Origin of the sequence: Nocardioides sp. NPDC101246, assembly GCF_044767415.1 — a bacterium.
Classification (GTDB): Bacteria; Actinomycetota; Actinomycetes; order Propionibacteriales; family Nocardioidaceae; genus Nocardioides.
Genome location: NZ_JBIWNX010000001.1, coordinates 115344 through 171475 on the forward strand (window position 1 = coordinate 115344; position 56132 = coordinate 171475).

At 70.3% G+C, this 56132-nt stretch carries 51 protein-coding genes and 1 tRNA gene (2 of these 52 cut by a window edge); 17 read left to right on the plus strand and 35 right to left on the minus strand.

Annotated features, from left to right (window positions below):
• Positions 1 to 3595, minus strand: the 5' portion of a protein-coding gene (locus ACIRON_RS00530; protein ID WP_402987510.1) for an Ig-like domain-containing protein. Its footprint begins 2711 nt before the window's first position; 3595 of the gene's 6306 nt are visible here — the first part of the coding sequence; the start codon lies at positions 3593 to 3595; its stop codon lies beyond the left edge, outside the window.
• A gap of 229 nt (positions 3596 to 3824) precedes the next feature.
• Between ACIRON_RS00530 and ACIRON_RS00535 the strand changes: the two genes are divergently transcribed.
• The 3 genes from ACIRON_RS00535 to ACIRON_RS00545 are packed head-to-tail and all read left to right on the plus strand — an operon-like array spanning position 3825 to position 7559.
• Positions 3825 to 4652, plus strand: a complete 828-nt coding sequence (locus ACIRON_RS00535) for a PP2C family serine/threonine-protein phosphatase (RefSeq protein ID WP_091045392.1) — start codon at positions 3825 to 3827, stop codon at positions 4650 to 4652.
• Entirely contained in the window at positions 4645 to 5994 is a 1350-nt protein-coding gene (locus tag ACIRON_RS00540) for an FHA domain-containing protein (RefSeq protein ID WP_402987514.1), read from the plus strand. Before ACIRON_RS00535 ends, ACIRON_RS00540 begins: the two co-directional genes overlap by 8 nt.
• Entirely contained in the window at positions 5991 to 7559 is a 1569-nt protein-coding gene (locus tag ACIRON_RS00545) for a protein kinase (RefSeq protein ID WP_402987517.1), read from the plus strand. The genes ACIRON_RS00540 and ACIRON_RS00545 overlap by 4 nt, the downstream gene beginning before the upstream one ends.
• Here the strand turns inward: ACIRON_RS00545 and ACIRON_RS00550 are convergent, their stop codons facing one another.
• Both ACIRON_RS00550 and ACIRON_RS00555 read right to left on the minus strand, forming a co-directional pair.
• The gene (locus tag ACIRON_RS00550) at positions 7560 to 8315 is read right to left on the minus strand and encodes a hypothetical protein (RefSeq protein ID WP_402987520.1); all 756 of its coding nucleotides are present in this window, start codon (positions 8313 to 8315) and stop codon (positions 7560 to 7562) included.
• A 4-nt stretch (positions 8316 to 8319) separates the two neighbouring features.
• Positions 8320 to 8628, minus strand: a complete 309-nt coding sequence (locus ACIRON_RS00555) for a hypothetical protein (RefSeq protein ID WP_402987523.1) — start codon at positions 8626 to 8628, stop codon at positions 8320 to 8322.
• Between the two features lie 106 nt (positions 8629 to 8734).
• Between ACIRON_RS00555 and galT the strand changes: the two genes are divergently transcribed.
• Positions 8735 to 9814, plus strand: coding sequence for a galactose-1-phosphate uridylyltransferase (galT, locus tag ACIRON_RS00560; protein ID WP_402987525.1), 1080 nt, complete (start codon positions 8735 to 8737; stop codon positions 9812 to 9814).
• Here the strand turns inward: galT and nagB are convergent.
• The 6 genes from nagB to ACIRON_RS00590 form a co-directional block, all read right to left on the minus strand.
• Entirely contained in the window at positions 9811 to 10608 is a 798-nt protein-coding gene (gene nagB, locus ACIRON_RS00565) for a glucosamine-6-phosphate deaminase (protein ID WP_402987527.1), read from the minus strand. The two genes, galT and nagB, sit on opposite strands and share 4 nt — an antisense overlap.
• A gap of 1 nt (position 10609) precedes the next feature.
• Positions 10610 to 11527: an ROK family protein gene (locus ACIRON_RS00570; RefSeq protein ID WP_402987530.1), complete on the minus strand. Its 918-nt coding sequence runs from the start codon at positions 11525 to 11527 to the stop codon at positions 10610 to 10612.
• Complete coding sequence (locus ACIRON_RS00575) at positions 11524 to 12975, minus strand: glycoside hydrolase family 3 protein (protein WP_402987533.1); 1452 nt, start codon at positions 12973 to 12975, stop codon at positions 11524 to 11526. The genes ACIRON_RS00570 and ACIRON_RS00575 overlap by 4 nt, the downstream gene beginning before the upstream one ends.
• Complete coding sequence (locus tag ACIRON_RS00580; protein ID WP_402987536.1) at positions 12975 to 14093, minus strand: ROK family protein; 1119 nt, start codon at positions 14091 to 14093, stop codon at positions 12975 to 12977. The genes ACIRON_RS00575 and ACIRON_RS00580 overlap by 1 nt, the downstream gene beginning before the upstream one ends.
• Before the next feature lie 106 nt (positions 14094 to 14199).
• Positions 14200 to 14655 (minus strand): HNH endonuclease, encoded by a 456-nt coding sequence (locus ACIRON_RS00585; RefSeq protein WP_256328540.1) that lies wholly within the window; start codon positions 14653 to 14655, stop codon positions 14200 to 14202.
• 363 nt (positions 14656 to 15018) lie between these two features.
• Positions 15019 to 16146 carry an LLM class flavin-dependent oxidoreductase gene (locus tag ACIRON_RS00590; protein ID WP_402987539.1) on the minus strand — a complete coding sequence of 376 codons (1128 nt, stop codon included), beginning with the start codon at positions 16144 to 16146 and terminating at the stop codon, positions 15019 to 15021.
• A 119-nt stretch (positions 16147 to 16265) separates the two neighbouring features.
• Between ACIRON_RS00590 and ACIRON_RS00595 the strand changes: the two genes are divergently transcribed.
• From ACIRON_RS00595 to ACIRON_RS00615, 5 genes are all read left to right on the plus strand, one after another.
• Positions 16266 to 17804 (plus strand): carboxyl transferase domain-containing protein, encoded by a 1539-nt coding sequence (locus ACIRON_RS00595; protein WP_402987541.1) that lies wholly within the window; start codon positions 16266 to 16268, stop codon positions 17802 to 17804.
• Between the two features lie 101 nt (positions 17805 to 17905).
• On the plus strand, positions 17906 to 18808 hold the full coding sequence (locus tag ACIRON_RS00600; protein WP_402987543.1) for a hypothetical protein: 903 nt from the start codon (positions 17906 to 17908) through the stop codon (positions 18806 to 18808).
• Positions 18809 to 18855: 47 nt separating this feature from the next.
• Positions 18856 to 19527: a TetR family transcriptional regulator gene (locus ACIRON_RS00605; RefSeq protein ID WP_402987546.1), complete on the plus strand. Its 672-nt coding sequence runs from the start codon at positions 18856 to 18858 to the stop codon at positions 19525 to 19527.
• A gap of 57 nt (positions 19528 to 19584) precedes the next feature.
• Positions 19585 to 20535, plus strand: a complete 951-nt coding sequence (locus ACIRON_RS00610; protein ID WP_402987549.1) for an ATP-binding cassette domain-containing protein — start codon at positions 19585 to 19587, stop codon at positions 20533 to 20535.
• Positions 20532 to 22184 carry an ABC transporter permease gene (locus ACIRON_RS00615; RefSeq protein WP_402987552.1) on the plus strand — a complete coding sequence of 551 codons (1653 nt, stop codon included), beginning with the start codon at positions 20532 to 20534 and terminating at the stop codon, positions 22182 to 22184. The genes ACIRON_RS00610 and ACIRON_RS00615 overlap by 4 nt, the downstream gene beginning before the upstream one ends.
• Before the next feature lie 74 nt (positions 22185 to 22258).
• On the opposite strand, the gene ACIRON_RS00620 is transcribed toward ACIRON_RS00615, so the two are convergent.
• From ACIRON_RS00620 to ACIRON_RS00645, 6 genes are all read right to left on the minus strand, one after another.
• Complete coding sequence (locus ACIRON_RS00620) at positions 22259 to 23845, minus strand: calcium-binding protein (RefSeq protein WP_402987555.1); 1587 nt, start codon at positions 23843 to 23845, stop codon at positions 22259 to 22261.
• Between the two features lie 162 nt (positions 23846 to 24007).
• Positions 24008 to 25315 (minus strand): dihydrolipoamide acetyltransferase family protein, encoded by a 1308-nt coding sequence (locus ACIRON_RS00625; RefSeq protein ID WP_402987558.1) that lies wholly within the window; start codon positions 25313 to 25315, stop codon positions 24008 to 24010.
• Complete coding sequence (locus ACIRON_RS00630) at positions 25309 to 26286, minus strand: alpha-ketoacid dehydrogenase subunit beta (protein ID WP_402987561.1); 978 nt, start codon at positions 26284 to 26286, stop codon at positions 25309 to 25311. Before ACIRON_RS00630 ends, ACIRON_RS00625 begins: the two co-directional genes overlap by 7 nt.
• Entirely contained in the window at positions 26283 to 27419 is a 1137-nt protein-coding gene (pdhA, locus tag ACIRON_RS00635; RefSeq protein ID WP_402987563.1) for a pyruvate dehydrogenase (acetyl-transferring) E1 component subunit alpha, read from the minus strand. Before pdhA ends, ACIRON_RS00630 begins: the two co-directional genes overlap by 4 nt.
• Positions 27420 to 27604: 185 nt before the next feature.
• A complete protein-coding gene (locus ACIRON_RS00640; protein ID WP_402987566.1) occupies positions 27605 to 28183 on the minus strand; it encodes a DUF3237 domain-containing protein in 579 nt (192 codons plus the stop codon).
• Positions 28183 to 29535 (minus strand): alpha/beta hydrolase family protein, encoded by a 1353-nt coding sequence (locus ACIRON_RS00645; protein ID WP_402987569.1) that lies wholly within the window; start codon positions 29533 to 29535, stop codon positions 28183 to 28185. Before ACIRON_RS00645 ends, ACIRON_RS00640 begins: the two co-directional genes overlap by 1 nt.
• 152 nt (positions 29536 to 29687) lie before the next feature.
• On the opposite strand from ACIRON_RS00645, the gene ACIRON_RS00650 reads away from it, so the two are divergent.
• Entirely contained in the window at positions 29688 to 30287 is a 600-nt protein-coding gene (locus tag ACIRON_RS00650) for a hypothetical protein (RefSeq protein ID WP_402987571.1), read from the plus strand.
• Here the strand turns inward: ACIRON_RS00650 and ACIRON_RS00655 are convergent.
• Genes ACIRON_RS00655 through ACIRON_RS00685 form a run of 7 tightly spaced genes read right to left on the minus strand, consistent with a single transcriptional unit; the run spans position 30284 to position 40062 of the window.
• Positions 30284 to 31249, minus strand: a complete 966-nt coding sequence (locus ACIRON_RS00655) for a glutathione S-transferase family protein (protein ID WP_402987574.1) — start codon at positions 31247 to 31249, stop codon at positions 30284 to 30286. The two genes, ACIRON_RS00650 and ACIRON_RS00655, sit on opposite strands and share 4 nt — an antisense overlap.
• Positions 31250 to 31254: 5 nt before the next feature.
• Complete coding sequence (locus tag ACIRON_RS00660; RefSeq protein WP_402987577.1) at positions 31255 to 32268, minus strand: putative zinc-binding metallopeptidase; 1014 nt, start codon at positions 32266 to 32268, stop codon at positions 31255 to 31257.
• A gap of 19 nt (positions 32269 to 32287) precedes the next feature.
• On the minus strand, positions 32288 to 32758 hold the full coding sequence (locus tag ACIRON_RS00665; RefSeq protein WP_402987580.1) for a hypothetical protein: 471 nt from the start codon (positions 32756 to 32758) through the stop codon (positions 32288 to 32290).
• 16 nt (positions 32759 to 32774) lie between these two features.
• Positions 32775 to 33674: a transglutaminase N-terminal domain-containing protein gene (locus tag ACIRON_RS00670; RefSeq protein WP_402987583.1), complete on the minus strand. Its 900-nt coding sequence runs from the start codon at positions 33672 to 33674 to the stop codon at positions 32775 to 32777.
• Complete coding sequence (locus ACIRON_RS00675) at positions 33671 to 34255, minus strand: hypothetical protein (protein WP_402987586.1); 585 nt, start codon at positions 34253 to 34255, stop codon at positions 33671 to 33673. Before ACIRON_RS00675 ends, ACIRON_RS00670 begins: the two co-directional genes overlap by 4 nt.
• Before the next feature lie 15 nt (positions 34256 to 34270).
• Positions 34271 to 36739: a circularly permuted type 2 ATP-grasp protein gene (locus ACIRON_RS00680; RefSeq protein ID WP_402987589.1), complete on the minus strand. Its 2469-nt coding sequence runs from the start codon at positions 36737 to 36739 to the stop codon at positions 34271 to 34273.
• Positions 36736 to 40062 (minus strand): DUF2126 domain-containing protein, encoded by a 3327-nt coding sequence (locus tag ACIRON_RS00685; RefSeq protein WP_402987592.1) that lies wholly within the window; start codon positions 40060 to 40062, stop codon positions 36736 to 36738. The genes ACIRON_RS00680 and ACIRON_RS00685 overlap by 4 nt, the downstream gene beginning before the upstream one ends.
• Positions 40063 to 40536: 474 nt before the next feature.
• On the opposite strand from ACIRON_RS00685, the gene ACIRON_RS00690 reads away from it, so the two are divergent.
• The gene (locus ACIRON_RS00690; RefSeq protein WP_402987595.1) at positions 40537 to 41238 is read left to right on the plus strand and encodes a hypothetical protein; all 702 of its coding nucleotides are present in this window, start codon (positions 40537 to 40539) and stop codon (positions 41236 to 41238) included.
• 85 nt (positions 41239 to 41323) lie between these two features.
• Here ACIRON_RS00690 and ACIRON_RS00695 read toward each other — a convergent pair whose 3' ends face one another.
• Positions 41324 to 42403 (minus strand): histidinol-phosphate transaminase, encoded by a 1080-nt coding sequence (locus ACIRON_RS00695; RefSeq protein WP_402987598.1) that lies wholly within the window; start codon positions 42401 to 42403, stop codon positions 41324 to 41326.
• Between the two features lie 11 nt (positions 42404 to 42414).
• Positions 42415 to 43305, minus strand: coding sequence for a dimethylarginine dimethylaminohydrolase family protein (locus ACIRON_RS00700; protein WP_402987601.1), 891 nt, complete (start codon positions 43303 to 43305; stop codon positions 42415 to 42417).
• 127 nt (positions 43306 to 43432) lie between these two features.
• Here ACIRON_RS00700 and ACIRON_RS00705 point away from each other — a divergent pair, with 127 nt between their 5' ends.
• From ACIRON_RS00705 to ACIRON_RS00720, 4 genes are all read left to right on the plus strand, one after another.
• Complete coding sequence (locus ACIRON_RS00705; protein WP_402987604.1) at positions 43433 to 44104, plus strand: GntR family transcriptional regulator; 672 nt, start codon at positions 43433 to 43435, stop codon at positions 44102 to 44104.
• 74 nt (positions 44105 to 44178) lie between these two features.
• Positions 44179 to 44571, plus strand: coding sequence for a phage holin family protein (locus tag ACIRON_RS00710; RefSeq protein ID WP_402987607.1), 393 nt, complete (start codon positions 44179 to 44181; stop codon positions 44569 to 44571).
• Between the two features lie 54 nt (positions 44572 to 44625).
• Positions 44626 to 45117 (plus strand): low molecular weight protein-tyrosine-phosphatase, encoded by a 492-nt coding sequence (locus ACIRON_RS00715; protein WP_402987610.1) that lies wholly within the window; start codon positions 44626 to 44628, stop codon positions 45115 to 45117.
• Complete coding sequence (locus ACIRON_RS00720; RefSeq protein ID WP_402987613.1) at positions 45114 to 45971, plus strand: fructosamine kinase family protein; 858 nt, start codon at positions 45114 to 45116, stop codon at positions 45969 to 45971. The genes ACIRON_RS00715 and ACIRON_RS00720 overlap by 4 nt, the downstream gene beginning before the upstream one ends.
• A 44-nt stretch (positions 45972 to 46015) precedes the next feature.
• On the opposite strand, the gene ACIRON_RS00725 is transcribed toward ACIRON_RS00720, so the two are convergent.
• From ACIRON_RS00725 to ACIRON_RS00735, 3 genes are all read right to left on the minus strand, one after another.
• Positions 46016 to 46103, minus strand: a tRNA-Ser gene (locus ACIRON_RS00725).
• Between the two features lie 10 nt (positions 46104 to 46113).
• Positions 46114 to 46581, minus strand: a complete 468-nt coding sequence (locus tag ACIRON_RS00730; protein WP_091045323.1) for a nucleoside deaminase — start codon at positions 46579 to 46581, stop codon at positions 46114 to 46116.
• Between the two features lie 26 nt (positions 46582 to 46607).
• The gene (locus tag ACIRON_RS00735; protein WP_160026513.1) at positions 46608 to 47120 is read right to left on the minus strand and encodes a tRNA adenosine deaminase-associated protein; all 513 of its coding nucleotides are present in this window, start codon (positions 47118 to 47120) and stop codon (positions 46608 to 46610) included.
• Positions 47121 to 47201: 81 nt separating this feature from the next.
• On the opposite strand from ACIRON_RS00735, the gene upp reads away from it, so the two are divergent.
• Complete coding sequence (gene upp, locus ACIRON_RS00740; protein ID WP_402987616.1) at positions 47202 to 47843, plus strand: uracil phosphoribosyltransferase; 642 nt, start codon at positions 47202 to 47204, stop codon at positions 47841 to 47843.
• A 77-nt stretch (positions 47844 to 47920) separates the two neighbouring features.
• Here upp and ACIRON_RS00745 read toward each other — a convergent pair whose 3' ends face one another.
• The 7 genes from ACIRON_RS00745 to ACIRON_RS00775 all read right to left on the minus strand — a co-directional run bounded on the left by ACIRON_RS00745 (position 47921) and on the right by ACIRON_RS00775 (position 53960).
• Complete coding sequence (locus ACIRON_RS00745) at positions 47921 to 48457, minus strand: DoxX family protein (RefSeq protein WP_402987619.1); 537 nt, start codon at positions 48455 to 48457, stop codon at positions 47921 to 47923.
• Between the two features lie 84 nt (positions 48458 to 48541).
• On the minus strand, positions 48542 to 49102 hold the full coding sequence (gene thpR, locus ACIRON_RS00750) for an RNA 2',3'-cyclic phosphodiesterase (protein WP_402987622.1): 561 nt from the start codon (positions 49100 to 49102) through the stop codon (positions 48542 to 48544).
• Between the two features lie 33 nt (positions 49103 to 49135).
• Positions 49136 to 49870 carry a VIT family protein gene (locus ACIRON_RS00755; RefSeq protein WP_402987625.1) on the minus strand — a complete coding sequence of 245 codons (735 nt, stop codon included), beginning with the start codon at positions 49868 to 49870 and terminating at the stop codon, positions 49136 to 49138.
• The gene (locus ACIRON_RS00760; protein ID WP_402987628.1) at positions 49867 to 50394 is read right to left on the minus strand and encodes a hypothetical protein; all 528 of its coding nucleotides are present in this window, start codon (positions 50392 to 50394) and stop codon (positions 49867 to 49869) included. The genes ACIRON_RS00755 and ACIRON_RS00760 overlap by 4 nt, the downstream gene beginning before the upstream one ends.
• Positions 50391 to 51557, minus strand: a complete 1167-nt coding sequence (locus ACIRON_RS00765) for a M20 family metallopeptidase (protein ID WP_402987631.1) — start codon at positions 51555 to 51557, stop codon at positions 50391 to 50393. Before ACIRON_RS00765 ends, ACIRON_RS00760 begins: the two co-directional genes overlap by 4 nt.
• The gene (locus ACIRON_RS00770; RefSeq protein WP_402987634.1) at positions 51554 to 52759 is read right to left on the minus strand and encodes a PLP-dependent aminotransferase family protein; all 1206 of its coding nucleotides are present in this window, start codon (positions 52757 to 52759) and stop codon (positions 51554 to 51556) included. Before ACIRON_RS00770 ends, ACIRON_RS00765 begins: the two co-directional genes overlap by 4 nt.
• Positions 52760 to 52778: 19 nt before the next feature.
• Positions 52779 to 53960 (minus strand): M24 family metallopeptidase, encoded by a 1182-nt coding sequence (locus ACIRON_RS00775; protein WP_402987637.1) that lies wholly within the window; start codon positions 53958 to 53960, stop codon positions 52779 to 52781.
• A gap of 167 nt (positions 53961 to 54127) precedes the next feature.
• Between ACIRON_RS00775 and ACIRON_RS00780 the strand changes: the two genes are divergently transcribed.
• Entirely contained in the window at positions 54128 to 54910 is a 783-nt protein-coding gene (locus tag ACIRON_RS00780; protein WP_402987640.1) for a PE-PPE domain-containing protein, read from the plus strand.
• Between the two features lie 99 nt (positions 54911 to 55009).
• Here ACIRON_RS00780 and ACIRON_RS00785 read toward each other — a convergent pair whose 3' ends face one another.
• Positions 55010 to 56132 carry the 3' portion of an acyl-CoA dehydrogenase family protein gene (locus ACIRON_RS00785; protein WP_402987643.1) on the minus strand. Its footprint extends 26 nt past the window's final position, so 1123 of the gene's 1149 nt are visible here — the last part of the coding sequence; the start codon falls outside the window, past its right edge; its stop codon occupies positions 55010 to 55012.

Consider the following 56132-nt stretch of genomic DNA (forward strand, 5'->3'; position numbering starts at 1 on the left):
CCTGGGCCCCGTCGGGGTCGGTGACCCGGTAGGTCCAGACCCGGGTGGTGTCGCCGACCGGCAGGGTGACCTTGCCGTCGTCGATCTTCGGCTTGGACTCGTCCTCGCCGACCGAGGGACCCTTGACCGCGTCGACGGTGAGGTCCTCGAGCGCGTCGTCGATGTCGGTCACCTTGGTCATCACGTCGACGGTGGTGGTCGAGGAGTCACCCTCCGGGCGGGCGACCACGATCCCGGCCATCGGCGGGTTGTCGTAGCCCTCCTGATAGCGGATCGCCAGCTCGCCGGTGTCCTCGTGAAGACCCGTGGTGGCGCGGTAGGGGATGTGCTGGAACGGCTCCTCGGAGCCACCCTCGACCGTGACGATGCCGTCGGAGCGCTGGGTGACGTTGGAGCCCTCGACCTTGTCGGTGGAGGCCAGGTGCAGCTCGGTCCCCGGCGTACGCAGGTCGTTGGCGAGCACGTCGTAGGTCAGCTTCTTGGTGGGATCGAGCGTGACCAGGTCGTCGACGGCGACCGGACGCTGGGGCGCGCCGGGTGCGACGACGGCGATCCGCACCGTGCCGGTCGCGACGGCACCGAACGGGTCGCTGACCTCGTAGGTGAACTCGTCGGTGCCGGCGGCGTTCGGGAAGGCCTGGTAGGTGATCGTGTTGGCGCCGTGGGCCAGGACGCGGCCGTAGGAGGGCGCACTGTTGATCCGGGTCACCGAGACCGAGTCGCCGTCGGGATCGGTGCCGACCGTCGGCAGCCGCAGCGTGACCTCGTCACCCTGGACGACCCGCGACTCCAGCGCCTTGGGCGCGGGTGCGGAGTTGTCGGCCTTCTTCTTCGGTAGCGGCTTGACGTGGATGCGGATGTTGCCCGAGGAGTGCTCCGCGGAGGGGTCACCGGTGTTCTGCACGACGTAGCGGACGTCGACGTCGACCGGCCCCTTCACGTCGTCGGGGGCGACGTAGCGGACCCGGTTGCCGTCGATGTAGGCCTCGCCGACCGTCGGCTGGCCCAGCACCTGCAGCTGGCCCTTGGTCTCGATGGTCTGGTCGACGACCAGGCCGACAGGGTCACCCGAGGGGGTCGAGTCGTTGTCGAGGACCGGGATCGAGACGGAGTCGGCGGCCCTCACGGTGGCCTCGTCGTCGACCGCCTCCGGGGCGTTCTCGGCGCCGCGCAGGGCCGGACGCTGGCTCACGGTCACCGACCCCTCGGCCTCCGCCGCTCCGTTGCTGATCGTGTAGCGGATCGCCTGGGTGGCCGGGTCCATGTCGGGCTTCGACGCCTGGATCCGCAGCCAGCGCCCGTCGAGCACCGCGACCGTCAGGTCGCTGTCGCCGACCGGCTCGGCGTGGGTCACGGCGAGGAGCCGGCCCCGGGAGTCGTAGTCGTTGGCGAGGACGTCGAGGGTGCGGGTCGAGGTGCCGAGGACGGCGGTCGTGTCCGGGGTCGCGATCGGCTCGTCCGCCGCCTGGGAGGCGGGTTTGACGTCGACCCGGATCTTCGCCGAGGCGGGCTTCGCCGCCCCGAAGCCGGCGTTGTAGCTGAGCTGGTAGGTGCCCGGCGAGCTTCCCCGGGCTCGCACCACGCCGGTCTCCCGGTCGGTGCTGACCTCGAGGCCGCCCTTGGGCGGTACGTCACCGGCGAGGGTGAGGCTCGCGTCGAGGTTGGACGGGTCGGCGCCGGGGATGTCGTTGTCGAGCGGACGGATCGTCACCCAGGAGCCCTGGGTGCCCTCGGCGACGTCGTCCTTCGGCTCGGGGGACGCGGTGTTGGCCCCGGCGACGATGTTGATCCGCACCTTGTCCTTGGACGGCTTGCCGCCGGTGCTGACCTGGTAGCCGAGGCTCTCGTTCCCCGTGGCGTCCGGGGCCGCGGTGTAGCGGACCAGGCCGTCGGGGGTCACGCTCGCCTTGCCCTTGGACGCGGTCGGGGACTGCGCGGTGACCGGGTCGCCGTAGCGCTCGTCGCGCCAGTCGCCGACCACCGGGATCTCCACGGTGCCGCCGGCGGCGACGGTGTAGTCGGTCGGCGTGTAGTGCTCACGCAGCGTCGGCTTGCCGGTGCCGCCCGAGCCCTCGATCTTGAGCTCCACGCTGGCGTCGTCCTGGCCCGCCTTGCCCTTGAGGCCGTCGTCGACGGTGTATTTGAAGCTGGTCTTCTTGCCCTCGGCCGACTCGGGGGCGGTGACCAGGATCGACTGCCGGTCGGGTGCGATGGTGGCCTCGACGCCGTCGACGGAGGCCTTGCCGACCGAGACCACGCTGAGGATCGAGTCCTTGGCCGAGGAGTCGTTGTCGAGGACGTGCAGGACCGTGGTGCGTCCCGCTCGGGCACCGAGCTGGTCGTCCTTGGCCTTCGGCGCCTGAGCGGCCTTGGTCTGCTGCTGCTGCTTGTCCTTGTTCTGGTTCTGCTTCTCGGTCTGCGGCTGGAACGCCTCCCAGTTCGAGATCTTCTTGATGTCGGCGCCGTCGATCTCCCAGACATCGCCGTTGCGCAGGTCGTTGAGCACCAGCTGGCCCCGGTTGATCCGGAACTCGAGCTCGGCGGCCGGGCCGAGGGCCGGGATCTCGCCCAGGACGGGCTCGCCCTCGCCGCACTGGGTCGCCACCGAGCCGGTCGAGCCGTTGGCCCAGGCGCCGAAGACGCAGTCGCCGAGCCGGACCGGCGCGGCGGGGTCGCCCGCCGACTCCGCGACGTGGCGGATCTCGCCGTTGCTCAGCTTGACGGCCTTGAGTCCCGTCGCGTCGCCGACGAGGACCTCCGTGGCCTTGACCGAGGGCTGCTGGAGGACCGCGCTCTCAGCGGTGTCGCCGAAGTCCACGGCGACGTCGGAGCCCTTGGAGGCGCCGAGCAGCCAGCCGGCCTGGTCGAGGGTGATGACGTCGCCGCCGACGACCGTCGCCGAGGTCGGGGTCTCCGCGTACTCCGGAGCCTTCGGGAGCTTGGTCTCCTCGGGGTCGGCGAACCGATCTCCGTCCGGGGCGAAGGCGGTCAGCGTCCGCTTGGCGGCCGAGACGGCGTACGCGGTCCCGTCGGCGCCGATGGCCAGCACCGCGTCGGCGCCGACCGTCTCGGTGGGCTTCGTCGAGCCGGAGAGGTCGGAGAGGTCACCGACGCCGATGGTCGGGTCGACGGAGGTGAGCCAGACCTTGCCGGTCTTCTGCTCGGCGACGCCGATGGTGTTGCCACCCATCACCACGCGGCTGTCCTTCACGGTCACCGCGTCGTCGTCGATGCCCTCGGCGAGCTTGGTGTTGACCGGCGTGATCGTGCGGGCGTCGCGGTCGACGGAGGCCACCGCGATGCCGTTCTGCACCACGTCGAGGCCGGCGCGCTCGGACCTGGACCCGGCCTCGTTGCCCGCCCAGACGACGCCGTCGAGCTGGGCGACGGGGCGGTTCTGCCGGCCGAGGGTGCCCCAGGACTGGTTCGTGACCCAGATGCCGCCGTCGTCGAGATCGGCCTTGTGCACGGGGTAGCCCGTCGACTGGATCGCGTAGATCGTCAAACCGCTCGCAACCACGGCAAGAGCGGCCCAGGACGCGATGGAGGTCCGATGACGCCGCATCCAGCCGGGCGCCATCCCGAAACGTGCCACCAAGACTCTCCCCAAGTCCTTCCATGCCAAATCGGCCAGCCGACGCAAAAAGCCGGGCTTACTCTAGGCGGGCCCAGGGGTTCAAGCCACACTAATGAGCCAAACGTGGCACACGGCTCAGTGAACACGCTCACCGATACCGTACGTGATGTTCTAAAGTGTCCGCTTCCAGCACCACTATTTCGCATCCTGACCGGGACGTCCCGATCTGGCACCTCAAAGGAACAGCATGACCGCTTACCCAGCCCTGCGTGCCGCGGGGGCGACTGATGTCGGCCGGGTCCGCGAAGTGAACGAGGACTCGTTCGTCATGCTGCCCGCGGTGGCTGTCGTCGCCGACGGGATGGGCGGTCATGCCAGCGGCGATGTCGCCAGCGCCCTCGCGGTGGAGACCTTCCAGAGCCGCTTCGCGACCATCTGCCCGGTTCCCGAGGACATCCAGGACGCCGTCCACGCCGCCAACTCCGCGATCACCTCGGAGGCGGCGCGCAACTCCGAGAAGCAGGGCATGGGTACGACCCTGACCGGCGTGGCGCTGGTCGAGTCCGGGGGCGCTCCCCACTGGCTGGTGTTCAACGTCGGCGACTCGCGTGTCTACCGGCTCTCCCCGGCCGGCGTGACGCAGGTGACCGTCGATCATTCCGAGGTCGCCGTCATGGTCGAGGCGGGGATGATCACCGCCGCCGAGGCTCGCGTCCACCCGCTGCGCAACGTCATCACCCGGTCGCTCGGCACCTACCCGTCCCCCGAGGCGGACACCTGGCTGATGGCCGTGTCGCCCGAGGACCTGTTCCTGCTCTGCTCCGACGGTCTCACCGGCGAGCTCGAGGACCACGAGATCCATGAGATCGCGTCCAAGACGCTCGGGGTGGGCGGAAGCATCGACAACCTCGCCCAGAGGCTGGTGGACGCCGCGGTTGCATCGGGCGGGCGCGACAATGTCACTGTGGTACTCGTGACACCCCCTCCCTCGCTCTTCGCCGCGCCCGCGGAGACTGACGTCTCGACATCAGGCTCCGCACGATCCGCAGGGGACGTCTCGTCGTCCCATGAGTGATACCGCTACCTACTGTGCCGGGCACTGGCTCGCGTTGAAGGGCGACCGGTGCTGGGCGCTGGTGCAGCTCGGGCCCGGTGACCCGCGGGTCGGTGGTGTCCAGGCCGCGCTGGCCGACCCCCACCCTGTCGACGCGATCGCCGGACTGCTCTCCGCGGACGGGCCGCGAGCCCCCGGCTTCGCGCTGATCGGACGCGAGGGCCCACGGGTGCGGTACGCCGTGCGCTCCCCCGCCAAGGTGACCGCCGTCGTCAACGAGGTGCCGGTCTTCATCGACGGCATCGACGTCTCCGGCAAGTGGGCCGACGGTCACTTCGCCGCCGTCCCCGAACGGGCCGAGCTGGCCAACGGGGCCTGGGGCGGGATGGAGGAGGACCAGCCGCTGGTCGACACCGCCCACGCGCGCTCGCTGGACGTCGTCTTCGACCCCGACTTCTCGGCTCAGGTGCACGTCGAGTCGACCATGATGCCGTTGGACCACACCATCCGGCGCTCGGACCTGGCCGCCGCTCCGCCGCCCGCGATGCCACCGTCCGCGCCTCCTCCGGGGATGCCGGGCGTCTCGTCCTTCCAGAGCCCTCCGCCCTCGCCCGTCCCGCCGCCACCGGTGGCACCCTCCCAGCCCGCGCCCGAGGCCAAGAAGGGCATCATCGACGGGCTGCCGTGGCGCAAGAAGGGTGCCAAGAAGCCCGACCCGAACGCGTGGGGTCCGCCGGACCGGCAGCCCTCACCCCCGCCCGCGACGCCGCCAGCTCCACGGCCCTCCGCGCCTCCCCCGCCGATGCCCGCGCCGGCGCCGCCGGCTCCGTCCAACGACATGTCGACGCGGGTCCGCGACGTCCCGACCCCGACCCCGGTGCCGCCGGCGGGCGGGCCGACGGTGTGGGCGGTCTACTGCCCGCAGGGCCACGCCTCGCCGCCCTACTCCCCGACCTGCCGCATCTGCCGGATGGCGCTGCCGCCGCACCAGCAGCCGGTCTCGGTCCCGCGCCCCGCGCTGGGCCAGCTCAAGCTGGGCGACGGCCGGGTCGTCATCCTGGACCGCGGTGCCGTCTTCGGGCGGTCGCCGCGCGCTGATGCCAACGGCAACACGGGGGCCGGTGGCGTACCTCCGCATCTGGTGAAGGTGATGCTGCCCGACATCAGCCGGCTGCACACCGAGGTCCGACTGGAGGAGTGGCAGGTGCTCGTACGCGACCTCGGCTCCGCCAACGGGTCCTACCTGACCCTGCCCGGCGGGCGGCCGCAGCAGATGCGGCCGATGGAGGAGTACGCACTGGAGCCCGGCGCGGTGGTGAGCCTGGCCGGTTCCATCAACCTGACCTACGAGGTTCTCGGGTGAATCAGACGCCACCTCCGGAGCTCGGCCCCGAGCTGCCCGGGATGACCTGCCTGAGCAGGCTCGGCTCCGGCGGGTTCGCCGACGTCTATCTCTACGAGCGCCACCACCCGAAGGTCCGGGTCGCGGTGAAGCTGATGCGCTCCTCCGATCTCGCCGAGGCGCAGCGGGCGCAGTTCGCCGCCGAGGCGGCGGTGATGGCCGAGCTGGCCGAGCACCCGTTCATCGTCCCTGTGCACAGCGCCGGTGAGACGCCGGACGGCCGGCCGTACCTGGTGATGGGCTACTACCCCAACAACGACCTCGGTGCTCGCGTACGCAACAACCCGATGAAGGTGCAGGATGCGCTGCGCTTCGGGATCCAGATGGCCTCGGCCGTCGAGACCGCGCACCGCGCCGGGATCATCCACCGCGACATCAAGCCGTCCAACATCCTGCTCTCCCGCTACGACGTACCCGGCCTGGCCGACTTCGGCATCGCCGGCCGCCCGCGTGACGACGAAGGCGACATCGGCGTCTCGCTGCCGTGGTCGCCGCCCGAGGTCCTCACCTCGGCGTCCAACGGCTCGGTGGCCTCCGATGTCTACTCCCTGGCCGCGACCGTCTGGCACCTCCTCGTCGGGCGCTCGCCGTTCGCGGAGCGGGGCAACAACTCCGACCGCGCCGTCTTCTCCCGCATCCTGCACACGGCTCCCCCGGCGACCGGGCGCCCCGACGTACCGCCCTCGCTCGACCGCGTGCTCCAGCAGGCGATGGCGAAGGACCCGACCTACCGGCCGCGGACGGCCCTCGATCTGGCCCGCCACTTCCAGCGGATCGAGCAGGAGCTGCGGCTGGGCCGCACCGAGGTGCAGGTCCTCGACCGCGACGCCGGCGGCAGCGGGTCGATCCCGGTCGTTCCCGACATTCCGGCCGCGAGGGGCGAAGGACCCACGACGGGATCGGGCCGCGCGCGGCTCCCCTCCCCGCCCAGCGACCCGGAGATGGAGAAGGCGACCGAGCTCAAGCCGCCGTCCCAGGTCATCGCGCAGGCGCCGATCACCCAGCCCCCGGCCTCGCTGGCCTCGGCTCCGATGGCGGACGCAGGCTCGCCCTCCGGCGACCGCACCCGGTTCAGCTACCCGCGGACCGAGGAGGGCCCGTCCGTCCTCACCGGCGCGCGCCCGTCGGAGAGCCGCAGCAAGACCCCGGCGATCATCGGCGTCGTCGTCCTCTTCCTCATCGCCGCCGTCATCGGCATCGTGCTCTCCCGCGGCGGCGAGGACGAGAAGCCCGACGAGGTCCCGCCCCCGCCCGTCGAGACCGACCTCCCCGGTGTCACCGGCCCCGCCGCCCCGGGCAAGGTCAAGGGCACGCTCAAGGGCAACCGCGCCGTCTTCACCTGGTCCGGCGTCTCCGGAGCGACCGGCTACAAGTGGGTCGGCGACAACTCCACCAGCGGCAACGTGAGCCAGCCCAAGGCGGTCGTACGCCTCGAAGGGGCGACCAAGGTCTGCATCCAGGTCCGCTCCCTCGGCGAGAACGGCAACGTCTCCCAGGGCGCCGCCCAGGCCTGCGTCAGCAAGTAGCTAGCTGGACCGGTGCGGCCCGGGATGCCCTTCGCGCCGGATACAGGGACGCTTCGCACGTTTGAGGATGGCGCCGCAGCGTGGTTCGCGACGCCCGGACATGATTCGGGTCAGGTCCAACGGCTCGGCGCCCGCGCGAGCACGTCTCATCGCCGCGGCGAGGGCAGCGACCGGATCGGGAGCGCCGTCCGCGTCCCAGCCGTGGGTCATCGCGGCCTCGAGCTCGTCCTTCGACAGGTTCGCCGCCGTCACCTCGTCGAGGATCCCGGCGACGACGGCAGCCTTGACCATGCCCGGAGGCGCAGGCTCGGGGCGGTAGTCCCAGCCGTCGAGGCCGACCTCCTCCGCGACCACTTCGACCAGGGCGAGCACCTCCCACACCTCGGTCATCAGGTCCGGGTCGATCCGCCCGCTGCGAACGAGCGCGGCCGCCATGTCGTAGGCCGCTTCCGCCCTGCGTGGCCCCGCGACCAGCACCTCGATCATCCCGACCGGAACCCCGTCGACGACGTCGACCCGGCTGGCGAAGACGACCCGGTACTCCTTCTGGAGTACGTCGAGGGTGTTCCACCCCGCGAGCTTCTGCCCACCCCGGTTGCTGAGCGGGTGTGCACCGGACGGGTTGCGGCACAGTGCGACGACATCGGCCAGGAGAGACTCGCGCTGCGCGATCGTCAGCGGCTCGAGCGACTCGACGAACGCATCATTGAACTCGACGTACGCCTGGTCGTCCGGAAACCTCTCGCCTCCTCGCACGGGCCTAGGCGACGTCGCGGTGCGCTGAGGCCCGCTCGCGGACGCGATTCACATCGACACCGAGCCGCTCACAGGTCTCCTCGAGAGACAGCATCGCGCCACGCGCGGAGACGATGTCGGCTGCCGCGTCGAGCACTCGAGCCGTCGCCTCCCGCAGCGCGCGGAGGTCGTCGTCGAGATGCTCCGCCGACCCGATCACGGCCACTGCCCGGCCGTGGCTCGTCAAGATGATCCGACCCTCGGAGCTCTTGGCAGCCAGCGCCGACACCCCCATTCGGGAGGCAGCCGTCATCGGCACGCGCATCTCCTTCATGGCTGCAACACTACCTAGATCTATGTAGTGTTGCAACGGGAACTCAGATCGCCGGATCACCGCATCCGGTCGTCGCCGCCGCGGCTGCGCAGGTGATAATCGGCGCATGCCGAACACCCCTGTGGCCACCTCAGCGAAGCTGGCGGACGGACGCGAGATCTGGTTCTTCGACGAGCAGCCCACGCTGCGGTCGGTGCACGACGAGCGGCCGCTGGAGCCGCGGGCGGGCGGGTCGCAGCTGCGCTGGGACCGGCTGACCGCGACCTGGACGGCGGTGGCGGGGCACCGGCAGACGCGTACGTTCAAGCCGCCCTCGGACGAGTGCCCGCTGTGCCCGTCGGTCGACGGGAGACTGACCGAGATCCCGGCCGAGAGCTACGACGTGGTGGCCTTCGAGAACCGGTTCCCGGCGCTGTCGACGGTCGCTGTCGGCGAGGCGACCGGGGAGCCGTTCGTCTCCCAGCCGGGGCGGGGCCGGTGCGAGGTGGTCTGCTTCACCAGCGACCACGAGCAGAGCTTCGTCGACCTTCCGCCCGAGCGGGTACGGACGGTGCTCGCGGCGCTCGCGCACCGCACCGAGCAGCTGACGGCGATGCCGGAGGTGGCGTACGTCTTCTGCTTCGAGAACCGCGGCGAGGAGATCGGGGTGACGCTGCAGCACCCGCACGGGCAGATCTACGCGATGCCGGTGCTGCCGCCGCGGATCGAGTCGCTCGTGAACGCCGCGGACGCCCACCGGGAGGCGACCGGCGAGTGCCTGCAGTGCGCGGTGCTCGCCGACGAGATCGCCGACGGGTCGCGGATCGTGGCCGAGAACGGGACGTTCGTGGCGTACGTGCCCTACGCCGGTCGCTGGCCCTACGAGATCCGCGTCGTGCCGCGGCGCCACGTGGGTTCGCTGCCGGGGCTGACGCCTGCGGAGATGGACGACCTCGCCGCGCTCTACCAGGAGTGCCTGCGCCGGATGGACGGCCTCGACGACGCCGGTCCGGTGCCCTACATCGCCGGCTGGCAGCAGGCCCCGACCGGCCGCGAGGAGACCTGGCACCTGGCCGCCGAGATCTTCACCATCCGGCGGGCTCCGGGACGGCTGAAGTACCTGGCCGGCATCGAGTCCGGCGTCGCGCTCTGGGTCAACGACATCCCGCCGGAGACCGCCGCCGAGCGCCTCCGCGAAGCTCTCTAGAGCCCCTGCCAGTCCGGCTTCCCGGCGTAGACCTCACGGTAGTAGTCGCGGCGTACGAGGCGGGAGGCCGCAGCCTCGTCCAGGAGGACCGAGACGTGGCCGTGGAGCTGGAGGACGGAGGCGGGGCAGGTCGCCGAGACCGGGCCCTCGACCGCGGCGGCGATCGCGTCGGCCTTGCCCTCCCCGGTGGCGAGGAGAAGCAGGTGTCCGGCGCGGGTGATGGTGCCGAGCCCCTGGGTGAGTACGTGGTGCGGCACCGCGTCGGGTGAGCCGAAGAAACGGGCGTTGTCCGTGCGGGTCCTAGCCGTGAGCGTCTTGATCCGGGTCAGCGAGGCCAGCGACGAGCCGGGCTCGTTAAAGGCCAGGTGGCCGTCGGAGCCGATGCCGAGGATCTGCACCTCGATCCCGCCCGCGGCGACGATCGCCGCCTCGTAGCGCTCGCCGGCGCTCGGCAGGGTCTCCTCGGTCGGGTCGGGTCCGTGGACCCGCTCGGGCGGGAGGCCGATCGCGTCGGTGAACTCGCGGCGGATGGTCGCCAGATAGGACTGCTCGTGCCCGTCGGGGAGGCCGACGTACTCGTCCAGGTTGAACGTCTCCACACCCTCATAAGACGGCCCGCGACCGTCCCGGGCGCGCCGGATGAGCTCCTCGTACGTCGCCAGCGGCGTCGAGCCGGTGGCCAGGCCGAGCACCGCGGGGGTGCCTGCGGCCGCCCGGCGGCGTACGACGTCTTCGATCGTGTCCGCGGCGAGGGATGCCACCTCTGCGGGGGTCTCGAGGACAACTACTTCCATGTCAGTCCTTCGTCGGATCGTTCACTGGGGTGATCAGGGCGGCGCCGATGGCTGCGACCGGGGCGGCGGAGACCACCCGCAGGCGCGAGGCGAGCTCGAGGGATGCGAGGAACGGCGAGGTCTCGGTCTGCCTGACCAGCGCGAGGGCGATCGCCTCCCGCAGCGGCTCCCCGACCGCCGCGACACCCCCGCCGATGACGACGCGTTCAGGGTCGACGGCGAGAGCGAGCGAGCGTACGGCCGCGGCGACGCCGTCGGCGAAGCGGTCCCGCACGATGACAGCCGCCGGGTCACCCGAGGCAGCTGCGGCGAAGAGCGCCGCGGCCGGGTGGCCGGTCGCCGTCGGCCAGGCGGCGGCGAGCGCGGCACCGGAGGCGACCAGCTCGAGGCAGCCGCGCTGTCCGCAGCCGCAGACCGGACCCTCCGGGTCGACCGGGAGGTGCCCGACCTCCCCGGCGGCGCCGTGGAAGCCTCGGCGGAGCGCGCCGCTGAGGTAGAGACCGGCGGCCAGGCCGGTGCCGAGCGAGAGGTAGACCAGGTCGTCGACGTCCTCGACGGCGTGCGCGCCGAGGGTGGCCGCGTTGGTGTCGTTCTCGAGGGTGACGACCGCTCCCGTGCGTGCGCCGAGCAGTTCCGCGAGCGGGAAGGCGTCGCCGTCCAGGCCCAGGTTGACCGCATGCTTCACGGTGCCGGCGCGGGTGTCGACGATGCCGGGGATGCCGACCCCGATCGAGCGGATCTCGCCGCCGTCGAGCGCGTCCCGCAGGCTCGCGACGACCGCGGCCGCGCTCTTCACGACGCCCTCGCCGCCGGGGGTGGTGGCGGCACGGTCCTCGGCCAGCACCGCCCCGTCCGGGCCGATCGCGATGCCGTGGATCTTGGTGCCGCCGATGTCGAGGCCTACCCGTGCGCCGTTCATCTGCCCCATCCCGATCGTCTCAGCACCTCGGTGACGGCGGCCACGCCCGGCAGGGAGAAACCCTGCGGGCACAGTCGTGGCAACCTCGGCCCGTCGTACGTCCCGGGCCACCCCCACTCCACCAGCACCACGGCGCCCGGGAGCTCGGCGACCGTCCGGCCCACCTCGGGACGGCGGTGCGCGTCACGTACCTGCACGATGAGGGGTGCGTCGGGGAGATCCGGGAGCGGGTCACCGGGGCGGACGACGATGTCCGGTGGCAGCCCCCAGGGCACGTCGCCCACGGCGATGTTGGCCTCGGTGTCGACGGTCACGACCTGGGCTCCGGCGAGGTGCGGGATCTCGCTGAGGTCGTCGCTGGCCGTCGCGAGCGCCCGGCGAGCGCCCTCGAGGGAGCGCTCCTCGAACCGGGGGTCGAGCGCGGCCTCCGGCCGCTGCTGCGCCCCGGCGAAGTCGGCGAGCAGCTTGTCGGTGCGCGCGACCGCGTCCTGGAGCCGCTCGAGCGGCAGCTCACCGGACTCGACCGCGGCCACGATCGCGGCAGCCGTGTCCCGGACCAGCGAGGTCGGCTTGTCGGGTCCGAGGATCAGCAGGTCCGCGCCGGCCGCGAGCGAGAGCACCGCGGCCGCAGGGATCCCCCGGATCGCCGAGGCACCCGCCATGTCAAGGGCGTCGGAGACGATCGGCCCTTCGTAGCCCAGCTCGCGCAGCAGCCCCAGCACCGGCGCCGAGAGCGTGCCGGGGAGCTCGGGATCCAGCGCCGGAACCATGATGTGGGAGGTCATCACCGAGGCGACTCCGGCCTCGGCGGCTGCCAGGAAGGGAACCAGCTCGCGGTCGCGAAGGGTCTCCAGGGATGCGTCGAGGACCGGGAGGGAGACGTGGCTGTCCTGTCCGGTGTCGCCGTGACCGGGGAAGTGCTTGACGCAGGCGGCGACCCCGGCCGACTCCAGGCCCTTCACCCACGCGGCCACGTGCTTGGCGGCCACGCCGGCGTCGCGGGAGAAGGACCGGGTCGCGATCACCGGGTTGTCGGGGTTGGAGTTGACGTCCGCGACGGGTGCCAGGTTGAGGTTGATGCCGGCTCGGGCCAGCCGCAGCCCGATCGCCCGGCCGGTCTCCTCGGTCAGCGCCAGGTCGTCGGCCGCGCCCAGGGCGGCGGCGCCGAGCACCGAGGATCCGGTGAGCGCCTCCAGCCGGGTGACGTCCCCGCCCTCTTCGTCGATGGTGATCACCGGAGCCCAGCCGCCCTCGGCGGATGCCGACCGGATCTCGGCCGCCAGGCGGCGTACGGAATGCTCACCGGCCTCGGTGTTGGGGCCGAAGAGGCAGATCCCGCCGAGGCCCTCGCGGAGCAGCTCGGCATAGCCGGGCGGCAGGGTGGGGCCGGCGAAGGCGGAGACCTGGACGCGCAGCGCCAGGGTCTCGACGGTGGTCGGGGACGGCATCACGACACCCCCAGCTCACCGGCGAGGACGAGCACCGCGGCGCCGACGATGACGACGTCCTCGCCGAGCGTCGAGGTACGGAACTCCAGCGGCTCGCCGCTGACCGGCATCGTCCGCTCGCGGATGATCCGGTCGGCGGTCTCGCGCAGCGGGCCGTCGAGGAGGTCGGCCGGCCCGGAGAGGACCAGCTCGTGAAGATTCAGGGTTCCGACCACAGGGGCCAATGCCTTTCCAAGATGTTCGCCGGCTTCCACGAGCGCATCGTCGTGGGCTGTCTCGAGGCGTTCCCGCAGGCGCGGCACCGCGAGGAAGGTCTCCAGGCAGCCCTTGCGTCCGCACGCGCACAGGGGCCCCTCGGGGTCGACGGTCACGTGCCCGACCTCACCCGCCGCGTCGACGAACCCGTGGAGCAGCGCTCCCTCGAGCACGAGCCCCGCACCGACACCGGTCCCGACCCGGATCAGCATCAGGCCGCCGTCGCCGGACTGGCCGAAGGTGTACTCCCCCAGCACCGCGGTGTTGGCGTCGTTGGCGACGTACGTCGGTCGGCCGCTCTCGCGGCGCACCTGATCGGCCAGGGCGACATCGGTCCAGCCCAGGTTGGGCGCGGCGACCACGGTGCCGTCGGCCGCGACGACACCGGGACTGCCGATCCCGACGCCGAGGATCGGCCGGTCGGTGCTCGCGATCAGCTCGGTGACCAGGTCCTTCACGAGACGTACGGCCTCGCTTCCGGTGCGGCCCTCCCGGCACCTGGCGGTGCGGTGGACGACATCGCCGGTCAGGTTGAGCACGGCTCCGGCGACCTGGTCGTCACCGGAGACGTCGATGGTCACGATGTGCGTGGCGTCGGCAGCCAGCCCGACCAGCATCGGCGGCTTCCCGACCCGGCTCTCCACCGGCGCTCCGAGCTCCTCGACGAGCCCGTCCTCGAGCAGGCTGCCCACCAGATCGGAGACCGTCGCGCGGGTCAGACCGGAGGCCCGAGCCAGGTCGGCGCGGCTCGCCGGACCCACCGCGAAGAGGTGCTGGAGCACCAGGGATCGGTGATGCCGCCGAGCATCCTCCTGCAGCAACTTACCGATCGGCCGCAACGTACGACGCCTCGCCTTGGACATGTTTGTAAGTCCATCGTACTTATTAATGCCTCGTCAAGTCGAGAACCTGAATTCCCGCCGAGAAGTCGGTTTCTGGCGCCGAAGCACCGACTTCTGACGGCGGGAGTCAGAGGATGGCGGCGAGCTGGGCCCGGGTCGGGACGTACGGCTCGATGCGGAGAGCCATGTGGGCCTCCTCGGGCGTGCGGTTGCCCTTGCGCCCGTTGCACTTGCCGCACGCCGCCACGGTATTCAGCCAGGTCCATCTGCCGCCGCGTGACTGTGGCAGCAGGTGGTCGATGGTGCGGGCGTGGCCGCCACAGTAGGCACAACGATGCTGGTCGCGCCTGAGCACTCCCTCGCGGGAGTAGCCGGCCGGCCGGTACATCCAATGCATGGCGATGTAGCGGACCAGTCGCACCGCCTTGGGCCATGGATGTGGCCCGATCATCTTGTCGCCCTGTTGCTCGTGAACCACCGCCACCTCGCGGAAGAGCATCCGCACGGCATGCTTGAACGAGACCCTCCCGAGCGGCTCGAAGGAGGCGTTGTACAGGGTCACGGCACCCACGGTCGTGGTCATCTTCGGTTACCTCCCAGGAGAGTCGGATAGAGATCGCGTGCAGATCGGACAGGAACACTGGACAGAAACAAAAGGGCCGCCCCGACGAGACAGACATGTCTCGCAGGAGCGGCCCGGAGTGATCCGGTGCAGCTATGCACCCAGGTCACTGTCGGCTCCCGCGGGCATGAGGGTCGCGCTCGTGCGCAGCGGTCAGCGACCACGCCGCCGGGGCGGTGGTCGAGTGCTGCGTGCTCATGCGTATGCCCTTCAACAGGTCAGGTGAATTTCGCCCGGTGGTGAGACCGGGTGCTACCAGAATAGAGCGAACACCCTCCACCTACCAATGGTTTTCCCAGGTCAGGACCGTGTCTTTCCGGTTAACTACGCCCGACGTACGCCATTTGGCCCCGTTAGCGCGACCCGGCCCGCGTCGCGCAGCCTCGGGATCAGCGCGTCGCCGACCCGGGCGACCTCGGTCCGGTAGGGCGTGTCCGAGAGGACGAAGTGGGTCACGCCGAGCTCCTGGTAGCGGCTCAGCGCGGCGGCGACGTCGTCCGCGTCGCCGACCAGCCAGGTGGTTCCGGCGCCGCCACCGCCATAGCGTCCCGGGGCGGTGTAGAGGCAGTCGTCGAGCACGTCGCCACGGTCGGCGAGGTCGAGGAGCCGGCCCTGCCCGACCGCCGCCCGGCCGGTGCGGCGGAACTCGCGGTCGCCGACGTTGTCGGCCATCCGGCGCACCTTCTCCTCCGCGTCTCGCCAGGCCTCCTCGCGGGTGTCGCGGATCAGCGTGGTGATCCTGAGCCCGAACTCGAGCGGCTCCAGGTCACGACCCAGCGATCCCTCCAGCCCACGCAGGCGCTCGACCCGCTCGGCGATGCCGTCCAGCGGCTCACCCCAGAAGAGCTGTACGTCCGCCTCGGTCGCGGCCACCGCCTCGGCCTCCGGCGAGGCGCCGCCGAAGTAGAGCCGGGGATGCGGCCGGTCGTCGGTGGCATACGGCCGCGGGGTGATGGTGGAGCCGGTGACCTGGAAGTGGTCGCCGTCGAAGGTGACGTCCTCCTCGGTCCACAGCCGCCGCACCAGCCGCATGAACTCCTTGGTCCGCGCGTAGCGGGCGGCCCGCGAGTCCTCGCGGTCGCCGTAGGCGGCCAGGTCGTCCTGACCGGAGACGATGTTGACCCGCACCCTGCCCCGGCTGAGCTGGTCGAGGGTGGCGGCGGAGGTGGCGAAGTTGGCCGGGCGCCAGTAGCCCGGGCGGATCGCGACGAGCGGCTCGAAGGTGGTCGTGCGCGCGGCCAGTGCGGTCGCGACCGTGAAGGTGTCGGGCCTCCCCCAGCTGGTGCCGAGCAGGGCGCCGGTCCAGCCGGCGTTCTCGACCGCCTCCGCGAGGCCGACCTGGTAGTCGAGGGTGCCGTACCCCTCCTCCGTCGAGGCGGTGTCGCCGCGGTGGCCGGTCTCGACGAAGTTGGGCAGGTACCAGAGGAACTCGGGGGCGTGTGGGGCGTTCATTCCGGACTCCTTCATGAGGTTTTCTAGTCAATGTTAATCATCTTTATCGACTATGCCCGCCGTGTCCATGGATGGACAGAGGCTCAGCCAATGAGCCAACTCGGGGTATGGTCCCGGGCATGGGCCTGACCTCCGCTGAGCTGATCGACCTCGTCCTCGACCCCGGCACCTGGACGTCGTGGGACACCCCGCCCGTCCACGGCGAGCTCCCCGAGGCGTACGCCGCCGACCTGGTGCGCGCCCGGGAGCGGGCGGGGACCGATGAGTCGGTCGTCACCGGCGAGGCCCGGATCGCCGGGCGGCGGGTGGCCGTGGTGCTCTCCGAGTTCCGGTTCCTGGCCGGGTCGATCGGGCGCGCGTCGGCCGAGCGGCTGATCGCGGCCGTGGAGCGGGCGACCCGCGAGGGGCTGCCACTGCTGGCCGGCCCGGCCTCGGGCGGGACCCGAATGCAGGAGGGAACGCCGGCGTTCGTGCAGATGGTGCGGATCGCCGAGGCGGTCACGCGTCACAAGACCGCCGGACTCCCCTACCTCGTCTACCTGCGCCACCCCACCACCGGCGGCGTGATGGCCTCGTGGGGCTCCCTGGGACACGTCACCGTCGCCGAGCCCGGGGCGCTCCTGGGGTTCCTCGGTCCGAAGGTCTACGAGGTGCTCAACGGCCGCCCCTTCCCCTCCGGCGTCCAGGTCTCGGAGAACCTCTTCGCCCACGGCCTCGTCGACGGCGTCGTACCTCCCGACGAGCTCGCCGGGCTCGTCGACCGAGTGCTCACCATCCTCGACCTCCGCCGCCCCGCCGAAGCGTCAGCTACGTCGGCCGAGGCGTCACGTACGTCGGCCGAGGTGGCAGCCAGTGACGTCTCGACCGACGCGAGCGACGCCTCGGCCGACGGGGGTGGCTTCTCGGCGATCGACACCTGGGACGCGATCACGCGGTCCCGGCGTGCCGACCGGCCGGGGGCGCGGGCGCTGCTCCGGATCGCGGCCTCGGACGTCGTACCCCTCAACGGCACCGGGCAGGGCGAGCGGGACCCGGGGCTGATCATCGCGCTGGCGCGGTTCGGGTCGGCGCCGTGCCTGGTACTGGCCCAGGACCGGCGCGAGCAGGCTCATCAGCCGCTCGGACCGGAAGGGCTGCGCGAGGCACAGCGCGGGATGAAGCTCGCCGCCGGCCTCGGACTCCCCGTCGTCACCGTCATCGATACCCCCGGCGCGGCGCTGTCGGCGGAGGCGGAGAACGGCGGCATCGCGGGCGAGATCGCGCGTACGTTGGGAACCCTCGTCAACGTCGAGACCCCGACGCTCAGCCTGATGCTCGGCGAGGGCAACGGTGGCGGCGCGCTCGCGTTCCTCCCCGCCGACAGGGTGGTCGCCGCGCAGCACGCCTGGCTCTCCCCGCTACCGCCGGAGGGCGCCAGCGCGATCGTGCACGGCGACTCCGACCACGCCGCCGAGATGGCCGAGGCGCAGCGGGTCCTCGCCGTCGATCTCCAGCAGATCGGCGTGGTCGACCGGATCGTCGCGGAGTCCCCCGACGCCGCCGACGAGCCGGTGGAGTTCTGCCGCCGGGTCGGAGCCGCCCTGGAGGAGGAGCTGCTCGCGTTGCTCGCAGCGGGGCCGGGCGAGCCGACGGCGCGGGCCGCTCGCTACGCGGGCTGAGGACGTACGCAGGAGATCTTCGGACACGCACCACGAACTCCGCCACGATGGGGTGGGCTCCTCGCGAGCCCGTCAACCCCCACACTCGATCGGAGTTTCTCGTGCCTCAGATCAAGCGTCTCCTCGCCCTCGCCGCCACGACCTCGCTCGCCGCGGCCCTTCCCCTCATCGGCGCCCCGGCGCAGGCGATCGAGGGCAGCTTCAGTGCGCTGACGTACAACATCGCCGGCCTGCCCGAAGTCATCTCCAGCGCTCCCACGCCCCGAAAGTCCGCCACCAACGAGATCGGCCGGCGGATCGACGAGTTCGACATCGTCAACGTCCAGGAGGACTTCAACTACCACGCCTACCTCTACGCGACCGACGTGCACGCCCACCGCACCCCGACCTCGGGCGGAGTGCCGTTCGGGAGCGGGCTGAACAGCCTGCACCACCAGCCGTACGAGGCGCTCGACCGCGTCACCTGGGACGACTGCTGGATCAACCAGGCCGACTGCCTGACCCCGAAGGGGTTCACCTTCCACCGCGCGCAGATCGCCCCGGACACCTGGATCGACGTCTACAACCTGCATGCCGACGCCGGCGACGACAGCCTGGACGAGGCCGCTCGCCGCGGCAACCTCGAGCAGCTCACGGCGTACATCTCCGAGCACTCCGCCGGCAACGCGGTCCTCGTCATGGGCGACACCAACACGCGCTACACCCGCGAGGGCGACCGGATCTCCGACTTCGCCGCCACCAACGGCCTGACCGACGCCTGGGTGGAGCTCGTACGCAGTGGTGACGAGCCCGACCGCGGCAGCCCAGCCCTGGGGTGCCCGGAGGTGAACCCGGGCGTGGCGTGCGAGGTCGTCGACAAGGTGCTCTACCGCGACGGCAGCGGGGTCGACCTGAGCGCGACCTCCTACCGCAACCTGGACGCCGACTTCCGCGAGGACGGCTCCGGCCTGATGCTCTCCGACCACTTCCCGATCGCGGTCGACTTCAGCTGGACCAGGAACTGATCGACTAACCCCTTGCGCAGGGGCTGAACACGTGTTTAGCATTAAACATGCGTTCAGCCCCTGCCGACCCGACCACCCGTGACCGGATCCGCGACGCCGCCGTGCTGCGGTTCGCGCGCGACGGCTTCGGTGCCTCGGTCCGTTCGATCGCCACCGACGCCGGGGTCAGCCCGGCGCTGGTGATCCACCACTTCGGCTCCAAGGACGAGCTCCACGCCGAGTGCGACGAGCAGATACTCGCCGAGATCCGGGCGACGAAGAACGACACCATCGACGAGCTGGCCTCCGGACAGGGCATCCTGCACAGGTTCGCCGCCGCGGACGAGTACGCGCCGATGCTCGGCTACGTCCTCCGCTCGCTGCAGGACGGCGGACCGGTCGGCCGCACCTTCATCGAGCAGATGATCGAGGACGCGGTCGGCTACACCAAGCACGGCGTCGAGGCCGGGCTGATCAAGCCGAGCCTCGACGAGACGGCCAGGGCTCGCTACCTGGTCCTCTCCGCCCTCGGCTCGCTCATGCTCGAGCTCACCCTCAACCCGGCCGAGGACCCCAGCGACATCAGCGGCATCGTGCGCGGCTTCCTGACCACGAGCTACCTCCCGATGGTCGAGCTCTACACCCAGGGCATCTTCACCACGCGTCGGATGCTCGACGAATACCTGCTCTACGTCCCGGACCCGCCACAGGACGCCACGACGGAGCCCGCATCTGAGTGATGCCCCGCCCTGTCGGCCGTACGTCCACCTACCCTCCCAACGCGGAAGAGAGTTCCCATGTCCGACAACACCCTCGCGGTCGAGATCGCGGGTCTGCACAAGTCCTTCGGTTCCTTCAAGGCCCTCGACGGCCTCGACCTCACCGTCCAGCACGGCCAGGTGACCGGCTTCCTCGGCCCCAACGGCGCCGGCAAGTCCACCACCATCAAGATCCTGCTCGGGCTGCTGCGCTCCGACGCCGGCACCGCCCGCCTCTTCGGCGGTGACGTCTGGCGTGACGCGGTCGAGCTGCACAAGCGGATCTCGTACGTCCCCGGCGACGTCAACCTGTGGCCGAACCTCTCGGGTGGCGAGTGCATCGACTACCTCACCCGGCTCAAGCCGGGCGGCGACAAGGCGAAGCGCAAGGCGCGGAAGGCCGAGCTGCTGGAGCGGTTCGACCTCGATCCGACCAAGAAGGCGCGCACCTACTCCAAGGGCAACCGGCAGAAGGTCGCCCTGGTCGCCGCGCTGCTCGACCAGTCCGACCTCTACATCTTCGACGAGCCGACCTCGGGCCTGGACCCGTTGATGGAGGCCGTCTTCACCGAGTACGCCCGGGAGGCCAAGGAGGCGGGCTCGTCGGTGCTGCTCTCCAGCCACATCCTCAGCGAGGTCGAGAAGGTCTGCGACACCGTCACGATCATCCGTGCCGGGGTCGCCGTCGAGTCCGGCACGCTCGACGAGCTGCGCCACCTGACCCGGTCCTCGGTCGTCGCGACCGTCGGCGGTGACCCCTCCCCGCTGAGCAGGATGCAGGCCGTCAACGACCTCGAGACCAGCCAGAACGGCGCCGGCACCCGGGTCGCCTTCGACGTCGACAACCACGCGGTGGGCGAGGTCATGAAGACCCTGACCAACCTGGACGTACGTGGCCTGACCGTCACGCCACCCTCGCTCGAGGAGCTCTTCATGCGCCACTACGGCGACGTCATCGAGACCGCCGACTCCGAGCGGGAGGCATCATGAGCGCCGTCGCCGCGGTGGCCCCGCGGCGTACGGCCCTCGCGGACTTCACCGGCACCGGCCACCTGATCTGGTTCATGCTCCGGCGAGACCGGATCCGGATCGTGGTCTGGACCGCCCTGATCGCGCTGCTCTACCTCGCCTCGCTGGCGCCGGGCGGCGAATACTCGGTGCTCGACGACGACCCGGGGGCGCGGGCCGCCCGGGCGGTCACCCTGGGCAGCCCGGCGATGATCGCGATGGCCGGGCCCGGTTACGGCCTCGACAACTACACGACCGGCGCCGCGGCGGCCAACGAGCTCATCCTCTGGGTGACGATCGCGCTCGCGGTGATGACGATCCTGCAGGTCGTACGCCACACCCGCGCCGAGGAGGAGTCGGGCCGCTCCGAGCTGATGCGAGCCGGCGTCCTCGGGCGGCACGCGCCGTCGATCGCGGTCATCGTCGAGGTCTTCCTGACCAACGTGCTCGTCGCGACCGCCAGCACGCTGGCGCTCGTCGGGGTCGGGCTCGACCCGGTCGACTCGGCGGTGATGTGCTTCGGGATCGCGCTCGCGGCGCTGGTCTACGGCGCGGTCGCACTGGTGACCTCGCAGCTCTCCGAGAGCAGCGGCGGGGCGCTGGGCATGGCCTTCGGCGTACTCGGCGTCACCTACGTCGCCCGCGTCATCGGCGACATCCAGGAGCCGCTGGGCAGCCCGCTCTCCTGGCTCTCCCCGATCGCCTGGGTGCACCAGACGCGCGTCTTCGTCGACACCCGGATCTGGCCGCTCGGCATCGCGGTGGTCGTGGCGTTCGTGCTCCTGGTGGTCGCCGCCGTCCTCGGCTCGCACCGCGACTTCGGAGCAGGGATGGTGCAGGTACGCCGCGGTCGGGCCGACGCCTCGCCGATGCTTTCCGGCCCGGTGGCCCTGGCCTGGGTGCGCCAGCGGACCGGCCTGATGTGGACCACTCTCGGTCTGGCGGCCATGTGGTTCGCCACCGGCACGATCCTCAACGAGGTGCCGAACATGGTCGAGGCGATGGGCGACAACCCGCTCTACGAGGATCTGCTCAAGGGTTCCGGCGAGGAGCTCGTGCGGACGTTCGCCGCCTTCATCGGCGCCTACTCGGCCTTCGGGGCCGCGGCGTTCGGCATCATCATGACCCTCCGGGCCAAGGCGGAGGAGGACGCGACCCGGGCCGCCCTGGTGCTCGCCAAGCCCGTCGCCCGGTTGCGCTGGCTGCTCTCGGGCACGCTGATCGCGACCCTCGGGTCGCTGGTCGTGCTGTTCACCGGGATCTGGGCGATGGCCCTAGGTGCGTACGTCGCCGGCCTCGACTCGATCAGCTTCGCCGACTTCACCGGCCTGGCCCTCGCCTACGTGCCCGCGGTGCTCGTGCTCCTCGGCTTCACGCTCGCCGTGTACGCCTGGCTCCCCCGCGCCTCGGGCGTCGCCTGGGCCCTCTTCGGCTGGATGTTCGTGGTCCTCATCTTCGCCGACATGCTCGGCCTCCCCGACTGGCTCCGCGGCCTCTCGCCGTACTGGTGGGTCGAGAACACCCTGGTCGACACCATGCCCGCCAGCCACACCCTCGGCCTCCTCGGCGTCGCGGTCGCCCTCTTCCTGACCGCCCTCGTCGGCTTCCGCCGCCGCGACATCCACGGCTGAAGAGACGTCACGTACGCCGGTCGAGTGGGCATCTTGGTGCCCACTCGACCGGCGTTGCTGACGTCTCGGCAGGGTCAGGAGCCGGTGACCTTGAAGGTCGCGTTCGACAGCTCCTGCTCGGGCTGAACCGAGCTCGGATAGGTGTCGACCCACTCCTGGTACAGATGCGGGCCGTAGTAGTCCTCAGAGACCAAGATTCGGTCATCTGCAGTGATCTGGAGGTCATAGACGCCGGTCGGGGTCCCCTTCGGGACCGTCAGACTCACAGTCCACTCACCGGAGTAGATGGTGCCGGCCGTACGCACCGGGTCGGCTCCACAGATGAAGTCGCCGTCCATCGTGCGACCGAAGCACACGCTAAGCGACTTCAACCCGTTCATCTTGGTCACGCCGATACGGTCTGTCAAGGTCAACACCGCCTTGATGGTCTTCGCACCGGTACGTACGTCGACGGACGTCGTGCTCAGGCTCTTGAGCTTCACCACCGGCGGCGCCGTGTCTGGGTTGGTGCTGGTCACCTGCACCGAGGCCACGTCGAACTTGTCGGTCGTACGCCCAGAGGTGTCCGTCGCAATCGCCTCCAGCGAGAGCTTGCCTCCGGGCGTCCACCTGGGCACCGTGACGTATCCCTGCCACCAGCCGTCCCGCACGCCCCCGGAGACCATGGGTATGAAGTTCGTGTAGAGCTGCGCCGGGTTGTCGTCGGCGAGGCCGGAGACCCATCCCTGGACCCGGGAGACGCGAAGGTCGTCCTTGACGTGGATGCGGACCCGGACCTTCGTGTCGCCGGAGTCCGAGTTGACCGCAGTCGGGGACAGGGAGGCCTCGACGATCACCGGCGCCTTCGTGTCGCGGAAACATCCATAGAGGTAGTCGTAGACGTCGTAGTAGCAGGTGTTGGTACCGGCGTTGCCGTGGACCTCGTCCAGCCCGGTCCCGCCGGACAGCTTGTCGTTGCCATCGCCACCGTTGAGGGTGTCGGCGCCACTGTCGCCCCAGAGCCGGTCCTGGCCGGAGCCACCGCTGACGGTGTCCAGGTTGTTGTTGCCATGGAGCTGGTCATCGCCGGCGTTGCCGGCCAGCCGGTCGTTGCCGTCCCCACCGGAGATCGAGTCGTTGCCATCGCCTCCGCTGACCGAGTCGGCTCCCGAGCCTCCGGAGATGGCGTCCCCACTCGTCCCGCCGTTGATGCTGTCGCCGCCGGCGCCACCATAGATGCGGTCCGCACCTGCACCGCCGGAGATCACGTCGAAGTGGTCGCCACCGGAGATGACGTCGCCGCCGTCCTCGCCCCAGATGTTGTCCTGCCCGGTGCCTCCGTTGAGGCTGTCCTTGCCGCCACCACCGTGGATCCAGTCCTCGCCACTCCCGCCGAGCACCCGGTCGGCACCGTAGCTGGCGTAGACGTGGTCACCGCCCGAACCGGCGTCGACCAGGTCGTCGCCACCCTTGGCGTAGATGATGTCGCTGCCGCCGCGGCCGCAGATGACGTCACGGCGGGACGTGCCCCGTAGGACGTCACCACCGGACGTACCGACGATCGTGCAACGTACGCCGGTCGATGTTGTCGCCGCGCTCGCGGGACTCGTCACGAGTACGGTCGCCGAGGCGGCCATCGCGACGATCCCGGCAAGCAGCGTGCGCCCCGTCAGGAGCACCATTCCTGCCTCCAGAAGATCTTCAGGCCCGTGTCAGCACGGGCCGGAGGATCCTCCCAGATTCGATACCCCGGCCGGTAGCGAATAGCGGATCTGTGGGTCGAATGTCGAACGCGGGAGTCCCGATGTCACTGGGTGACTCCGGAACTCCCACGTCGACACGGTTCAGAACATCAGGGCGGTGGCGGGATCCGACAGGACTGCGGCGACGTCGGACAGGTAGGTCGAGCCCGCCTCGCCGTCGATGTGGCGGTGGTCGAAGCTGAGCGCGATGGTGCAGACGTCGCGGGGCTCGATGCGCTCGTCGTCGCCGGTACCCACCACCCACGGCTGTCGCTTGATCGCGCCGACGGAGAGGATCGCGGACTCCCCCGGGTTGATGATCGGGGCGCCGCCGTCGATGCCGAACGGACCGATGTTGGTGATCGTGAACGTGCCGCCGGTCTGGTCGGCCGGAGGGGTCTTGCCGGTGCGGGCGGTCGCGGTCAGCTCGTTGATCGCGGTGCCCAGCTCGACCAGGGACATCCGGTCGGCGCCCTTCACGTTCGGCACCTGCAGACCCCGCGGCGTCGCGGCGGCGATCCCGAGGTTGACGTAGTCCTTGAACACGATCTCCTGGGCGGCATCGTCCCACCAGGAGTTGACGATCGGCGTACGCCGCATCGCCAGCAGACACGCCTTCGCGACGATGAGCAGCGGTGACACCCGTACGTCGGCGAACTCGCGCCGCGCCTTGAGCCGGGCCACCAGCTCGGTCGTCGCGCTCACGTCGACGCTCGTCCAGATGGTCACGTGCGGCAGCGTGAACGCGGAGTCGACCATCGCCTGGCCCATCTGCTTGCGCAGGCCCTTGATCGGCTCGCGCCGCTCACCACCGACCGGCGCGGCCGGCTCGACCGGCCCGGTCGTCGATGCCGGAGACCCCGTCAGGGCCTCCAGGTCAGCCGTAGTGATCACGCCGTCCTCCCGCTCCGGGACGACGGTCGACAGGTCCACACCCCGATCCCGTGCCACCTTCCGGGCGGTCGGCTTGGCCAGCACGCCGGCGCCCGTGGCGGCGGACGGTGCGGAGACGGTGCGGGTACGGCGTACGACTGCGTCCTCCTTGGAGCCGTAGCCGACCAGCGTCAGCGGCTGCTCGGTCTCCTCCTGCTCAGGAGCTGACGTCTCGACCGACGGCGGCGACGTCTCGGCCGGCGGGGCTGACGCCTCGGGCGACGAGGCTGACGTCTCGGCGGAGTCGCCGATGCGGATGATCGGGGTGCCGACCTGGACCTCGGTGCCGACCTCGACGAGAAGCTCCTGGACGACGCCCGCATAGGGCGAGGGGAGCTCGACGACAGACTTGGCGGTCTCGATGTCGCAGATGGGGTCGTTGACCTTGATGACGTCCCCGACCGCGACGTGCCACTCGACGATCTCAGCCTCGGTGAGGCCTTCGCCGACATCCGGCAGCTTGAACTCGTTCACCATGCCAGGCTCCTGTCGACGGCATCGAGGACCCGGTCGAGGTCGGGGAGGAAGAACTCCTCCGCTCGGGCCGGCGGGTAGGGCGTGTCGAACCCGCCGACCCGCAGGACCGGCGCCTCCAGCGAGTGGAAGCAGGTCTCGGTGATCCGGGCGGCGAGCTCGGCGCCGAGGCCGAGGTTGACGTGGGCCTCGTGGACGACGACGGCCCGGCCGGTGCGCTGCACCGACTCGAAGACCGGACCCATGTCCAGCGGCGACAAGGTCCGCAGGTCGATCACCTCGACCGACTTGCCCTCCCCCGCGGCCGCCTCGGCGGCCGTCAGTGCGGTCTTCACGGTCGGCCCGTAGGCCAGCATGGTCAGGTCGGCGCCGGGCCGCGTCACCCGCGAGGCGAACAGCGGACCAGGAGACCCGTCGACGTCGATCTCGGCCTTGGTCGAGTGGTAGAGCCGCTTCGGCTCCAGGAAGATGACCGGGTCCGGATGGGCGATCGCCTGCTGGATCATCCAGTAGGCGTCGACCGGGTCCGAGCAGGCCACGACCTTGAGTCCGGGCGTGTGCGCGAACTGCGCCTCGGGAGACTCCGAATGATGCTCCACCGCGCCGATGCCGCCGCCGAACGGGATCCGGATGACCATCGGCATCGCGACCCGTCCGCCACTTCGATAGTGGAACTTCGCCACCTGCGACACGATCTGGTCGTAGGCCGGGTAGACGAACCCGTCGAACTGGATCTCGACCACCGGCCGGTAGCCCCGCAGCGCGAGCCCGACCGCCGTGCCGACGATCCCCGACTCGGCCAGCGGGGTGTCGATGACCCGCGCCTCGCCGAAGTCTTTCTGCAGCCCGTCGGTGATCCGGAAGACACCGCCGAGCCGGCCGATGTCCTCACCCATCAGGACGACCTTGTCGTCGTCCTCCATCGCGCGTCGAAGGCCGGCGTTGAGCGCCTTCGCCAAGGTCATCTTCGTCATCGTGAGGCCCCCTCGTGCTCGAAGGAGGAGAGGTACGCCGCGAAGCCGTCACGCTGCTCACGCAGCTCCTCGGGCAGCTCGGTGTAGACGTTGTCGAAGAGGCGTACGGGATCGGGCTCGGGCAGGGCATGGATCCCGGCGCGCAGGCGCTCGCCGAACTCCTCAGCCTCCGCCTCCACCTTGGTGAAGAAGGAGGTCGAGGCGCCGCCGCCGCGGCGCAGGTAGGCCTCGACGCGGGCGATCGGGTCCTTGAGCTTCCACGCCTCGACCTCGTCGGAGACCCGGTAGCGGGTCGGGTCGTCGGTGGTCGTGTGGGCGCCCATCCGGTAGGTGTAGGCCTCGATCATCGTCGGCCCACCGCCCTCACGGGCCCGCTTGAGCGCCGATTTCATCACCTCGTACGTCGCGAGCACGTCGTTGCCGTCCACGCGGATCCCGGGGAAGCCGAAGCCCTGGGCGCGCTTGTAGAGCGGCACCTTGACCATCTGCTCGACCGGCTCGGAGATGGCCCACTGGTTGTTCTGGCAGAAGAAGACGACCGGGGCGTTGTAGGAGGCGGCGAAGACCATCGCCTCGTTGACGTCGCCCTGGGAGGAGGCACCGTCACCGAAGTGGGCCACGACGGCGGTGTCACGCAGCGGGTCGCCGGTGCCGACGAGGCCGTCCATCTGCACGCCCATCGCGTAGCCGGTCGCGTGCAGCGTCTGGGCGCCGATGACGATCGTGTAGAGCCCGAAGTTGTGCTCGGCGGGGTCCCAGCCGCCCTGGTCGGTGCCCCGGAAGAGCCCGAGCAGCTGCATCGGGTCGACGTCGCGGCACCAGGCCACGCCGTGCTCGCGGTAGGTCGGGAAGACGAAGTCCTGGGGTGCGAGCGCGCGGGCCGCGCCGATCTGCGCCGCCTCCTGGCCCAGCAGCTGTGCCCATAGGCCCAGCTCGCCGTGGCGTTGCAGGGCGGTGGCCTCGACGTCGAGGCGTCGGGTCAGCACCATGTCGCGGTAGAAGCCGCGTACGGCCTCGTCCTCAGGTCGGTCGGGTGAGAACTCGAAGTCGGGGTGCGAGACCCGTTCTCCCTCGGGGTTCAGCAGCTGCACCATGTCGGTGTGGCTGGGACTCGGATCCAGAAACTCAGTCATCACACTTCCTTCACACGGGGTGGGATTGCCACCGCTGGCACACGCCCGCGACGCGGACTTGTGACCCGCGACACGTGGCACTCACCAAGGTACTCGGGTCCCCCACCCCACGGAATCAACGCGAGATGTCGAGCCGCCGACGGCACAGGTCGACCAGTTCCAGCGGGGCGGCCGTCGCAACCGGCTCAGGTCACGGCGAAGACCCGGATCAGCACGGCGTCACGCTGCGGCTTCAGCGAGTTCAGGGTGCCGACCAGAACCCGCCGGTTGAGCCAGGCGTGCGGCCCGTCCGGGGCGGTGATCGTCAACCAGGACCGGGCGTAGCGCGGCGTCTCGGTGGCGTCGATGATCACGTTGTTGACCACGGCGAGGACGGCACCGTCGTCGGTCCGCAGCTCATAGCGCGCCTCGAGCTGCTTGATCCCGTCGCGTCGCATCACCTGCCGGTCGGCACCGCCCGGCAGCACGGTCCCCCGGAGCCGCGGGCCAGCGAAGCGGCCGCCGGTGATCGGCACCATCCAGCGCTCGCCCCACGGCCCCGTCCCGAGCGCCATCGACGGCTCGATGTCGACGACGGACTCGTAGGCGAGCTCGAGGCCGACCTGGTCCATGGGTACGGAGCCGAGCAGCCGCTCGAACTCGGCATCGGTGAGCGGCTTGCCGGTCCCCTGGACGGCTCCGGCAGCGGGCGAGGACCCGGCGGCGACCAGGCCGGCCGCCAGCCCGGCGGCACCGAGCACGGCGCGGCGATCGAGGCCGGCCATCAGCGCTCGCCTCCCCAGGCGCGGTCGTTGACGAACTCGGCGGGCCGGAAGCGTACGTAGCGGCCCTCGCCATGCTGCTCGGCGGCCGCATCGAGCGACTCCGCGGTGGCGGCGGTCCCCCAGCGTCCGGTGTCGAGCCGGCGCTCGACCGCCTCGACGGCGGCGAGGTTCTCCGCGACCGTGAAGGCACAGTGCCCGACGGCGTCGACGTAGGCCTGGCGCAGCAACGGGGCCCGACCGGCCTCGCGGATCGTCTCGGCGTACTCCTCCTGGTACTCCACCGGAGCCAGCACGTCGACGAGGGTGTGGGTCGCGAGCACCGGCACCTGGAGGTCGCCGGTCGGCACCGAGGTCTCGCTCATCCAGCGCAGACCGTCCGCATCGGGCTCGATGTCAGCGCCGCGGGTGAGGCGGCGGAGGTCGGCGCTCAGGTTCAGGCCGGCCCCGCGGTAGAGCGCCTGGACCTGTCCCCGCTGCGCGGACTGGTGCAGCAGGCGCTGGTAGTCGACGCCGGCGGTCCAGCCGCTGTCGCCACCGGCCGCGTTGACGATGGCGCTGCGTCGCCGGATCACCTCGGGCAGCGTCGTACGGACCAGCTCGGCCTGGGCCGCGGCGAGCTCCTCGGGGTCGCTCCGGTCGACGCCGGGGAGCTCGGTCGGCGTGTTCAGCAGGGCCGCGACCAGCGCGACCCGGGCGCGCCCCTGGGGGCTGTCGGCCGCCTCGTCGAGCGCCTTCGCGATGGTGCCGACTGTCGCCTGCGACTCCTCGGGCGAGGTGAACCCGACCAGCGGGACGTCGGCCTCCGGCGCGAGCAGCCGCACCGCGGCGTACGCAGCATCGAGCTGGTAGTTGTTGAGGGCGACGCCTCCACCCACGAGGCCGCAGGTGCTGACTGCGGCGTCCACACCGGCATCGGGACGCTCGGCGATGAGGCTGGTGACCAGGCCGCCCATGGACCGGCCCATCGCGATCACCCGGTCAGAGTCCCCCGCCTCCGCCTCGAAGGCGTTCAGCGTGTCGATCTGGTCCTGGACGGCGGTGCCGAGGGCCCAGCCGGTCGTGGCGTACGAGGAGGCAACCACCGCCGTGCCACGGTCTACCAGCGCCTGCGCGGTCGGCGCGAAGCTGTTGTCCCAGGCGGGGTTGTCGGCGCCCATCCGGAACCCGTGGGAGAACAGCACGGTCGTGCCGTCCCAGTTCTCCGGCACCTCGGCCTGCCAGGTCGTGCCGTTGGGCAGCGACCCGGTGAGTGTGGTGGACGCGGTGTCGGCGGCGGCCGCGGGGCCGAACGGTGCGGCGACCAGGCCTGCGCAGACCGCGGCGGCGAGGGGCAGTGAACGAGTGAGGCGCACGAGACATCTCCTTTGACAAGGTTCCTGATTATCAGGATTCCTGTTAATTCTGGTGACGGCCGTCGCCCGCTGTCAAGAGGCCCGGGAATTCGGTGGTCGCGCCCGCGGGGCATCGCTAGAGTTGCCGCCCCTCGACCGCCCGGAGGCGCACGATGTCCGACCCGTACAGCTACTACCAGCCGGCCCAACAGCCCGTCGCACAGCCCGTCGCGCAGCCCACCGAGCGGCCCAAGAGCCTGACGTACGCCGTCAACGGGATGTGGCTCGGCGGCCTTCTGAGCATCGCCTCCGCGATCGTCGCCCTCGCCGTGGACACCACCGAGATGAAGTCACTGATGGTGACGGAGCTGGAGAAGCAGCCGACGTACGACCCCTCGGTGATCGATGCGCAGGAGATGGCCGACGTATTCGTCCCGATCTTCCAGATCGGTATGGCGTTCTTCTCGCTGGTCGCTCTCGGCCTGTGGATCTGGATGGCGGTCATGAACGGGAAGGGCCGCAACTGGGCCCGCATCACCGCCACCGTCTTCGGCGCGCTCTCGCTCGCCTCGAGCCTGTCGAGCGTCGCCAACCTCGCCGGCAACGCGGCCCTCGGCGGCGCCACCATGCCGATGTCGGCCGGGAGCACCGTGCTCGCGGTCATCGACCCGCTGCTGGTGATCGCGATCCTGGTGCTGCTGTGGCTGCGGCCGTCCTCGGCCTACTTCAGCGCGGTCGGAGCCGCGAGGAAGCAGCAGCGACCCGGGTACTAGCCGAGCGACTCGCGCCCGTGCGGCTCGTCCCAGCCGGAGAGATCAGGCCCGGCGGGGACGATCCGCGTGGGGTTCAGGTCGGTGTGGACGACGTAGTAGTGCTGCTTGATCTGGTCGAAGTCGAGCGTCTCGCCGATCCCGGGCCGCTGGTAGAGGTCGCGCGCGTAGGCCCACAGCGCGGGGAACTCGACGAGCTTCTGCCGGTTGCACTTGAAGTGGCCGTGGTAGACGGCGTCGAAGCGGGCCAGCGTCGTGAACAGCCGGATGTCGGACTCGGTGAGCTGGTCGCCGACCAGGTAGCGCTGCCCGGAGAGCCGCTCCTCGAGCCAGTCGAGAGTCGTGAAGAGCCGCTCGTACGCCGCGTCGTACGCCTCCTGGGACCCGGCGAAGCCACACCGGTAGACCCCGTTGTTGACCTCGGTGAAGATCCGCTTGTCGACCTCGTCCATCTCCTCGCGCAGCGCGCGCGGCCACAGGTCGGGCGCGTCGACGGCGAAGAAGTCGGTCCACTCGTGGAAGAAGTCGTGGGTGATCCACGGGAAGTCGTTGGTGAGGACCTTGCCGGACGCCTCCTCGACGATCGCCGGCACCGTGATGCCGCGCGGGTAGTCGGGGTAGCGCTCGAAGTAGGCCTGCTGCAGCCGCTCGATGCCGAGCACCGGGTCGACGCCGCCGGGGTCGAGGTCGAAGGTCCACGACCGGGCGTCGTGGGTCGGGCCGGCGAGGCCGAGGGAGATGACGTCCTGGAGCCCGAGCAGGTTGCGGACGATGATCGCCCGGTTGGCCCACGGGCAGGCGGCGGCCGCGACCAGCCGGTAGCGGCCCGGCTCGACCGGCCACAACGGCACGTCGCTCGGCCCGAACTCAGGCCTCCGCGCGTCTCGCGTGATCCGGTCCGGGATGTAGTTCATGTCCCGGTTGAACTCGTTGCCGGGCTGGATGTACGTCGCCTTCTCCCCCATGGGAGTCACCCTAGGGGTTGGGTTGAATCTTGAACCAACGAGGCCACGAAGTCGAGCTTGTCCAGGACCGCCGGCGGGATGACGAAGGGGTACAGGTCGTCGTGGCCCATGGACCTGTTGATCACGTTCAGCGCGGCCGAGAGGGGCACCCAGATGTCGGTGACGACCTGCCGGAACGGCATCTCCGCAGGCACCGGGCCGGCCAGGCCGTACGCCGCCGCGGACCCCAGCGTGTCGCGGATGTGCAGGTAGTGGGCCCAGGTCTCGGCGAAGTCCTCGAAGGGGTGCATGGTGGCGTAGGTCGAGATGTAGTCCTCGGTCCAGCCCGCGGGCGGTCCCTCGGAGTAGTGGCGCTGCAGCGCCTCCTCGTAGGAGACCGACTCGTCGCCGAAGACCTCGGTGCACCGCCCCATCAGCTCGGGCCCTCGGACCAGTTGCCACTCGTAGTAGTGGCCGACCTCGTGCCGGAAGTGGCCCAACAGGGTGCGGTAGGGCTCGTCGAGGGTCGCCCGGACGTGCTCACGGTAGGCGTCGTCGGACTCGGCCAGGTCGATCGTGATCACGCCGCCGTCGTGACCGATGACCACGTCGGGGGTGGACGCGACGCCGTCGCTGGCCAGCAGGTCGAAGGTGAGCCCCTCGTCGGGGTCCTCGGCCTTGGTCCGGATCTCCAGACCGAGGTTGTCGAGCTCGACCACGAGGTGACGTTTCGCCTGCTCGGCGAGGGAGTACTGCTGCTGGACGAACTCGGGCGCGGCGTCGTTGGGCCGGGTCCGGGTCAGCTCGCAGGCGAAGCAGATCCCGCCCTCGATGCGAGCCAGCCAGGTGCATCCCGTCTCGAGCGTGTTGGCGCAGACCCACCAGAGGTAGCCGTCGCTGTCGACGTACCTGCCCTCGGGTGAGACCGGGACGATCGCGCGCTCCTCGCGGGAGTAGGCGAGCCGGGTGCCGCACGAGACGCACGCCGAGTTCTCGAAGTAGAGGCGGTTGCCGCACTCCCGACAGGTGAACGCTTCCATACCCTCATCATCGGCCGTCTCAGGCCGTGCCCCAGCTCGCGACGCGCCACTCGCCGTCCTCGCGAACGAGGACCACGACCACCGACTCGTCCGGCACGGAGCCCTCCTCGACGGTGTACGAGACCCTCACGGTGACCCGGGCGGTGTCGCCATATATCTCGGGCTCGCCGATGGCCAGGTCCCGGTTCACCGCGCGCGGATTGGGGTCGGCGTAGGTCCGCTTCCCCTCGGCCGCGTCGATCATCGCGCGGGCGCCACCGCCGTCGAGAAGCTCGTCGCCCTCCTCGGAGGCCAGCTCGTAGAGGGTGGCGACCGAGGTGGTCTCCATGAACTCGCGGGTGACCTCGGCCGGGGTCGAGCCACGCGCCAGCAGCCAGAGCGTGAGCGCGGTGAGAGCCGCGGCGACCACCAGCACTCCGGAGATGCGAGCTCCGCGACGCCAGCGGCTGCCGCGGGTGACGATGCTCGCCCGCTGCGGAGGCTGTCCCACGAGCAACACCGTAACTTCACTCCTGCTGGTCGGGGGCCACATCGACAGAGACGGTCAAGGTCGAGGTGGTCGCTTCGGTGTAGATGACCCCCTTCACAGGAGGCACATCGGCATAGTCACGTCCCCAGGCGACGCTCACGTAGCGATCGTCGGCCCTGGTGTCGTTGGTCGGGTCGAGGGCGAGCCACTGGCCCGTCCCCGCGCCGCTCATCTGCGGGACCCACACCTCCACCCAGGCATGGGAGGCATCGGCTCCGACGAGCCGCGGCTTCCCCGGCGGAGGGGTGGTGGCGAGGTAGCCGGAAACATAGCGGGCCGCGAGCCCGTGCGCTCGAAAACAGGCCAACATGAGATGGGCGAAATCCTGGCAGACACCACCCTCGGCCTCGAAGATCTCCGGGATCGTCGAGGTGACCGTCGTGGCCGTGTCGTCGTAGTCGAACCCGGCATGGATCCGGTGCATCAGATTCTCCGCCGCCTCCACGATCGGTCGCTGCTCGGTCAGGGAGACGGCACCGAAGTCGTACGCCTCCTGGGTGTGCTCCACGAGCGGCGAGGCCACCGCCAGGTCGGCCGCCCGCCAGGCGCCCGGAAGGCCCGGGTCGACCAGCGGCCGCGCCCGCTCCCACGGCTGGTCGAAGCTCGTCTCGTCGTACGTCGGAGTGCTGACCTCGACCTCGGAGACCGCCGCGATCTCGAGCCGCTGGTGCGGCTCGAGGACCTGGAAGTACGTCACCGTGTTGCCGTAGAAGTCGACATCACTCGACTGGTCTGCAGGCGCCGGCGTGATCTGAACCTCGGCCTTCTCGACATGCTGGTGAGGCAGTTCCCGCGGCGTGACGTTGGCGATTCCGAACGAGTTCGTCACGTCCTCGTCGTAGGAATAGGTCGTCGTGTGGCTGACCCGGTATCTCACCCGCCGGATGCTATCCCGACCACCGCCACGTCGCCGGGGTCGATGAAGTCTCGTGCCTCGAATTCGCCGTCCCTGTCGATCCACCGCACGCGAAGCGCCCCGCTCTGCGAGATCTCGACGATTCGCCCCCGATGCCCCCGAGCCGGCCCTGATGCGCTGCCGAACACCGCCAGCCTCCAAACATCGAGGGAAGGGTCCCAGTCGGCGTCCCCGAGCACCGGCCCGATCCACATGACCGAGGCGCCGACGACGTACGGCGACGGCTCCGGACCGTCCACAACATCATGGACGATCCCCTGCCAGTCTGGACTGCCGCGGACGGCACGGACCGCGTCGTCGAACTCAGCTTCGGAGACCACTTGTAGGTTCTTCACCTCATAGACCGCATCAGGGCAGTACCAGCCGTCCTTGTCGAGCCACGAGACGAACGTCCAGCCGTCAGGCAGGTCGTCTACAACGACCCCCGGAAGTGCTGGCGGAGCGCCTTCGACGGGAGGTTGTCTCCCCACCCAGACAACACGTCGACCGCGCGGCCGATTGCGGGAACCCTTCTCGTGCTCGCGATCAGACGTACTGTCCATGCCGCCAACCTATGCTCAAGTGAGCGATTGCCTCGGGAGGGCGTTGAGGGGCTGGGGGGCGGGGCCGGTGGCGAAGTGGACGTCGCTGATGGCCTCGGCGAGGCGGACGAGCTGGGCGTGGACCTGGTCGAGGAACGACTCCAGGTTGGGGCGGCCGACGCCGCCGATGGCGACGAGACCGGCGACCTCCGTGCGGTCGAGCATGTCGGTGATGTCGTCGAGGAGCCGCTCGGGGCGGGAGGAGCCGGTCGAACCGGGGAGCTGGGTCAGGTGGAGCCGCAGCTCGTTCAGGCAGAAGGCGAGCGAGCGCGGGTTGTCGCGGTCCATGATCAGCAGGTCGAGGACTCCCCCGGTGCGTACGTAGCCCCGGTAGCGACGGCGGTGGGTGACCGCGGACTCGGCGGAGGCGAGGACCGCGTTGAGCACGGCCCGGTCGACCTCGAGTCCTCGCCGCACCGTGGTCGTCGCGCGGAGCAGGTGGCAGACCTGCATCGACCGCTCCAGGAACCGTCCCAGCCGGATCGAGTGGTAGCCCTCGTCGCGGATCATGCTCGCCACGATCCCCTGCATCGCCAGGATGCCGTGCAGCATCTCGGCCCCCGACTCGGCGATCTGGTGGGAGTGCGGGTTGACCCGGAGGTCGTCGGCGGCTCGGTCGGTCGAGGAGAAGATCCGCCACATGTCGGGACTGAGCTGGTCGCGTACGCCGCTGAAGGCCTGCCGCATCGCGGCCAGCGACTGCGCCGCCGACCCCGGCCGGTCGGCGTCCAGCAGCAGGGACCGGAACTCGGCGTCGATATCGGCATCCGCCGGGCCGTACCCGCCCAGCCGGTCGAGCGCGCTGAGCATCACCTCGAGGCTGATACCGCCGGACGTACGCGGCCTGGTCCTGAAGTCTTCGGCGAGCACGTGCGTGGCCAGGATGAGCCGGATGAGGTCCTCGGCACGCTCCGCGTAGCGACCCGACCAGTACATGTCCTCGAGCGCTCGCGGGACGAGCACCGTGACCGAGCGCGTGTGGGTCATCGGCAGCACGTCGGCCAGGCCCTGGTCGGCGTCCTGCGGGGACTCCTTGAGCACCCAGACGTCCTTGCTGCACGGCGGCAGCCCGGTCTCGTCGGCCCTGATCGAGGCCAATCCGCCGACCAGCGGGCGGTAGGCCGAGCCGTAGCGGAGCGAGAACGTACGCAGCGTCAGCGGCCGGCCGATCGCGCCGCGCCCTTCGGCCCAGGTCGGCGCCTGGGAGAGCGTGATCCTCTCCTGCCCGACGTAGCGGTAGGGATCGGCCGCGATCCTGGCGCCCAGCTCCTCGGGCGTTCCGTCGACGATCGTCCCTTCCAGCGTCCGCACCACCAGGTCGTCCGCTGCCAGGCGCCGCTCGACCTCCTCGCGCTGGGCCGGGTCGCCACACCACCACGTGCCGAGCGAGGCCAGCCGCAACGGCTCCCCGAGCAGGGCCTCGCAGGCAGCGGGGAGATAGGGGACGAGCCCCGGGTTCTCGAGTACGCCGGCACCGAACCCGTTGACCACGCGGACGTTGCCGCGGCGTACGGCCTCGATCAGGCCGGCCACGCCGAGCTGGCTGTCGCCGCGGAGCTCGAGGGGGTCGGACCAGGTCGCGTCGACGCGACGCAGGATGACGTCGACCCGCTCCAGCCGGTCACCGTGGCCACGCATCAGGACTTCGCCGTTGCGGACGGTCAGGTCGGCTCCCTGGACCAGCGGGAAGCCCAGGGTAGAGGCGAGAAATGCCTGGTCATAGGCGGTTTCTGAGTGGGTGCCCGGGGACAGGACGACGACCCGCGGGTCGGCCTGGTCCCCGGGTGCGGACTCGAGGAGGGCGGACCGCAGGGCCGCGAAGTAGGGCTCCATCCGGTGCAGCCCGGCATCGCGGTGGAGCTCGGGCAGCACCCGGCTGATGACGCGACGGTTCTCCATCGCGTAGCCGATCCCGCTCGGCGCCTGGGTGCGATCGGCGAGCACCCGCCACTCACCGTCGGGGGTCCGGCCGAGGTCGGTGGCGGCCAGGACGAGCGGTCGCGGGTCGTGGTTGCTGGCACGGGCGGCGACGCGATGGAAGCCGTGGTGGCCGAAGACCACCGCGGCCGGGACGATTCCGTCGGCCAGGAGACGCTGGGGGCCGTAGAGGTCGACGAGGATCGCGTTGAGCAGCTCGGCGCGCTGGGCGAGCCCGACCTCGAGGATGCGCCACTGCGCGGGGTCGATCACGAGCGGCACCGGGTCGAGCCGCCAGGGCTCGGGCTTGGCGCCGGGGCGCAGGTAGGTGACTCCGTCGTCGGCGAGGAACCGCTCGACGTCGTGGCCGATCCGGCTCAGCGTGGCCGGCGTGATCGAGACGGCCTTCTCCGCCATCGGCTTCCATGCCGGGCGCAGGGTGCCGTCGGGCCCGACGACCTCGTCGTAGGGCTGGTCGGTCGCGTCGAGGAGGCCGAGGGCGTCGGCGTACTCGCGAAGGACGGTCACCGCACCACCCGTCGGAGGTCCAGGGTGTGCGGGTTGTCGGGAGTGGTGGCCCGGGCCGCGCGCTCGCGCATCTCCGCGACGTCCAGCCGGCCGGAGGTGTGGCCGCGCGCCTCGAACCTGCTCGCGCGGCGCGCCTCGGCCTCGTTGGCGTTCACCGGCGGGTGGTCGTAGCTGCGGCCGCCCGGGTGCACGACGTGGTAGGTCGCGCCGCCGAGGCTGGTCTCGGAGGCGATGTCGACGACGTCGAAGTGCAGCGGTGCCTGGGTGTCGATGCTCGGGTGCAGGCTCGACCACGGGCTCCATGCCTTGAACCGGACACCGGCATAGAACGTCTCCGGGACGGAGGTCGGGGTCAACGGCACCGGAACACCCTGACACGTCACCAGCTGCCGGTCGAGGTCGATCCCTGTCGCCGAGATCTGGACCCGCTCGACCGAGGAGTCGACGTAGCGAGCCGTCCCGGTGCCGGTCGCCTCCTCCCCGAGCACGTTCCACGGCTCGATCGCCTGCCGCAGCTCGAGCTCGACGTCCCCTACGCGCGCGAACCCGATCCGCGGAAAGCGGAACTCCGCGTACGCCGCCAGCCACTGCGACTCGAACGGGATCCCGTGGCGGCGCAGGTCGGCGACGACCTCCTCGATATCGCGCAGGCACCCCTGCGGGAGCAGGAAGTCCTCGTGGAGGGCGCTTCCGTGGCGGATGAGGGGCGCCTCGTACGGCTCCTCCCAGAACCAGGCGACCAGGCTCCTGACCAGGAGCGACTGGAGGAGCGCCATCTGCGGGTGCGGCGGCATCTCGAAGCCGCGGAGCTCGAGGAGGCCGAGGCGTCCGCGGGAGGAGTCCGGGGAGTAGAGCTTGTCGATGCAGAACTCGGCGCGGTGGGTGTTGCCGGTCAGGTCGGTGAGCAGGTGGCGCAGCGCGCGGTCGATCATCCACGGACGGGGTTCGGGGTCCTCACGGGTGATCCGGGCAACCTCCTGGAGAGCGATCTCCATCTCGTAGACCGCCTCCGGGCGGCCCTCGTCGAACCTCGGCGCCTGGCTGGTCGGGCCGATGAAGCGGCCGGAGAAGAGGTAGGAGAGGGAGGGATGACGCTGCCAGTAGCGGATCAGGCTGGCCAGCAGGTCGGGTCGGCGGAGCAGGGGGCTGCGCTCCGGGGTCCGGCCGCCCAGGGTCAGGTGGTTGCCGCCACCGGTGCCGGTGTGGAGGCCGTCGAGGTCGAACTTCTCCGTCGACAGGCGGACCTGTCTGGCCTGCTCGTAGAGCGTCGTGATCAGCTCGCGCTGCTCCGCCCAGCTCGCGGTCGGCTGGACGTTGACCTCGATCACGCCCGGGTCGGGGGTGACCGTCAGCCGGGCGAGGCGCGCGTCGGGCGGCGGGCCGTAGCCCTCGAGCACCACCTGCGTACCTGCCTCGGTCACTGCCTGCTCGATCACCCGGAGCAGAGAGGCGTAGTCGTCCAGCCGGTCGGTCGGCGGGAGGAACACATGGACCAGCCCGTCGCGCTCCTCGATCGCGAGCGCGGTGGTCGGCGCCTCGTCGGGGTCGGTGACGGTGACGCGCGGGATCTCGGGGTCCAGCGGCTCCCCCGCGGTCAGGTAGGACGGCTCGCCCTGGAACTCCGGGTCGTGCCAGGAGATCGAGTCCAGCGGCAGCCGCAGCCCGACCGCCGACGTCCCCGGCGCCAGCACCAGCCGTCCGCGCCGGAACCGCCACTGCGGGCTCGTCCACTCGCCGTCGTTGGTGTTGATCGGGATCACCCAGCCGACCGGCTCGGTGACCTCCTTGTCGAGCTCGGTGACATTCAGGTCGCCGCGGTTCGCGGCGTCGTCCGGCTTCGGCCCCGCCGGTCGGCGTACCTCCTGGGCGATCTTCGCCAGCGGATCCTCGTACGCAGGAAGCACCTGCTCTTCGGGAAGCCCGAGGATCCTCTGGATGCCGTCGGTGACAACCTTCGCCGAATCTGTAGTTGTGGCGGCCGAATCTGTAGTTGTGGGCGACGAGACTCTACTTTCGTCGCCCACTTCTGCAGTCTCGGCCTCCACTTCTGCGGTTTCGGCGGGGGGCCAGGGGTCGGCGAAGAGGGTGGGGTCGGCCCAGAGGGGCTCGCCGTCCGTACGCCACTGCAGGTCGATGTTCCAGCGCGGGAGGGGCTCGCCGGGGTACCACTTGCCCTGGCCGCGGTGGACGATGCCGCCCTGGCCATAGACCTGGCGCAGTCGTTCGGCCAGGTCAGCGGCGAGCTCTCGCTTGTGCGGACCGTCGGCGTCGGTGTTCCACTGCGCGGAGGTCTGGTCATCCAAGGAGACGAAGGTGGGCTCGCCGCCCACGGTCAGCTCGACGTCCTCGGCCTGGAGACGCCGGTCGACGGCCTCGCCGAGAGCGTCGATGCGGGCCCACTCCTGCTCGGTGTAGGGCAGCGTCACCCGAGGGTCCTCGTGGATCCGGGTGACCTCGTTGGCGAAGGAGAAGGTGACCTCGACCGGGTCGGTGGCGCCCTCGATCGGAGCCGCGGAGGACGGGTGCGGGGTCGCCGAGAGCGGGATGTGGCCCTCACCCGCGAACAGGGCCGAGGTCGGGTCGAGCCCGATCCAGCCGGCTCCGGGGACGAAGACCTCGCACCATGCGTGCAGGTCGGTGAAGTCCTCGGTCGGGCCGGAGGGGCCGTCGAGCGACTCCTGGTCGGCGGCCAGCTGCACCAGATATCCGGAGACGAACCGGGCCGCGAGGCCGTACTGACGCAGCACGGAAACCAGCAGCCACGCCGAGTCGCGGCACGATCCGATGCCCAGGCGCAGGGTCTCGTCGGGAGTCTGTACGCCCGGCTCCATCCGCACCGAGTAGGCGACGTCCGCGTTGACCGCCTGGTTGACACTCGCCAGGAAGTCGACGGTGCGGAGGCCGTCCTCGGGCACGGCCGGCAGCCGCTGCCGCCAGGCGTCAGCCGCCGTCGCCGACTCGACGTCGCGAAGGTACGGCGCCAGGTCGGCCTTCAGCTGCGGCTCGTAGTCGAAGGGGAAGGTCTCGGCGTACTCCTCCACGAAGAAGTCGAACGGGTTGATCACCACCATGTCGGCGACCAGCCCCACGGTGACCTCGAGCTTGTCGGTCTTCTCCGGGAAGACCAGTCGCGCGAGCCAGTTGCCGAACGGGTCCTGCTGCCAGTTGATGAAGTGCGCCGCCGGCGTCACCGAGAGCGAGTAGGCCTCGATCGGGGTCCGGGTGTGTGGCGCCGGGCGCAGGCGTACGACGTGCGGGCCAACCCCCACCGGCTGCGCGAACTCGTAGGTGGTCCGATGCTCGAGCGCGACCTTGATCGACATGGGCCAAGCCTGACCGATCCAGGTTGCCCCGGGGTAACGAACCGCCGGGTCGGCGCCGCGCATCCCGGATCCGATCTCGACTTCACGCCCTATCGAATGGGAATGGCTACCACGACGAAGACCCTATGGGATCGAATTCCATGGAGTGGTAAACGCGTTTCATCCCGGCCCTATTACCCCACGGGGTAATTGCGGAAACGCGCCACCACTATCGGCGTCGAGAACCGATATCGCAACGACCTATTCCGACGAAAACCGCGGAACCCGGGGTGTTTCACCTGCCAAGACTCCGTTTGGCCCCGTTTGCGATGAAGTTCAATCTTCACGTTTCGCGAATTGCGATCAGACGAGTTTACGCCACTGATTCGGCCGAAGGAATAGCAATCAATAAGTTCAAGAAAGTTCTTGACTTGATGCTTCAATTCGCTTCAGGATTCATTCGGCACGACCTTAGAGCAAACATAAGGAGATTTCGTGAATTCTCGGACTCGAATCGCCGCTGTCGTCGCTGGACTCGCACTGGCCACGGTCGCCGCACCCGTCATGGCCAGCCCTGTTCCACCACCAATCCCTGACCCTCCGGTCCCCGGCACCCCGGGCACTCCGATTCCCGACGTTCCCGACGTTCCGGACACTCCGGACGTCCCCGACACCCCGGACGTCCCGGGCACCCCGGACGTCCCGGGCACCCCGGATGTGCCGGAGACTCCGGACGTACCCGGCACCCCGGATGTTCCGGAGACCCCGGATGTTCCGGGCACCCCGGATGTTCCGGAGACCCCGGACGTACCCGGCACCCCGGAGACCCCGGACGTTCCTGACGTACCCGACGTTCCGGAAACACCTGACGTTCCCGACACACCGGTCCCTGACGTTCCGGACGTCCCGGACGGCCCCGGGATCCCGGAGACTCCGGACGTTCCTGCCGCGGACGCTCCTGCCGCAGACGTTCCGGTCCCGGATGTTCCCGTGCCGGATGTTCCCGTACCGGACGTTCCGATCCCCGACGTTCCGATCCCGGACGTTCCGATCCCCGAAGTCCCCGGCGTGCCCGGCGTTCCCGAGCTCCCCGGCGTCACCGACAGCCTGCTGGGCATCGTCAACAGCCTCCCGGTCGTCGGCCCGATCCTGACCGACCTGCTCAGCTCGATCCTCGGGAAGCTCCCGCTGCCGTAGAGGCATCCACCCGCACACGAATAGCAGAGGTCCAGCAGCATCGATGCTGTTGGACCTCTGCTATTGGGCCGAGCGACGCCGGCTCTCAGTCCTTCGGGAACGAACCCGCGAGCTCGATGAGGCGCGTGTTGGCCTCGGCCTCGCCGATCGAGACGCGTACGCCCTCGGGCGGGTAGGGACGGACCATCAGGCCGACCTCGTCGGCGGCCGCGGCGAACTCGGCGCAGCGTTCGGCCGACTCGAAGGCGAACCAGACGAAGTTGCCCTGCGCGTCGGGGATGTCCCAGCCGGCGGCGCGTACGCCCTCGACCACGCGGGCCCGCTCGGTCACCACGTCGTCGACGCGCGCCAACAGCTCGACCTGCCGCTCGAGCGAGGCGACACCGGCGGCCTGGGCGACCACGTTGACACCGAAGGGCAGCGCCATCGCCCGCAGGATGGCGGCGATCGGCGCGGGGGCGAAGGCGTAGCCGACCCGGAAGCCGGCGAGCCCGTAGGCCTTGGAGAACGTACGCAGCACGACGACGTTCGACCGGCCGCGGTAGGTGGCGATGCCGTCGACGGCGTCGTCCATCCGGACGAACTCGGCGTAGGCCTCGTCGACCACGACCAGCACGTGCTCGGGCACCTTCGCGAGGAAGGCGTCGAGCTCGGTCTGGGTGACCGAGGTGCCGGTGGGGTTGTTGGGGGTGCAGACGAAGACGACCTTCGTACGCTCCGTGATGGCCGCCGCCATCGCGTCGAGGTCGTGCCGACCACCGTCGATGACCGGCACCTTCACCGCGGTCGCGCCGGCCGCGAGCACCGCGATCGGGTAGGCCTCGAAGCTGCGCCAGGCGAAGACGACCTCGTCCTCGGGACCGCAGTAGGCCGAGACCAGCTGGAAGATGAGCGCCACAGCCCCCGTCGACAGCGCGAGCTCCTCGGCGGGCACGCCGTAGGCCTTGGCGAGCGCGTCGTAGAGCTCGGTGCTGCCCGCGTCCGGGTAGCGGTTGACCCGGCCGGCCGCCTCGGCGGCGACCTCGAGGACGCCGCCGAGGGGCTCGAACGGGTTCTCGTTCGAGGAGAGCTTGTAGGTCACCAGGCCGGGCCGCTCGACCGGCGGCTTGCCCGCGACGTACGCAGGCATAGCGGCAACACTGGGACGGGGCTGTGGGGTGCTCATATCGTGAGATCCTAGGTCGGGATGACCTCGCCCCCGTAAACCACGGGGACGTCGCGGCCGACCACGATGTCGAGCGGGTTGGTGACGCAGCGGACCGACCCGCCACCGAGGTGGAGCTCGCTCATCTCGACGATCCGGATCGTGAAGCCCCAGCCTTCGAGGATCGGCCGGATGCGGTCCGGGCAGGACGGCATCACGATGGTGCGGCCGATCACGATCGAGTTGGCGGCGAAGGTGCTGAGCGCCTCCTCCTCGGTGATGAACAGCGGCTCGGGGACCAGGTCGACGAGCGCCTGCGCCGACTCGGGAGCGAGCGCGTCCGGGCAGATGATCGCGCGGCGCTCGTCGAGCGGGCAGAAGGCCAGGTCGAGGTGGTACATCCCCGAGTGGGTCGTCCGCACGCCCAGGACGCGCACACCCATCTCGGTCGCCAGGGTCTTCAGCGCCATCTCGTCGGTTCGCGGCCCGGTGCCGGCGATCAGGTGACCGGCGAACGGGAAGACGTCACCCGCCTCGAAGGTCGGTCCGACCCCGTCCTTGCCGACGTACGCCGTCCCCCAGCCGTTCGCGGCGAACCACTCGACCGCGGAATTCGTCTCGTTGCGGCGCTCGGGGAAGCGCATGTGGGAGAGGAGCACGTGGCTCCGGCCGTCCGCGAGGGTGGCCGCGAACCCGAGGTTCATCGCGTAGACCATGTCGGGGCTGTCCGCTCGCGGCGCGATGACGTCGACGCGGCCACCGAGCTCCTCGATGGTCGCCTTCAGGGTGTCCCACTGCGTGCGAGCACGGACGGGATCCGGCTGGATCTCGGTGTCCATGAACGGGTTGATGGCGTAGTCGATGCGGTAGTGCGTCGGCTCGGTCATCAGGTAGTGACGGCCCCAGCTCAGCGATGTGCTCACGTATACCCCTCTCGGGTCAGATCGTCGGATCGTCCGATTGCCTGATTGTCAGACAATCGGGTAGGGATAGGTTAGGGCATGGACGGTCAGCACCGGAAGACAGCGCGCAGATAGGACAATGGGTCCCATGTTCGAGTCGCTCACCCTGGACGAACCCGCATCGACGGTCGACCGTGTCGCCGACGAGCTCCGCCGGGCGGTGTTCGAGGGTGAGCTCGAGTCGGGCACCCCACTGCGCGAGCACGGTCTCGCCGAGTCGCTGGGCGTCGGCCGCTCCACGGTGCGCGAGGCGCTGACCATCCTGGTCGCCGAGGGCCTGGCCACCCGCGCTCCCAACAAGGGCGTCGCCGTCGCCACCCCCGAGGCCGCCTCGGTCCGTGACGTCTGCGCCGCCCGCTGGGTGCTCGAGGGAGCCGGGGTGCGCAACTGGCGGGACGCCACCGACGAGGCCCGCCGGGCCGTGCACGAGTCGCTCGAGGCGTACATCTCGGCGGTCCACTCCGAGCGCGCGACCTACCGCGAGCTCAACGAGCGCCACCTCGCCTTCCACCTCTCGCTGGTGTCCCTCACCGGGTCACCGCGGCTGGTGGCGATGCAGGAGCATCTGGTCCTCGAGCTCAAGCTCTCGCTCGCCCAGGTCGACCGCATCCGCCGCAACGCCCACGACCAGGCCGAGGACCACGCCGCCCTGGTCCGCCTCCTCGACGCCGACCGCATCCACGAAGCCGAGCAGTTCCTGCAGAAGCACCTCACCGACGCCGCACACGCCATCTGCAAGGCGCTCCGCCTGGAGCGGTGACCCGGGTAACACAGTCGCCACACCTCGCGCGCGTCCCTTACGTACGTCGCGCGGAGCCTGCCACACTCACCAGCATGCGCATCGTGACCTGGCTCATCACCAACGCCGTCGCTCTGGCCGTGGCAACCTGGCTCGTCGGTGGGATCTACTTCGACGGCCCGACCAGCGGCATGGAGGAGGTCAAGCAGAAGCTGCTCCCGCTGCTGATCGTCGCCCTCGTGCTCGGCCTCGTGTCGTCCTTCGTCAAGCCGGTCGTGAAGTTCTTCGCGTTCCCGTTCATCCTGCTCACCCTGGGCCTGCTCCTGCTGGTGATCAACGCGGCGATGCTCGGCCTGACCGCGTGGATCCTCGGCCCGACCGGGGTGGGTTTCCACGTCGACGGATTCTGGGCGGCGGTCCTCGGTGGCATCATCATCTCGATCGTCGGCTGGGGCCTCGACCGGGTGTGGCCGGACAGCGACGAGTGAGGCCCAGTTTCGACATCCACCACGAGTCCTTGGCCGAAATGTAAAACTCGGGCCATGAAGATCGCCGTCGTCTGCCTGGGCAACATCTGCCGTTCTCCGATGGCGGAGGTGGTGCTGCGGGACCGTCTCGACGGTGCAAAACGCCTCGGGCTCCGCTTCGGCCAGGCCGGGCTCGACGACGTCGAGCTCGTCTCGGCAGGCACCGGCGGTTGGCACACGGGCGAGAAGATGGACCGCAGGGCGGCCGCGACGCTGCTCGAGGCCGGCTACGACCCCGAGCGCCACCGGGCCCGGCAGTGGCCGGTCGGGGACCCCGAGACGTACGACCTGGTGCTCGCGATGGACGCCGACAATCTGGCCGATCTGGCTGGTCAGGCGCCGGAGAGCGGGCTGCGGATGTTCCGTGATTTCGATCCCGAAGGGCCCGGGGACGTACCCGATCCCTATTACGGTGGTGCCGAGGGATTCCGGGAGGTGCTGTCGATGGTGGAGCGTACGAGTGATGCGATCGTGGCATCCGTGGCCGCGGCGAGGCCCGGTTCGTGACCCGTCAGCCCGCGGTCGCCCGTCGCGCCGAGCAGTTGCTCGGGGCGGCGGTGGTGAGCACATCTCCGGTCGCGGGCGGTGACATCTCGACTGCCACCAAGATCCGGCTCAGTGACGGCTCGCTGGTGCTGATGAAGGCTCTCTCCCCGCCCCGTGACGACTTCGTCGCCGCCGAGGCCCGCGGGCTGCGCCGGCTGGAGGAGTCGGGCGCGGTGAAGGTCCCGGAGGTCCTCGCCGCCGAGCCCGACTGCCTGGTCCTGCGCTGGATCGAACCCGGACGCCCCAACGCCGAGACCGCCGAGGAGCTCGGCCGCGCGCTCGCGCGCCTCCACAGCACCCCGGTCTCGGGTTTCGGCGCCGACAGGGACGGCTTCATCGGCCGGCTGCCGATGCCCAACAAGCCCGCGGACACCTGGGCCGAGTTCTATGCCGTACGCCGTCTGCTCCCCTATCTCAGGGCTGCCCGTGATCGCGGAGCCATCGACGCCGCCGGCGCCGAGAGCGTCGAGCAGGTCGTCGGGAGGCTGACCTCGCTGATCCCGGAGGAGCCGCCGGCCCTGCTCCACGGCGACCTCTGGAACGGCAACGTGCTCTGGGACCGGACCGGCGACGCCTGGCTCATCGACCCGGCGGCGTACGCCGGTCACCGCGAGGTCGACCTCGCGATGCTCGCACTCTTTGGTCTGCCCCACCTGGAGCGGATGACGTCCGCCTACGAGGACACGACTCCCCTCGCCGAGGGCTGGGAGGACCGCCAGGGCCTCCACCAGCTCTTCCCGCTGCTCGTGCACGCGGCCATGTTCGGCGGCAGCTACGGCGCCCGCGCCGCCACGGTGGCCGCTCGCTACCTCTGATCGCGAAAAGCAGAAAACCCCTGGTCACCCAGGGGTTTTCTGTGTGGCGGTGACGGTGGGATTTGAACCCACGGTAGGTCGCCCTACACAACATTTCGAGTGTTGCACCATCGGCCGCTCGGACACGTCACCGCCGAATAAGTTACAACCTCGGGTGGTCTTCGCCGAAATCGGGGCCGCCTCGCTGGGTTCCGAAGAAGTCCTCCAGCAGCGCGCGCTGCTCCTCGGCCATCAGCCCGGCGACGACCTCGGGCCGGTGGTTGAGCCTGCGGTCGCGTACGACGTCCCACAGCGACCCCACCGCACCGGCCTTGTCGTCGAAGGCACCGAAGACGATCCGCTCCACCCTGGCCAGGACCGCGGCGCCGGCGCACATCGTGCACGGCTCCAGCGTCACCACGAGCGTGCAGCCCTCCAGGCGCCACTCGCCACGCGCCTTGGCAGCCTCACGCAGCGCGACCACCTCGGCATGTCCGGTGGGATCGGCCTCGGCCTCGCGTACGTTGCGACCCTTCCCGATCACCACGCCGGACGGGTCGACGACGACGGCGCCGATCGGCACGTCACCGGTCCTCAGCGCAGCACGACCCTCATCGAGAGCGGCCCGCATCGGGGCCTCCCAGCGCTCGGCTGGGGTCACGCCGGCATGAGGCCGACGGCGTCGTCGAAGGCCTCGCCGCAGCCGATCGCCCGGGCGATCTCGGAGAGCGTCTCGTCGGGGTAGAGGTCGTCCTCGAACATGTCGTCGAGCAGCATGCCCATCTCGACCGCGCTCATCCCGAAGTCGGCGAGGATGCCGAGGTCACCGGCAGGATCGGGCTCCTCCTCGTCCTCGACCTCCTCCGGCAGCGGAAGACCGAGCACGTCGAGAGCCGACGCCGCCAGCTCCCACTCGTCGGCCGCGGTCACGTCGGAGAGCAGCACCTTGGTCGCCGCCCCGTGGACGCGGACGATCACGAAGAAGTCCTCGTCGATCGCCGCCATCGCGATCGCGCCGCCATCGCCCGGGAAGCGGTGGAGCGCGTGGGTCAGAGTCTCGACATCGGTCAGCAGGTCGTGAGCGAGTTCGCGCACGACCCAGGCGCCGTCCTCGCGATACATCGCGACGGCGAAGTCAACACCCTCGATCTGCTCCAGCTGATCAGACACACGACCAGAGTGACACCGAAACCGCCTCGGGTCTAGGGGGAATTAGTGACCAGCGGGCGACGCGATCGTAGGGTTCAGCCCATGGAGACCCTCGTTGTGGACCACCCGCTCGTCGCCCACAAGCTCACCACGCTTCGCAACAAAGAGACCGACTCGTCGACCTTCCGTCGTCTCGCCGACGAGCTCGTGACGCTGCTCGCCTACGAGGCGACCCGTGGCGTACGGGTCGCCCCGGTCGACATCGTGACCCCGGTCGCGCCGACCCAGGGCGTACGCCTCACCGACCCGCAGCCGCTGATCGTCCCCATCCTCCGGGCCGGTCTCGGGATGCTCGACGGGATGATCCGGCTGCTGCCGACCGCTGAGGTCGGCTTCCTCGGCATGGTCCGCAACGAGGAGACCCTCGAAGCGACGACGTACGCCGAGCGCCTCCCCGCCGACCTCTCCGGCCGCCAGTGCTACGTGGTCGACCCGATGCTCGCCACCGGCGGCACCCTCGCCGCGGCGATCGACTTCCTGGTCTCGCGCGGCGCCGACGACATCACCGCCGTCGTGCTCCTCGCCGCGCCGGAGGGCGTCGCGGCTCTCGAGAAGGGTCTCGAGGGCATCGACGCCCCGGTCCGGGTCGTCACCGCGGCGATGGACGAGAGGCTCAACGAGAAGGGCTACATCGTCCCCGGCCTCGGTGACGCCGGCGACCGGCTCTACGGCGTCGCGGGCTGAGCCTGCCGGCCGCTGGTCGAGCCGCGAGGCCGCCTGCGGCCGAGCGTGTCGACTCCGGCGGCTCGACCGACCGGGGGTCAGGCCTTGATGGTGACCTTCTCCTCGACGAGCTCGGGAGCGGGCTCGGCGGGCTCAGCCTCGGCGGCCTCGGCGTTCTTCGCCCTGCGCTTGGCGGCGATGGCCTTGAACGGCCAGGTGAGGAGCTGGTCGAGGGTGACCCGGCCGGGGGCGACCAGGCCGAGCACGAGGGCGGCGACACCGAGCGCTGCCGGGAGCTCCCAGCCGCCCCGGTCGACGAAGACCTCGGTGGTGCGGTGGGCGTACCAGATCGCTCCGGCCATCTGACCGGCCAGCAGTACGCCCGCGATCGGCGCGAACAGGCCGACGGCGAGCAGGGCGCCGCCGACCAGCTCGACGTAGGTCGCCACCTGAGCGGCGATCGCGGGCTGCGGAACGCCCAAGCCGCTCAGGAACTGCTCGGTGCCGGCGAAGCCCTGGTCGTACTTCTGCCAGCCGTGCGCGACGAAGATCCCACCGACCACCACACGGGCGGCAAGCAGCACGACGTCGTTGAAAAGTCCGGTGTAGGCGTTGCGCCCCACTCGACGACTCATGTCCGGTTCTCCTCTGGTCAGGTCAGAACAAGCCGCACACGGTAGCGATCGCGGGGCGCGGCCGGTACCACCCGGGGCAACGTTTTAACCGAAGGGAAACTCTGCTACGACCTCGTAGGCCGGTCGCTTCCGCGGCCCCTCACCGAGGCGGGAGTGGACCAGCACGAAGGACGAGACGGTCCAGGTCGGGCCACGGTAGGCATCGAGCAGCCGCACCCAGTTGCTGAGCTCGACCGGAGCCCCGGTCCGAGCGACCGTGACGTGTGGTCGGAACCGCCCGCCGTCGACCTCGACCCCGGCCTTGACCAGGGCGTTCTTCGCCCCCGCAGCGGTCCGGTCGAGCTCCTCGGCGGCATCGGTCTCGACCCCGGCGTAGAGGACCTTGCCCTCGACGACGTTGGGGAAGGCGCCGCCGCCGGTGACCGTCAGGTCGAAGGGCGTACGCCGCCCCGCGGCCGTCGCCAGCCGCTCGATCGCGTCATCGAGGGACCTGTCGGGGACGTGCTCGGCGAAGGCGAGCGTCAGATGGAGCTGGTCGGGCGTCGACCAGCGGAAGGGGGCCGCGTCGCGGCGTACGGACATGAACTCGTCGAGATCTTCGATCACCGACTCCGGCGGGACCACCGCCACGAACATTCGATTCATCGAGGCCCATTGTGCCCGGCTACGGCGCCAGGTTCACCCGAGTTGTGTGCCGAGCAGGTTGCCGACGACATAGGTCACCAGCATCGCGAGCAGGCCGCCGGCGACGTTGCGCAGCGCCGCGCGGCCGGGTGGTGCGTAGCCGAGGCGCGCGCTGGTCCAACCGGTGACGGCGAGCGCGGCGGTGACGGTGAGGATCGTCGCCCAGATGCGGGCTCCGTCCGGGATGAGCGTGATCGACAGCAGGGGCAGCAGCGCACCAAGGGTGAACGAGAGCATCGATGCCCAGGCCGCGGACCAGGGCGAGGTGAGGTCGTCGACATCGATGCCCAGCTCGAGGGCAGCGTGGGCGCGCAGCGCGTCACGATCGGTGAGCTGCTCGGCCACCTCGGCAGCGGTCTCGGGCTCCAGTCCCCGCTCGCGCAGGAACCCCTCCAGCTCGCGCAGCTCCTCCTCGGGCATCTCCCGCAGCTCGCGACGCTCCTTGGCGATCAGCGACTCCTCGGTGTCGCGCTGGGTCGAGACGGAGACGTACTCCCCCGCCGCCATGCTGATCGCGCCCGCCACCAGGGCGGCGACGCCGGCGATCAGGATCGTGCTGTCATCGGTGGTCGCGCCGGCGACGCCCATCACGACACCGGCGGTCGAGACGATGCCGTCGTTGGCTCCGAGTACGCCCGCCCGCAGCCAGTTGAGCCGGTTCTTCAGGCCCTCGGCCCGCTCCTCGGCGTCCCCGTGGCCGGCGTGGGCACCCTCACCGTTCGTCGTCATCGGGGGGCGTCACTGCTGCCCTCGGGGACCGGCTCCTGCGGGTTCTCGCAGAAGCGGACCGGGCCGGTCTTGCCGCCGTGGTACTCGTACGTCGTCCCCGCAGCTTCGAGCACCACACGGACGCCGTCGGTCAGGACCATCGTGTACATCTTCCCGGGCTCGGGGCAGCCGAGGCTGCCGTCGCGCCAGGTCACCTCGTCGTTGGAGACGACGGTGATCTCCTCGCTCTTCACCCCTTGGCGCTCGGCCAGGTCGGCGATCGCGGCGGCGACGTTCGGGTCCTCGGTGGGCGTCGGGCTGGACGATGTGGGCACGTCAGACACGTTAGCGCCTGGATCGGTCGCCTCGGAGCCACATCCGGCCAACATCAGGCCCAGCATCGGAGCCAGCATCAGCGCCAGAACGGGCAGGACGTACGCCGCGTGGCGGGTCTTGGGTTCGGTCCGGTCGGTGTTGTCGTCGTCGGTGGGGGTCATGACCTTGGGTACGTCTTCGGTCCTGGGTTCGTTGCGTCCGAGCCTCACGCGGGGAACTCTCGCACATGCCGAGCGAGCAGATCGGCGTAGACGCGGGCGGCGGTGATCACCTCGGCGACCTCGACGCTCTCGTCGGGCCGGTGGGCCTGCTCGGCGACGGAGCCGGGGCCGAGCACGACGACCGGGATGCCCGCGCTCGCGACGAACCCCCCGTCGCAGGCCGCGGTCCAGCCGGTGGGGGTCGGCGAGGGGGCGCCGGCCGCCGTCAACGCGGCGGCGAGGTTGTCGACGATCGGATCGTCGACGGAGGTTTCGAAGCCTGGCATGTTCATCGTCATCCGCACCTCGAGGGTGAGGCCGCGGTCGGCGAGGCCGAGCGCCTCCAGGCGGCTCTCGGCCTCCAGCCGTACGTCCCGCGCCGACTCGCCCGGGAGCAGGCGGCGGTCCGCGGTGATCCGGCAGTGTGCGGCGACCGTCGAGGTCGCCTGACCGCCCTCGATGGTGCCGACGCTCCAGCCGGCCGGACCGCACAGCGGGTGCGGGCTCGCGGCCAGCTCGGCGTGCCAGCGCTCGATCTCGGCCACCACGTGGGCCATGCCGTGGATCGCGTTGCGGCCGTCGGACGGGTTGCCGGAATGGGCGGCCAGGCCGGTGAGGGTGATCTCCAGGTAGGCGTCGCCACGGGCCGCGATCACCGGCTCCAGGCTGGTCGGCTCGACGACCAGGCAGGCGGTATAGCCATTTGTCGACAGTCCTCGGACGAAGTGGCGGATGCCGAGGCCGAGCTCCTCCTCGTCGACGAGGACGGCCAGGGTGATCGGGGGCTGATCGGCCGTATTGTCGACTGTGGACAATGCGACGATCGCCGCCGCCAGGCCGCCCTTGGTGTCCGCGCTGCCGCGTCCGTGCAGCCGCCCGTCGCGTACGTCTCCGGAGAACGGGTCGCCGCTCCAGCCGTCGCCGGGCGGCACCACGTCGGAGTGGCTCACGATCAGGAGCCCGGGCCCGGAACCTCCGCCGACCCGCGCGATCAGGTTCGAGCGGCCGGGTGCGACCTCGTCGAGGGTGACCTCGAACCCGCGCCGACGACACTCCTCGGCGAGCACCGCGACCGTCGCGGCCTCCTCCCCAGGTGGGTTCCGACCGCGGGCACGCACCAGCCGCTGGGCGAGCGTGACCACCTCGTCGGCATCGACCGACGCGGCCGTCAACGCCCCTCCTGGAGGCGGTCGACCGCCCGCCGCAGCCGGGCGATTCCTTCGGCGATCCGGCCCGGTGGTGTGGAGGCGAAGCAGAGGCGTACGGCGTGCGGGAAGAGCCCGCCCGGCGAGAACGCGTTGCCCGGGATGACCGCGACACCCTCCGCCAACGCGACCTCGAACAGCGCCGTGGTGTCGACGGACGACCCGAAGGTCACCCACAGGAAGAAGCCGCCGTCCGGGTCGGTCCAGGTCGCCTCCCCGTCGAAGTGCTCGGTCAACGCCGCGCGCATCGCCTCCTTGCGCTCCTTGTAGACAATCCGCTGATCGGTCACGTGAGCGTCGAACCCGCCGGAGTCGAGGAACCCGGCGAGCTGGCGCTGCGCCGGCAGGTTGGTGCAGGTGTCCATCGCCTGCTTGGCGTTGATCAGCAGCCGGCCCAGCGACGGGTCTGCGTCGACCCAGCCGACGCGCAGCCCCGGGGCGACGGTCTTGGAGAAGGTGCGCACCGAGAAGACCAGCGGGTCTCCCTCCGCCAGCTCGTGCAGCGTGGGCAGCGGGTCGCCGGCGAACCGCAGCAGCCCGTAGGGGTCGTCGTCGATGAGGATCGAGCCCCACTCGTGAGCGAGCTCGACGAGCCTGATCCGGCGCTCCAGCGACAGGGTCGCCCCCGACGGGTTCTGGAAGGTCGGGATGGCGTAGATCGACTTCGGCCGGCGGCCGGTGCGGCGTACCTCTGCCTCCAGGCGTTCCACGTCGAGGCCCTCCTCGTCGACCGGGATCTCGAGCAGGTCGGCCGAGTAGGAGAGCGCGGTCGCGCTGCCGTTGGTGTAGGTCGGCGCCTCGACGACGACCAGGTCGCCGGGGTCGGTGAAGAGCTTGTGGACGAGGTCGAGACCCTGCATCCCGCCCGACGTGATCGTCAGCCGGTCCGGCGTGGTCTCGTCGCTGGTGCCGGCCAGCTGGGCCAGCAGCGCCTCGCGCAGCGCCGGGTCACCCTCGGTCGCGGCGTAGTCGAAGGCGTGCGGCTCCAGCGGCACCTCGGCCAGCGCGGCCGCCGGGATCGCGTCCTGGGCCGGGCTGCCCATGGCGAGGCGGACGATGTCGTGGGTCTGTTGGGCCAGCAGCGACGTACTGGAGTCGATCACCGAGCCCACGAGCTGCTCGCTGCGCGCTGCCAGGGGCAGCCGGGCTTCCGTGCGGATTGTCGACATTCGACACTTCCTCCTTGGACTACTCGTTGACGATCAGCTGACGCGGCATCGAGGTCAGCGGCTCGGGCAGGTGCTCGGTGACCAGGACCGACTCGGAGAGCTCGTAGGCCCAGCCGTCCATCCACATCCCGAGGATCACGTGGAAGGCCATCCCGGGCTCGAGGACCGTCTCCTCGCCGGCCCGGAGGCTGACGGTCCGCTCGCCCCAGTCGGGCGGGAAGCCGACCCCGATCGAGTACCCGATCCGGGACTCCTTGGTGAGTCCGTGGGCGGCGATCACGCGCGTGAAGGCGGCGTGTACGTCGGCCCCGGCCGCCCCCGGCTTCATCGATCCGAGCGCGGCCTCCATGCCCTCGGCGGTCGCGGCGGCGCAGTCGAGCAGCTTGGCCGACGGCGGCCCGAGGCAGACGGTGCGGGCGAGCGGGGCGTGGTAGCGGTTGCGTACGCCGGCGAGCTCGATCGTGGTCGCTTCGCCGCGCCGCAGGACCCTGTCGGTCCAGGTCAGATGGGGTGTGTCGGCGCTGACGCCGGTGGGCAGCAGCGGGACCAGGGCCGGGTAGTCGCCGCCGACCCCGCCGACGCTGACCGTCTGCGCCGCCTGGATGTCGGCGACGACGTCACACTCGCGCCGACCCGACCGGACCCCCTCCAGCGCGGCGGTCATCGCCCGCTGGGCGACCTCGCCCGCGGCCCGCATCTCGTCCTGCTCGGCCCGCGACTTCACCAGGCGCACCCAGTTGACCAGCTCCTCGCTGTCGACGATCCGAGTGTGCGGAAGGGCGCGCTGCACCGCCAGGAACCCGCGCACCGGCAGATAGTGAGCATCCAGCTCCATCGCGACGACGGCGTCAGGATTGTCGACAAATACATTTAGCTCCCGCGCACGCGCGGCGATGTGGTCGTAGGGGTGCACGTCGGGCCGGTGGACCAGCTCCTCCGGGTAGGCGTGGATCCGCTCCTCCGGCAGCACCGCCGTGTGCCGCGCGCCGTGCGCGTCCATCGCCCGGAGGAACAGATGGGGCTCACCACGCGCCGGCACCACCGCACACTGCGGTACGTAGAACGACCAGGCGTTGTAGCCGGTCAGGTAGTAGAGGTTCGCCGGATCCGCGACAACCAGCGCCGACCATCCCCGATCCGCCATCCGCCGCTGCACCTTCCCCAGCCGCTCCGCGAACTCCTCGGGGCTGAAGACGCTCACCACACCGACACCGTTCCTGCCACCAGATCATCGTGACCGAACCCGCTGATTGTTGACAATAGACAGCCCGAAGAATTGGTGATGTCCAGCGTCCAGATGTGATGCGCTATGTGCGTACGCCGGGAACCCGATCACGGGTGTCACCGGAAACCATCTCGGGAGGACACATGTCCAGCAGACGATTCATTCGCAGTCTCATCCTGTTCCTGGGCGCCGCGGCAGCGGCCCTGCCCGGCGCAGTGACCTCGGCGCCACCGGCCTCAGCGGCGAACGGCGACACCTACTACGTACTGATCGGCGGCACCTGCGACGGCCCCGCGACTGTCTACCGCGACGAATGGCTGCGCGGCGGGATCCCCCTGCGCGTCCACTATCCCGCCGGCGGCCAGGGCACCTCGTGCCCCGACCAGACACCGATGAACGAGAGCGTCCAGATCGGCCGGCGAAACGCGATCGACCTGATCCGGGCCAACTACAGCGCTGACTCCAGCTACGTCGTGGTCGGCTACTCCCAGGGCGCGATCGTCGCCAACCTGGTCCTCAACGACCTCGCCGACGGCCTGGTGCCCGGCGTGGACACGTCGCGGTTCCGGGCCAAGCTGTACGCCGACCCGATGCAGCCCGCGGGTCCGGCCGGCGCCGGCATCGGCGCGGTCGTGCCGGCCGGTGCCGGCGTGCCGTTCACCGGCTGGGTCTCCCCCGGCGCGGGCCGCTCCGACTTCGGCGGCATCCCGTACATCCGGTACTGCATCGAGACTGACGGCATCTGCAACTTCGACGCGCCGGCGGGTGCGGGCCTGGGCGGCTACTTCGCCCAGCACTGGTGCTATCAGTGGGACCGGCCGACCGACCACCGCTCGATCATGGGCGACTCGATCGCCGACGGCGTCTACATCAACAACGCCCACCGGCTGGGTCGACAGGACTGCAGGCCGCCGCACCCGGCCTGACCGCGGCACCCAGCACCGACCTGACGCACCAGCGACCGCGGGGCGGCCTCTCTTCGTGGAGAGGCCGCCCCGCGGCGTACGAACGGATCGTCGTTCGGCTCAGAAGCCGAGGTCGCGGCCGATGAGCTCCTTCATGATCTCGTTGGAACCGGCCCAGATCTTGGTGACACGGGCGTCGCGCCAGGCGCGAGCGACGCGGTACTCGTTCATGAAGCCGTAGCCGCCGTGGATCTGGACGCAGTGGTCGAGGACCTCGGACTGCGCCTGCGAGGACCACCACTTGGCCTTGGAGGCCTCGACCGGGGTGAGCTCACCGCGGGCGTGCGCGGCGACGCACTTGTCGACGTACGCCTCGGCGACCTCGATCTGGGTGACCAGCTCGGCGAGCAGGAACTTGTTGTGCTGGAAGGCGCCGATGGACTGGCCGAAGGCCTTGCGGTCCTTGGCGTACTGCACGGTCTCGAGCAGGATCTGCTTGGCCTGCGCGACGTTGGCGACGGCGCACGAGACGCGCTCCTGCGGGAGCTCCTCCATCATGTGGATGAAACCGCGGTTGAGCTCGCCGATGACCTCGGCGTCGGTGACGCGTACGTTCTCGAAGAAGAGCTCGGCGGTGTCGGACTCCTCCATGCCGACCTTGTCGAGCTTGCGGCCGCGCGAGAAGCCCTCCTTGGTCGCCTCGATCGCGAAGAGGGTGATGCCCTTGGCGCCCTTCTCCGGGTCGGTGCGGACCGCGGTGATGACCAGGTCGCAGGAGTAGCCGTTGGTGATGAAGGTCTTCGAGCCGTTGATGACCCACTCGTCGCCGTCGCGGACCGCGGTGGTCTTCAGGGCGGCCAGGTCGGAGCCGCCAGAGGGCTCGGTCATGCCGATCGCGAGCAGGATCTCACCGGCGGCCACGCCCGGGAGCCAGCGCTGCTTCTGCTCCTCGGTGCCGAGGCGGACCAGGTAGGGGGCGGTGATGTCGGAGTGGATGCCGACACAGGTCGGGTAGGCCGCGCCGATCTTGGCGAGCTCCTCGGCGAGGACCGCGTTGAAGCGGAAGTCGTCGGCGCCGGCGCCGCCGTACTCCTCCGGGATCGCGAGACCGAGGAAGCCGTTCTCACCGGCTTCGAGCCAGAACTCGCGGGGCAGCGCCTTGTCGGCGATGTGCTTGTCGGTGTGGGGCTTGACCGAACGCTCCAGCCACTGCTGGACGGAGGCTCGGAAGTCCTCGTGGTCT

What these genes read in the sequence shown, in the direction of transcription:
- ACIRON_RS00535 (WP_091045392.1), top strand. Translation starts at nt 3,825, where the DNA reads ATGACCGCTTACCCAGCCCTGCGTGCCGCGGGGGCGACTGATGTCGGC.
- ACIRON_RS00540 (WP_402987514.1), top strand. Translation starts at nt 4,645, where the DNA reads ATGAGTGATACCGCTACCTACTGTGCCGGGCACTGGCTCGCGTTGAAG.
- ACIRON_RS00555 (WP_402987523.1), bottom strand. Translation starts at nt 8,628, where the DNA reads ATGAAGGAGATGCGCGTGCCGATGACGGCTGCCTCCCGAATGGGGGTG.
- galT (WP_402987525.1), top strand. Translation starts at nt 8,735, where the DNA reads ATGCCGAACACCCCTGTGGCCACCTCAGCGAAGCTGGCGGACGGACGC.
- nagB (WP_402987527.1), bottom strand. Translation starts at nt 10,608, where the DNA reads ATGGAAGTAGTTGTCCTCGAGACCCCCGCAGAGGTGGCATCCCTCGCC.
- ACIRON_RS00570 (WP_402987530.1), bottom strand. Translation starts at nt 11,527, where the DNA reads ATGAACGGCGCACGGGTAGGCCTCGACATCGGCGGCACCAAGATCCAC.
- ACIRON_RS00575 (WP_402987533.1), bottom strand. Translation starts at nt 12,975, where the DNA reads ATGCCGTCCCCGACCACCGTCGAGACCCTGGCGCTGCGCGTCCAGGTC.
- ACIRON_RS00580 (WP_402987536.1), bottom strand. Translation starts at nt 14,093, where the DNA reads ATGTCCAAGGCGAGGCGTCGTACGTTGCGGCCGATCGGTAAGTTGCTG.
- ACIRON_RS00585 (WP_256328540.1), bottom strand. Translation starts at nt 14,655, where the DNA reads ATGACCACGACCGTGGGTGCCGTGACCCTGTACAACGCCTCCTTCGAG.
- ACIRON_RS00590 (WP_402987539.1), bottom strand. Translation starts at nt 16,146, where the DNA reads ATGAACGCCCCACACGCCCCCGAGTTCCTCTGGTACCTGCCCAACTTC.
- ACIRON_RS00595 (WP_402987541.1), top strand. Translation starts at nt 16,266, where the DNA reads ATGGGCCTGACCTCCGCTGAGCTGATCGACCTCGTCCTCGACCCCGGC.
- ACIRON_RS00605 (WP_402987546.1), top strand. Translation starts at nt 18,856, where the DNA reads ATGCGTTCAGCCCCTGCCGACCCGACCACCCGTGACCGGATCCGCGAC.
- ACIRON_RS00610 (WP_402987549.1), top strand. Translation starts at nt 19,585, where the DNA reads ATGTCCGACAACACCCTCGCGGTCGAGATCGCGGGTCTGCACAAGTCC.
- ACIRON_RS00615 (WP_402987552.1), top strand. Translation starts at nt 20,532, where the DNA reads ATGAGCGCCGTCGCCGCGGTGGCCCCGCGGCGTACGGCCCTCGCGGAC.
- ACIRON_RS00620 (WP_402987555.1), bottom strand. Translation starts at nt 23,845, where the DNA reads ATGGTGCTCCTGACGGGGCGCACGCTGCTTGCCGGGATCGTCGCGATG.
- ACIRON_RS00625 (WP_402987558.1), bottom strand. Translation starts at nt 25,315, where the DNA reads ATGGTGAACGAGTTCAAGCTGCCGGATGTCGGCGAAGGCCTCACCGAG.
- ACIRON_RS00630 (WP_402987561.1), bottom strand. Translation starts at nt 26,286, where the DNA reads ATGACGAAGATGACCTTGGCGAAGGCGCTCAACGCCGGCCTTCGACGC.
- pdhA (WP_402987563.1), bottom strand. Translation starts at nt 27,419, where the DNA reads ATGACTGAGTTTCTGGATCCGAGTCCCAGCCACACCGACATGGTGCAG.
- ACIRON_RS00640 (WP_402987566.1), bottom strand. Translation starts at nt 28,183, where the DNA reads ATGGCCGGCCTCGATCGCCGCGCCGTGCTCGGTGCCGCCGGGCTGGCG.
- ACIRON_RS00650 (WP_402987571.1), top strand. Translation starts at nt 29,688, where the DNA reads ATGTCCGACCCGTACAGCTACTACCAGCCGGCCCAACAGCCCGTCGCA.
- ACIRON_RS00655 (WP_402987574.1), bottom strand. Translation starts at nt 31,249, where the DNA reads ATGGGGGAGAAGGCGACGTACATCCAGCCCGGCAACGAGTTCAACCGG.
- ACIRON_RS00660 (WP_402987577.1), bottom strand. Translation starts at nt 32,268, where the DNA reads ATGGAAGCGTTCACCTGTCGGGAGTGCGGCAACCGCCTCTACTTCGAG.
- ACIRON_RS00675 (WP_402987586.1), bottom strand. Translation starts at nt 34,255, where the DNA reads ATGGACAGTACGTCTGATCGCGAGCACGAGAAGGGTTCCCGCAATCGG.
- ACIRON_RS00685 (WP_402987592.1), bottom strand. Translation starts at nt 40,062, where the DNA reads ATGTCGATCAAGGTCGCGCTCGAGCATCGGACCACCTACGAGTTCGCG.
- ACIRON_RS00695 (WP_402987598.1), bottom strand. Translation starts at nt 42,403, where the DNA reads ATGAGCACCCCACAGCCCCGTCCCAGTGTTGCCGCTATGCCTGCGTAC.
- ACIRON_RS00705 (WP_402987604.1), top strand. Translation starts at nt 43,433, where the DNA reads ATGTTCGAGTCGCTCACCCTGGACGAACCCGCATCGACGGTCGACCGT.
- ACIRON_RS00710 (WP_402987607.1), top strand. Translation starts at nt 44,179, where the DNA reads ATGCGCATCGTGACCTGGCTCATCACCAACGCCGTCGCTCTGGCCGTG.
- ACIRON_RS00715 (WP_402987610.1), top strand. Translation starts at nt 44,626, where the DNA reads ATGAAGATCGCCGTCGTCTGCCTGGGCAACATCTGCCGTTCTCCGATG.
- ACIRON_RS00730 (WP_091045323.1), bottom strand. Translation starts at nt 46,581, where the DNA reads ATGCGGGCCGCTCTCGATGAGGGTCGTGCTGCGCTGAGGACCGGTGAC.
- upp (WP_402987616.1), top strand. Translation starts at nt 47,202, where the DNA reads ATGGAGACCCTCGTTGTGGACCACCCGCTCGTCGCCCACAAGCTCACC.
- ACIRON_RS00745 (WP_402987619.1), bottom strand. Translation starts at nt 48,457, where the DNA reads ATGAGTCGTCGAGTGGGGCGCAACGCCTACACCGGACTTTTCAACGAC.
- thpR (WP_402987622.1), bottom strand. Translation starts at nt 49,102, where the DNA reads ATGAATCGAATGTTCGTGGCGGTGGTCCCGCCGGAGTCGGTGATCGAA.
- ACIRON_RS00755 (WP_402987625.1), bottom strand. Translation starts at nt 49,870, where the DNA reads ATGACGACGAACGGTGAGGGTGCCCACGCCGGCCACGGGGACGCCGAG.
- ACIRON_RS00770 (WP_402987634.1), bottom strand. Translation starts at nt 52,759, where the DNA reads ATGTCGACAATCCGCACGGAAGCCCGGCTGCCCCTGGCAGCGCGCAGC.
- ACIRON_RS00780 (WP_402987640.1), top strand. Translation starts at nt 54,128, where the DNA reads ATGTCCAGCAGACGATTCATTCGCAGTCTCATCCTGTTCCTGGGCGCC.